The organism is Streptomyces sp. NPDC049887 (genome assembly GCF_040656535.1).
Taxonomy (GTDB): Bacteria; Actinomycetota; Actinomycetes; order Streptomycetales; family Streptomycetaceae; genus Streptomyces.
On sequence record NZ_JBFAMM010000008.1, the window covers coordinates 1 to 56,891 of the forward strand.

48 protein-coding genes and 1 pseudogene (1 of these 49 running past the window's edge) are annotated in these 56,891 nt (G+C 73.1%); 20 read left to right on the plus strand and 29 right to left on the minus strand.

What is annotated here, in order from left to right; genetic code table 11:
* The first annotated feature begins 119 nt into the window (after window positions 1–119).
* From AB0J10_RS12170 to pssA, 6 genes are all read left to right on the plus strand, one after another.
* Window positions 120–2,132: a protein meaA gene (locus AB0J10_RS12170; RefSeq protein WP_363060542.1), complete on the plus strand. Its 2,013-nt coding sequence runs from the start codon at window positions 120–122 to the stop codon at window positions 2,130–2,132.
* Entirely contained in the window at window positions 2,129–3,094 is a 966-nt protein-coding gene (locus AB0J10_RS12175; protein ID WP_283295232.1) for a CoA ester lyase, read from the plus strand. The genes AB0J10_RS12170 and AB0J10_RS12175 overlap by 4 nt, the downstream gene beginning before the upstream one ends.
* Before the next feature lie 5 nt (window positions 3,095–3,099).
* On the plus strand, window positions 3,100–3,624 hold the full coding sequence (locus AB0J10_RS12180; protein WP_363060937.1) for a MaoC family dehydratase: 525 nt from the start codon (window positions 3,100–3,102) through the stop codon (window positions 3,622–3,624).
* Between the two features lie 2 nt (window positions 3,625–3,626).
* Window positions 3,627–4,832: an acyl-CoA dehydrogenase family protein gene (locus AB0J10_RS12185; protein WP_363060545.1), complete on the plus strand. Its 1,206-nt coding sequence runs from the start codon at window positions 3,627–3,629 to the stop codon at window positions 4,830–4,832.
* Between the two features lie 183 nt (window positions 4,833–5,015).
* Window positions 5,016–5,663 (plus strand): phosphatidylserine decarboxylase, encoded by a 648-nt coding sequence (locus AB0J10_RS12190; RefSeq protein WP_269727529.1) that lies wholly within the window; start codon window positions 5,016–5,018, stop codon window positions 5,661–5,663.
* Entirely contained in the window at window positions 5,650–6,525 is an 876-nt protein-coding gene (gene pssA / locus AB0J10_RS12195; protein WP_363060548.1) for a CDP-diacylglycerol--serine O-phosphatidyltransferase, read from the plus strand. The genes AB0J10_RS12190 and pssA overlap by 14 nt, the downstream gene beginning before the upstream one ends.
* Before the next feature lie 365 nt (window positions 6,526–6,890).
* Here the strand turns inward: pssA and AB0J10_RS12200 are convergent, their stop codons facing one another.
* Window positions 6,891–7,436 carry an ATP-binding protein gene (locus AB0J10_RS12200; RefSeq protein WP_363060550.1) on the minus strand — a complete coding sequence of 182 codons (546 nt, stop codon included), beginning with the start codon at window positions 7,434–7,436 and terminating at the stop codon, window positions 6,891–6,893.
* A gap of 167 nt (window positions 7,437–7,603) precedes the next feature.
* Here AB0J10_RS12200 and AB0J10_RS12205 point away from each other — a divergent pair, with 167 nt between their 5' ends.
* The gene (locus AB0J10_RS12205; protein ID WP_363060552.1) at window positions 7,604–7,837 is read left to right on the plus strand and encodes a DUF397 domain-containing protein; all 234 of its coding nucleotides are present in this window, start codon (window positions 7,604–7,606) and stop codon (window positions 7,835–7,837) included.
* Window positions 7,838–7,929: 92 nt separating this feature from the next.
* The gene (locus AB0J10_RS12210) at window positions 7,930–8,832 is read left to right on the plus strand and encodes a helix-turn-helix transcriptional regulator (RefSeq protein WP_363060554.1); all 903 of its coding nucleotides are present in this window, start codon (window positions 7,930–7,932) and stop codon (window positions 8,830–8,832) included.
* A 157-nt stretch (window positions 8,833–8,989) separates the two neighbouring features.
* Here AB0J10_RS12210 and AB0J10_RS12215 read toward each other — a convergent pair whose 3' ends face one another.
* Both AB0J10_RS12215 and AB0J10_RS12220 read right to left on the minus strand, forming a co-directional pair.
* Window positions 8,990–9,802: an SAM-dependent methyltransferase gene (locus AB0J10_RS12215; protein WP_363060939.1), complete on the minus strand. Its 813-nt coding sequence runs from the start codon at window positions 9,800–9,802 to the stop codon at window positions 8,990–8,992.
* Window positions 9,803–10,167: 365 nt separating this feature from the next.
* Window positions 10,168–11,301 carry a glycerate kinase gene (locus AB0J10_RS12220; protein WP_363060556.1) on the minus strand — a complete coding sequence of 378 codons (1,134 nt, stop codon included), beginning with the start codon at window positions 11,299–11,301 and terminating at the stop codon, window positions 10,168–10,170.
* Between the two features lie 412 nt (window positions 11,302–11,713).
* Between AB0J10_RS12220 and AB0J10_RS12225 the strand changes: the two genes are divergently transcribed.
* From AB0J10_RS12225 to AB0J10_RS12255, 7 genes are all read left to right on the plus strand, one after another.
* Window positions 11,714–12,790 carry an ADP-ribosylglycohydrolase family protein gene (locus AB0J10_RS12225; protein WP_363060558.1) on the plus strand — a complete coding sequence of 359 codons (1,077 nt, stop codon included), beginning with the start codon at window positions 11,714–11,716 and terminating at the stop codon, window positions 12,788–12,790.
* A gap of 46 nt (window positions 12,791–12,836) precedes the next feature.
* On the plus strand, window positions 12,837–13,232 hold the full coding sequence (locus tag AB0J10_RS12230) for a CU044_2847 family protein (RefSeq protein ID WP_363060560.1): 396 nt from the start codon (window positions 12,837–12,839) through the stop codon (window positions 13,230–13,232).
* Between the two features lie 3 nt (window positions 13,233–13,235).
* Window positions 13,236–15,404, plus strand: coding sequence for a trypsin-like peptidase domain-containing protein (locus tag AB0J10_RS12235; protein WP_363060562.1), 2,169 nt, complete (start codon window positions 13,236–13,238; stop codon window positions 15,402–15,404).
* Entirely contained in the window at window positions 15,401–16,387 is a 987-nt protein-coding gene (locus tag AB0J10_RS12240) for a MoxR family ATPase (protein ID WP_363060564.1), read from the plus strand. Before AB0J10_RS12235 ends, AB0J10_RS12240 begins: the two co-directional genes overlap by 4 nt.
* Window positions 16,388–16,391: 4 nt before the next feature.
* Window positions 16,392–20,525 (plus strand): SAV_2336 N-terminal domain-related protein, encoded by a 4,134-nt coding sequence (locus AB0J10_RS12245; protein WP_363060566.1) that lies wholly within the window; start codon window positions 16,392–16,394, stop codon window positions 20,523–20,525.
* Window positions 20,526–20,762: 237 nt separating this feature from the next.
* Window positions 20,763–21,254, plus strand: coding sequence for an NUDIX hydrolase (locus AB0J10_RS12250; protein WP_363060568.1), 492 nt, complete (start codon window positions 20,763–20,765; stop codon window positions 21,252–21,254).
* 119 nt (window positions 21,255–21,373) lie between these two features.
* Window positions 21,374–22,129: a Sir2 family NAD-dependent protein deacetylase gene (locus AB0J10_RS12255; protein ID WP_363060570.1), complete on the plus strand. Its 756-nt coding sequence runs from the start codon at window positions 21,374–21,376 to the stop codon at window positions 22,127–22,129.
* A gap of 98 nt (window positions 22,130–22,227) precedes the next feature.
* Here the strand turns inward: AB0J10_RS12255 and AB0J10_RS12260 are convergent, their stop codons facing one another.
* The 5 genes from AB0J10_RS12260 to AB0J10_RS12280 form a co-directional block, all read right to left on the minus strand.
* Window positions 22,228–22,722, minus strand: coding sequence for a methylated-DNA--[protein]-cysteine S-methyltransferase (locus AB0J10_RS12260; protein ID WP_363060572.1), 495 nt, complete (start codon window positions 22,720–22,722; stop codon window positions 22,228–22,230).
* Between the two features lie 18 nt (window positions 22,723–22,740).
* Complete coding sequence (locus tag AB0J10_RS12265) at window positions 22,741–24,222, minus strand: AlkA N-terminal domain-containing protein (protein ID WP_363060941.1); 1,482 nt, start codon at window positions 24,220–24,222, stop codon at window positions 22,741–22,743.
* A gap of 203 nt (window positions 24,223–24,425) precedes the next feature.
* Window positions 24,426–25,754, minus strand: coding sequence for an LCP family protein (locus tag AB0J10_RS12270; RefSeq protein WP_363060574.1), 1,329 nt, complete (start codon window positions 25,752–25,754; stop codon window positions 24,426–24,428).
* A 336-nt stretch (window positions 25,755–26,090) separates the two neighbouring features.
* The gene (locus tag AB0J10_RS12275) at window positions 26,091–26,612 is read right to left on the minus strand and encodes an O-acetyl-ADP-ribose deacetylase (RefSeq protein ID WP_363060576.1); all 522 of its coding nucleotides are present in this window, start codon (window positions 26,610–26,612) and stop codon (window positions 26,091–26,093) included.
* A 66-nt stretch (window positions 26,613–26,678) separates the two neighbouring features.
* Window positions 26,679–28,100 carry an NAD(P)/FAD-dependent oxidoreductase gene (locus tag AB0J10_RS12280; protein WP_363060578.1) on the minus strand — a complete coding sequence of 474 codons (1,422 nt, stop codon included), beginning with the start codon at window positions 28,098–28,100 and terminating at the stop codon, window positions 26,679–26,681.
* An 87-nt stretch (window positions 28,101–28,187) separates the two neighbouring features.
* Here AB0J10_RS12280 and AB0J10_RS12285 point away from each other — a divergent pair, with 87 nt between their 5' ends.
* Complete coding sequence (locus tag AB0J10_RS12285) at window positions 28,188–28,988, plus strand: nucleotidyltransferase domain-containing protein (RefSeq protein WP_363060580.1); 801 nt, start codon at window positions 28,188–28,190, stop codon at window positions 28,986–28,988.
* A gap of 183 nt (window positions 28,989–29,171) precedes the next feature.
* On the opposite strand, the gene AB0J10_RS12290 is transcribed toward AB0J10_RS12285, so the two are convergent.
* The 6 genes and pseudogenes from AB0J10_RS12290 to AB0J10_RS12315 all read right to left on the minus strand — a co-directional run bounded on the left by AB0J10_RS12290 (window position 29,172) and on the right by AB0J10_RS12315 (window position 35,376).
* On the minus strand, window positions 29,172–29,912 hold the full coding sequence (locus AB0J10_RS12290; protein ID WP_363060582.1) for a peptidase E: 741 nt from the start codon (window positions 29,910–29,912) through the stop codon (window positions 29,172–29,174).
* 33 nt (window positions 29,913–29,945) lie between these two features.
* Window positions 29,946–30,107, minus strand: a pseudogene (locus AB0J10_RS12295) (inositol monophosphatase family protein); the annotation flags it as partial.
* Window positions 30,108–30,127: 20 nt separating this feature from the next.
* The gene (locus AB0J10_RS12300) at window positions 30,128–30,985 is read right to left on the minus strand and encodes an inositol monophosphatase family protein (protein ID WP_363060584.1); all 858 of its coding nucleotides are present in this window, start codon (window positions 30,983–30,985) and stop codon (window positions 30,128–30,130) included.
* Between the two features lie 107 nt (window positions 30,986–31,092).
* The gene (locus AB0J10_RS12305) at window positions 31,093–32,889 is read right to left on the minus strand and encodes a gamma-glutamyltransferase (RefSeq protein WP_363060585.1); all 1,797 of its coding nucleotides are present in this window, start codon (window positions 32,887–32,889) and stop codon (window positions 31,093–31,095) included.
* A 412-nt stretch (window positions 32,890–33,301) separates the two neighbouring features.
* Complete coding sequence (locus tag AB0J10_RS12310; RefSeq protein ID WP_363060587.1) at window positions 33,302–33,943, minus strand: TetR family transcriptional regulator; 642 nt, start codon at window positions 33,941–33,943, stop codon at window positions 33,302–33,304.
* 5 nt (window positions 33,944–33,948) lie between these two features.
* Window positions 33,949–35,376, minus strand: coding sequence for an amidase (locus tag AB0J10_RS12315; RefSeq protein ID WP_363060589.1), 1,428 nt, complete (start codon window positions 35,374–35,376; stop codon window positions 33,949–33,951).
* Between the two features lie 56 nt (window positions 35,377–35,432).
* On the opposite strand from AB0J10_RS12315, the gene AB0J10_RS12320 reads away from it, so the two are divergent.
* Window positions 35,433–36,227, plus strand: a complete 795-nt coding sequence (locus AB0J10_RS12320) for an SDR family NAD(P)-dependent oxidoreductase (protein ID WP_363060591.1) — start codon at window positions 35,433–35,435, stop codon at window positions 36,225–36,227.
* 107 nt (window positions 36,228–36,334) lie between these two features.
* Here the strand turns inward: AB0J10_RS12320 and AB0J10_RS12325 are convergent, their stop codons facing one another.
* From AB0J10_RS12325 to ggt, 13 genes are all read right to left on the minus strand, one after another.
* On the minus strand, window positions 36,335–37,876 hold the full coding sequence (locus AB0J10_RS12325) for an NCS1 family nucleobase:cation symporter-1 (RefSeq protein WP_363060593.1): 1,542 nt from the start codon (window positions 37,874–37,876) through the stop codon (window positions 36,335–36,337).
* 55 nt (window positions 37,877–37,931) lie between these two features.
* Window positions 37,932–38,933: a TIGR03842 family LLM class F420-dependent oxidoreductase gene (locus tag AB0J10_RS12330; RefSeq protein WP_363060595.1), complete on the minus strand. Its 1,002-nt coding sequence runs from the start codon at window positions 38,931–38,933 to the stop codon at window positions 37,932–37,934.
* Window positions 38,934–38,957: 24 nt separating this feature from the next.
* On the minus strand, window positions 38,958–40,361 hold the full coding sequence (hydA, locus tag AB0J10_RS12335) for a dihydropyrimidinase (RefSeq protein WP_363060597.1): 1,404 nt from the start codon (window positions 40,359–40,361) through the stop codon (window positions 38,958–38,960).
* 19 nt (window positions 40,362–40,380) lie between these two features.
* Window positions 40,381–41,661: an aspartate aminotransferase family protein gene (locus tag AB0J10_RS12340; protein WP_363060599.1), complete on the minus strand. Its 1,281-nt coding sequence runs from the start codon at window positions 41,659–41,661 to the stop codon at window positions 40,381–40,383.
* A complete protein-coding gene (locus AB0J10_RS12345; RefSeq protein ID WP_363060601.1) occupies window positions 41,658–42,500 on the minus strand; it encodes a nitrilase-related carbon-nitrogen hydrolase in 843 nt (280 codons plus the stop codon). The genes AB0J10_RS12340 and AB0J10_RS12345 overlap by 4 nt, the downstream gene beginning before the upstream one ends.
* A gap of 167 nt (window positions 42,501–42,667) precedes the next feature.
* Window positions 42,668–44,308, minus strand: a complete 1,641-nt coding sequence (locus tag AB0J10_RS12350; RefSeq protein WP_363060603.1) for a hypothetical protein — start codon at window positions 44,306–44,308, stop codon at window positions 42,668–42,670.
* A 151-nt stretch (window positions 44,309–44,459) separates the two neighbouring features.
* On the minus strand, window positions 44,460–44,849 hold the full coding sequence (locus tag AB0J10_RS12355) for a PPOX class F420-dependent oxidoreductase (protein WP_363060605.1): 390 nt from the start codon (window positions 44,847–44,849) through the stop codon (window positions 44,460–44,462).
* 141 nt (window positions 44,850–44,990) lie between these two features.
* Window positions 44,991–45,242 (minus strand): helix-turn-helix transcriptional regulator, encoded by a 252-nt coding sequence (locus tag AB0J10_RS12360; RefSeq protein ID WP_363060607.1) that lies wholly within the window; start codon window positions 45,240–45,242, stop codon window positions 44,991–44,993.
* Window positions 45,243–45,326: 84 nt separating this feature from the next.
* Window positions 45,327–46,562, minus strand: a complete 1,236-nt coding sequence (locus AB0J10_RS12365) for a cytochrome P450 (RefSeq protein WP_363060609.1) — start codon at window positions 46,560–46,562, stop codon at window positions 45,327–45,329.
* A gap of 30 nt (window positions 46,563–46,592) precedes the next feature.
* Entirely contained in the window at window positions 46,593–47,987 is a 1,395-nt protein-coding gene (locus AB0J10_RS12370) for an FAD-dependent oxidoreductase (protein WP_363060611.1), read from the minus strand.
* The gene (locus AB0J10_RS12375) at window positions 47,977–48,207 is read right to left on the minus strand and encodes a ferredoxin (protein WP_363060613.1); all 231 of its coding nucleotides are present in this window, start codon (window positions 48,205–48,207) and stop codon (window positions 47,977–47,979) included. Before AB0J10_RS12375 ends, AB0J10_RS12370 begins: the two co-directional genes overlap by 11 nt.
* A 204-nt stretch (window positions 48,208–48,411) precedes the next feature.
* Entirely contained in the window at window positions 48,412–49,050 is a 639-nt protein-coding gene (locus AB0J10_RS12380; protein ID WP_363060615.1) for a hypothetical protein, read from the minus strand.
* A 112-nt stretch (window positions 49,051–49,162) separates the two neighbouring features.
* Window positions 49,163–50,983: a gamma-glutamyltransferase gene (gene ggt / locus AB0J10_RS12385; RefSeq protein WP_363060617.1), complete on the minus strand. Its 1,821-nt coding sequence runs from the start codon at window positions 50,981–50,983 to the stop codon at window positions 49,163–49,165.
* 136 nt (window positions 50,984–51,119) lie between these two features.
* Between ggt and AB0J10_RS12390 the strand changes: the two genes are divergently transcribed.
* Entirely contained in the window at window positions 51,120–51,893 is a 774-nt protein-coding gene (locus tag AB0J10_RS12390) for a hypothetical protein (RefSeq protein ID WP_363060619.1), read from the plus strand.
* Window positions 51,894–51,992: 99 nt separating this feature from the next.
* Here AB0J10_RS12390 and AB0J10_RS12395 read toward each other — a convergent pair whose 3' ends face one another.
* Complete coding sequence (locus tag AB0J10_RS12395; RefSeq protein WP_363060621.1) at window positions 51,993–53,294, minus strand: cytochrome P450; 1,302 nt, start codon at window positions 53,292–53,294, stop codon at window positions 51,993–51,995.
* Window positions 53,291–54,061 (minus strand): alpha/beta hydrolase, encoded by a 771-nt coding sequence (locus tag AB0J10_RS12400; RefSeq protein ID WP_363060623.1) that lies wholly within the window; start codon window positions 54,059–54,061, stop codon window positions 53,291–53,293. Before AB0J10_RS12400 ends, AB0J10_RS12395 begins: the two co-directional genes overlap by 4 nt.
* Window positions 54,062–54,428: 367 nt before the next feature.
* On the opposite strand from AB0J10_RS12400, the gene AB0J10_RS12405 reads away from it, so the two are divergent.
* Both AB0J10_RS12405 and AB0J10_RS12410 read left to right on the plus strand, forming a co-directional pair.
* Window positions 54,429–55,556 carry an Ig-like domain-containing protein gene (locus AB0J10_RS12405; protein WP_363060943.1) on the plus strand — a complete coding sequence of 376 codons (1,128 nt, stop codon included), beginning with the start codon at window positions 54,429–54,431 and terminating at the stop codon, window positions 55,554–55,556.
* A gap of 167 nt (window positions 55,557–55,723) precedes the next feature.
* A protein-coding gene (locus AB0J10_RS12410; protein WP_363060625.1) for a CocE/NonD family hydrolase crosses the window boundary here: on the plus strand, window positions 55,724–56,891 show its 5' portion. It continues 419 nt past the right edge of the window; the window shows 1,168 of its 1,587 coding nt (coding positions 1–1,168); it begins with the start codon at window positions 55,724–55,726; its stop codon lies off the right edge, out of view.

A 56,891-nucleotide genomic window follows, 5' to 3' on the forward strand; every position in this document is an offset into this window, starting at 1 on the left:
GGTCGGCGTGCTCTGCCTGGCACCCGAGGAGGGCCTGGGCGTGCGCGACGACGAGATGCGCGCCGAGCACCTCGACGCCATCAACCGCTTCCGGAACATCTGAGTCAGAGGCCCATCAGATGACAGAGCGTCAGAAGGACCGGCCGTGGCTCATGCGCACGTACGCCGGTCACTCCACGGCCGAGGCGTCCAACGAGCTGTACCGGCGCAACCTCGCCAAGGGCCAGACCGGTCTGTCGGTCGCGTTCGACCTGCCGACGCAGACCGGCTACGACCCCGACCATGTCCTCGCCCGCGGCGAGGTCGGCCGGGTCGGGGTGCCGGTCTCGCACCTCGGTGACATGCGGCGGCTGTTCCAGGACATCCCCCTGGAGCAGATGAACACCTCGATGACCATCAACGCCACCGCCATGTGGCTGCTGGCGCTCTACCAGGTCGTCGCGGAGGAGCAGGGCGCCGACGTCACCAGGCTCCAGGGGACGACGCAGAACGACATCGTCAAGGAGTACCTGTCGCGCGGGACGCACGTCTTCCCGCCCGGTCCGTCGCTGCGGCTGACCACCGACATGATCACCTACACGGTGGCGAACATCCCCAAGTGGAACCCGATCAACATCTGCAGCTACCACCTGCAGGAGGCCGGGGCCACACCCGTCCAGGAGATCGCCTACGCGATGTCCACGGCGATAGCCGTCCTGGACGCGGTGCGCGACTCCGGACAGGTGCCGCAGGAGAAGTTCGGCGATGTCGTCGCCCGGATCTCCTTCTTCGTGAACGCGGGCGTCCGCTTCATCGAGGAGATGTGCAAGATGCGCGCCTTCGGCCGTATCTGGGAGAAGATCACGAGCGAGCGCTACGGCATCGAGAACGCCAAGCAGCGGCGCTTCCGCTACGGTGTCCAGGTCAACTCGCTCGGCCTGACCGAGGCCCAGCCGGAGAACAACGTCCAGCGCATCGTCCTCGAAATGCTGGCCGTGACGCTCTCCAAGGACGCCCGCGCCCGCGCGGTCCAGCTCCCGGCCTGGAACGAGGCCCTCGGCCTGCCCCGCCCCTGGGACCAGCAGTGGTCGCTGCGCATCCAGCAGGTCCTCGCCCACGAGAGCGACCTGCTGGAGTACGAGGACATCTTCGCCGGCTCACACGTGATCGAGGCCAAGGTGGACGCCCTCGTGGCGGACTCGCTCGCCGAGATCGAGCGCATCCAGGAGATGGGCGGCGCCATGGCTGCCGTCGAGTCCGGCTACCTGAAGTCGCAGCTGGTCTCCTCGCACGCCGAGCGGCGGGCCAGGATCGAGGCCGGCGACGAGAAGATCGTCGGCGTCAACGTCTTCGAGACGACCGAGCCCAACCCGCTCACCGCGGATCTCGACACCGCGATCATGACGGTCGACCCCGCGAACGAGGCCCGGGTCGTTGCCAAGCTCCACGAGTGGCGCGACAACCGGGACGAGAGCCGCGCCCAGGACGCCCTGGCCGCGCTCAAGGCAGCGGCCGCGGGCGACGCCAACCTGATGGCCGCCACGGTCGAGTGCGCCCGCGCCGGCGTCACCACCGGCGAGTGGGCCTGGGCGCTGCGGGACGTCTTCGGCGAGTTCCGCGCCCCGACCGGGGTGTCGTCGGCCCCGGTGGCCGTCGCCGCCGAGGCGGGTACGCCGCTCGCCCTGGTCCGCGAGAAGGTGTCCCGCACCGCCGACGAGCTCGGCTCCGGCCGGCTGCGGCTGCTGGTCGGCAAGCCGGGCCTGGACGGGCACTCCAACGGCGCGGAACAGATCGCCGTACGCGCGCGCGACGCGGGCTTCGAGGTGGTCTACCAGGGCATCCGGCTCACGCCCGAGCAGATCGTCGGCGCCGCCCTCGCCGAGGACGTGCACTGCGTGGGCCTTTCGATCCTGTCCGGCTCGCACGCCGAGCTCGTGCCGGACGTGCTGGAGCGTCTGCGTGAGGCGGGCGCCGGCGACATCCCGGTGGTCGTCGGCGGCATCATCCCGAACGGCGACGCCGAGGAGCTGAGGCGTGCGGGTGTGGCCGCCGTCTTCACCCCGAAGGACTTCGGCATCACGGAGATCATCGGCCGTATCGTCGACGAGATCCGCCAAGCGAACAAGCTCGACCCCCTGGAGGTCCCCGCATGACAAGCCCCGTCAACCGGCTGCGCCCGCGCCGCTCCTGCCTCGCGGTGCCCGGTTCGAACCCGCGCTTCCTGGAGAAGGCCCAGGGGCTGCCTGCCGACCAGGTCTTCCTGGACCTCGAGGACGCCTGTGCCCCGCTCGCCAAGCCGGAGGCCCGGCACACCATCGTCAAGTTCCTCAACGAGGGCGACTGGACGGGCAAGACCCGCGTCGTGCGGGTGAACGACTGGACGACCCAGTGGACCTACCGGGACGTCGTCACGGTCGTCGAGGGCGCCGGCCAGAACCTCGACTGCATCATGCTGCCGAAGGTCCAGGACGCCCAGCAGGTCGTCGCCCTCGACCTGCTGCTGACGCAGATCGAGAAGACGATGGGCTTCGAGGTCGGCAAGATCGGCATCGAGGCGCAGATCGAGAACGCCCAGGGCCTCAACAACGTCAACGCGATCGCCCAGGCGTCGCCGCGCGTCGAGACCATCATCTTCGGACCGGCCGACTTCATGGCCTCCATCAACATGAAGTCCCTGGTCGTCGGCGAGCAGCCGCCCGGCTACCCGGCGGACGCCTACCACTACATCCTGATGAAGATCCTCATGGCCGCCCGGGCCAACAACCTGCAGGCGATCGACGGCCCCTACCTGCAGATCCGCAACATCGACGGATACCGCGAGGTCGCGCAGCGCGCCGCCGCTCTGGGCTTCGACGGCAAATGGGTGCTGCACCCGGGCCAGGTGGAGGCGTCCAACGAGATCTTCTCCCCCTCCCAGGAGGACTACGACCACGCCGAGCTGATCCTGGACGCGTACGAGTACTACACCTCCGAGGCCGGCGGGAAGAAGGGCTCGGCGATGCTCGGCGACGAGATGATCGACGAGGCGAGCCGCAAGATGGCCCTGGTCATCTCCGGCAAGGGCCGTGCCGCCGGCATGACCCGTACCTCGAAGTTCGAAGCCCCGGAGGCGTGAGCACCATGCAGTTCGGACGCACGTACGAGGAGTTCGAGGTCGGGGCGGTCTACAAGCACTGGCCCGGGAAGACGGTCACGGAGTACGACGACCACCTCTTCTGCCTCCTGACGATGAACCACCACCCCCTCCACATGGACACGAACTATGCGGAGAAGACGACGGACTTCGGGAAGAACGTCGTCGTGGGCAACTACATCTACTCGCTGCTGCTCGGCATGTCCGTGCCGGACGTGTCGGGCAAGGCCATCGCCAACCTGGAGATCGAGTCGCTGCGGCACGTGGCGCCGACCTTCCACGGCGACACGATCTACGGCGAGACGACCGTCCTCGACAAGACCCCGTCCAGGTCGAAGAACGACCGCGGGATCGTCCACGTCGAGACCAAGGGCTACAAGCAGGACGGCACGCTCGTGTGCGTGTTCCGCCGCAAGGTGATGGTCCCCACCGAGACGTACATCAAGGAGCGCGGCGGCGAGCAGCCCGGCCGCCCGGAGCTGATCGAGCCCTCGAAGAAGGCGGAGAAGTAGAAATGGCCCGACTCGCCCAGACCGCCGGTCTGACCGACGTCCAGCAGGAGATCCTCTCGACGGTCCGCGACTTCGTCGACAAGGAGATCATCCCGGTCGCGACGGAGCTGGAGCACCGCGACGAGTACCCGCAGCAGATCGTCGACGGGCTCAAGGAGCTGGGGCTCTTCGGCCTGATGATCCCCGAGGAGTACGGGGGCCTGGGCGAGTCCCTCCTCACATACGCGTTGTGCGTGGAGGAGATCGCCCGCGGCTGGATGTCCGTCTCGGGCATCATCAACACGCACTTCATCGTGGCGTACATGCTCAAGCAGCACGGCACCCAGGAGCAGAAGGACCACTTCCTGCCCCGGATGGCGGCCGGCGAGGTGCGCGGCGCGTTCTCCATGTCCGAGCCGGGACTCGGCTCGGACGTGTCGGCCATCACGTCGAAGGCGGTGAAGGACGGCGACGAGTACGTCCTGAACGGCCAGAAGATGTGGCTGACGAACGGCGGCACGTCGACGCTCGTGGCCGTTCTGGTCCGGAGTGACGAAGGACACCCGGAGGGCACGGCCCCGCACAGGTCGATGACGACCTTCCTCGTCGAGAAGGAGCCCGGCTTCGGGGAGGTGCGCCCCGGCCTCACCATCCCCGGGAAGATCGACAAGATGGGCTACAAGGGCGTCGACACGACCGAGCTCATCATGGACGGACTGCGCATTCCGGCCAATCGCGTCCTCGGCGGCACCACCGGCCGGGGGTTTTACCAAATGATGGACGGAGTCGAGGTCGGCCGCGTCAATGTGGCGGCACGTGGCTGCGGCGTCGCTCAGCGTGCCTTCGAGCTGGGTGTCGGGTACGCCCAGCAACGTCACACCTTCGGCAAGCCGATCGCCCAGCACCAGGCCATCCAGTTCAAGCTCGCGGAGATGGCTACCAAGGTCGAGGCCGCCCATGCGATGATGGTCAACGCGGCCCGCAAAAAGGACTCCGGGGAGCGAAACGACCTGGAGGCCGGGATGGCGAAGTACCTCGCCTCCGAGTACTGCAAGGAAGTCGTCGAGGACGCCTTCCGGATCCACGGCGGCTACGGCTTCTCCAAGGAGTACGAGATCGAGCGCCTCTACCGGGAGGCCCCGATGCTGCTGATCGGCGAGGGTACCGCCGAGATCCAGAAGATGATCATCGGGCGCCGACTGCTCGAGGAATACCGGCTCCAGGGCTGAAATGGGGCTTTTGAGTCGGTTCGGCCGCGAAGAAGATCACATTCCGGCAGCCTTTGCCGAAGGCTTCCGGCCGACCGACTCGGCTTCTGGCTTTCCCAGTTGCGGCCAGTAACCGATAACATCGCCAGAAAGCCGCCGTCCCCCTTGTTCCCAGCGCGGCATCATCCGCTACGAAGGTCATCCATGCCCCACAGCCAAACCTCTGCACCTCGCGGCCGCGTCCGCCTCGCGCGCGGAGCATCGCCGTGGCTCCTCCCGACCGTCGCGACCGCGGCGCTCAGCCTGGCGCGTGCGCGCCGGTCGAGGCGTGCCGCGGCCATCGCCGTGCCCACCACCGCGCTCGCGGCGGGCATGCTGTGGTTCTTCCGCGACCCCGAGCGCGAGATCGCCCAGGGACGGGTCATCTCCCCGGCCGACGGCGTGGTGCAGAGCATCATGCCGTGGAAGGACGGGCGCACCCGTGTCGCCATCTTCATGAGCCCGCTGAACGTCCACGTCAACCGTGCCCCGCTCGCCGGCACGGTCACCTCCGTCGAGCACGTGCCCGGCGGTTTCGTTCCGGCGTTCAACAAGGAGAGCGAGAACAACGAGCGCGTCGTCTGGCACTTCGACACCGAACTCGGTGACATCGAGATGATCCAGATCGCCGGCGCCGTGGCGCGCCGCATCGTTCCGTACGTCCCGCAGGGCACCAAGGTCGAGCAGGGCGAGCGCATCGGCCTCATCCGCTTCGGCTCGCGCGTCGACATCTACCTCCCGGAGGGTGTCGAGGCCGGGGTCGAAGTCGGCCAGGTCACGACCGCGGGGGTGACTCGCATTGACCGTGATTGATCCCGACACACAGGCCGGCTGGGCCGACGCCGACGGGACCGAGCCCGGCTCGGGGACGGCGGACGACGCGGAGGAGATGCCCCTCTCGCTGCGGCTGTCGATAGCGGACACCCTCACTCTCGGTAACGCCACGTGCGGTTTCATGGCGGTGTACTTCACCACCACCGGAATCCTGATCCCGCACCTCGTCGGCAGCGGTGAGAGCGGCATGGCGCGGCACTCCGCCGCGACCGCGGTGATCCTCATGCTGTGCGCAGCAGTCTTCGACCTGTTCGACGGTCTCGTGGCGCGCAAGCTGCGCAGCAGCCCCATGGGGGCGGAGCTGGACAACCTCTCGGACCTGATCAGCTTCGGGCTGGCCCCGGCGTACTTCGTCCTGGTCTACGGGATGGTCGCCGACGACGCCCACCAGAAGGTCTCGGCGGTGGCCGCGATCGTGGTGCTGCTGGCGGTCGTGCTGCGTCTGGCCAGATTCTCGTGCGTGACGATGAAGGACGGCATGTTCCAGGGCATGCCGAGCCCCTTCGGAGCGCTGACGGTCGTGTCGATCGTGCTGCTCGAGCTGCCGTTCATCCCCACGCTGCTCGCGATCATCGGCGCGGCCTGGCTGATGGTGAGCCGGGTCGAGTACCCGAAGCCGCGGGGCAAGCTGGCGGTCGCGATGCTCAGCTGGATCGTGGGAGCGATGGGCCTGCTCGCGGCGTGGGCGTTCGACGCGCCGGGCGGCCAGCTGCTGCTGCAGACCGGCTGTGCGCTGCAGATCGTGCTGGCGGCGACGATCCCGCTGTTCGCGACGGCGCGGCGGGTGAACACCTTCCGGGACAACCGGCGTGAGGCGCGGGCCTCGGCACAGCTTCCGTAGCGGTTCCTCCAAGGGCGTGGCACAGGGCCCGGGGCGCATGCGCCCCGGGCCCTGTGCTGTGTGCTGTGTGCTGTGTGGTGGGCGGTGCGCGGAGACCCGGAGAGACGGGACGACGACGGGCAGTCCGGGGCGCCCCGGACCCGGCGCGGGCGCAAGGGAGGACGCCCGGCACCGACTCGCCACGCGCCCGGAGAGCGAGGTCGGGGAGGGCGAAGGGGCAGGGACGGTGGGCGCGCGGGACGCCGGAGCGGGCGAAGACGCGGGGACGGAGGGCGCGGGACGCCGGGAACGCGCGGTACGACGGCACCTCTCGGCTCCCGTCGAGCCGGGGTCGTCGCGCGGCGCGGGCCCGGGAGCAGTCGGGATCAGCCCCCGCCGGGCAGGGCCAGGCTCGCCCACACCGTCTTGCCCCTGGGTTCGGTGAGTGACCAGGACCAGCTCTCACTCAGCGCACCGATGAGTTCGAGACCGCGGCCGTCGACGTCCGCGGTGTCGGCGTCGCGCTGCCTGGGGGGGTCCGAGCTGGGGTCCGCGAGGGAGCAGACGACGTGTCCCGGATGACGGACGAGCCCCAGCCACAGCGGGTACTCCGGCGGTGTCCCCTGCGGTTCGGCGACGAGCGCGTGCCGGACGGCGTTGGTCACCAGTTCGCTGACGACCAGCGACATGTCCTCCACGAGGGCGGGCAGTTCCCAGCAGTGCAGGGTGTGGGCGACGAACCGCCGGGCCTGGCACGGATTCCGCGGGCCGCCGTCCAGCCCGCAGGCGGCGAACCCACCGAGTGGCGGGAGCCCCTCCAGGACGGCGTCCCGGGGTGTGGCACGAGGGTTCTCGGGCAGCGGTTTCGGGCCGAACTGCTCTGTTGCGCGCCGATCACCGTGCCCGGCCGTCGTGGTGGAGATGGTTGACACGTGAATCGTCACTGGTCATGTCCCCCTGCAGGCCTGGGTGTTCGACGCTGCGGCAGCCGGTGTTGACCGAGTATTGTCGAGCCGGCCCCGGAAATGCAATTGCATCTGGGATTGCACTGACCAGATACGGGGCGAACGAACGTGCGAACAAAGAGGGGTTGTTGGGCATGGAGTTCATGAATGGCATGCCGGCGGGGGAGCTGAGGTCGGTGAGGTGGATCAAGAGCAGCCACAGCAATGCCACCGGCAACTGCGTGGAGCTGGCAGCACTCCCCGACGGACAGGTCGCCGTGCGCAACTCCCGGGATCCGCAGGGGCCGGCCCTCGTCTACACGCGGGACGAGGTGGAGGCCTTCGTCGCAGGGGCGCGCGGCGGTGAATTCGATGACGTGATTGGCTGAAATGAAGCACCTCACCGTCCAGTTCGCCGTGGCTCACACACGGATGTACGGGATAGTGTCGACGTCTTCTCAATAGTCCGCAGGAGCGCACGATGGCTGCAGCAGAACCGAGCCCGTCGTTGTTCGCCGGGCCACTGGGAGCGGTCGAGAGCAACCCGACCGCCCTGAAGGTGATCCTGGGTGGCAAGCTGCGCGAACTGCGCACGGCCGCCGGGCTCGACCCCTCCGCCGTCGACGTCCGCCTCGGCTTCTCCCGTTCCAAGACCAGCCGCATCGAGCTGGGCCGGCACGGCTGCAAGCCGGCCGACGCCGTCGCCCTGCTGGAGCTCTACGGGGTGAGCGGGGAGGAGAGCGTCGCCGAGTTCCTGCGGCTCGTGGAGCAGTCACGGCGCAGCGACTGGTGGCGCAGCTACAGCGACGTGCTGTCGGACTTCTTCGCCCCGCTGGTCGCCCTGGAGGGCGCTGCGGCCACCATCCGCACGTACGAACCCTTCTACGTGCCCGGTTTGTTGCAGACCTCCGCCTACGCCCGCGCGGTCGTCGAGTCCGGGCCCGCGCGGCTCTACGCCCACGACGTGCACCGCCGGGTCGAGCTGCGGCAGGAACGGCAGCGCCAGCTCGACCAGCCGGACGCGCCCCGGCTGTGGGCGGTGATCGACGAGTCCGTGCTGATGCGCACGGTCGGCGGGCCGAAGGTGATGCGCGCGCAGCTCGAGCACCTGATCGCGATGATGCGGGAGCCCAGGATCACCCTGCAGATCGCCCCGCTGGACGTGACGGCCTCGGTCGGGGTCGGCACGGGAGTGACCTATCTGCGCTTCGCGCTCAGCGACCTGAAGGACGCCGTCTACATCGAGCACCTGACCGACAGCACGTTCAGCCAGAAGCCCCAGGTCGTGGAGCAGTACCGGGACATGCTGGACCGGCTCGGCGCCTGCGCGCTCACCCCGAGGAACTCGCTGGCCCTCATCGAGGAGAGGCTGTCCCGGCTGTAGTGCCCGGCACCGGGTTCTCTCCGTCTTCGGCCGGGGGACGGGGACGGGGACACCCCGGTGCCGGGTCCGGCGACCCGGCGAGTCCACGCCCGTGCGTGGCGGGCGGGCCGTCGGATCCGCCCTCCGGCCCGGGGCCGCCCGCGGTGTCCGAGGGGCGTCAGACCAACCGGCCGACGCCGCCCCACTCGATCCATTCGTCGGTCTGCTGCACCCGCGCGAGTTCGGTGTCCGGCCGCCAGGTCGAGACCTCGACCAGACCCGGCTCCAGGATCTGGAGCCCGCTGAAGTACTCCGTCACCTCGTGCTCCTCGCGGACGCGGCCCCAGTGCCCGCCGGTTGCCTCGGCCATGAAGTCCGTGACGAACCTCCGGATCTCCGGACGGTCGCTGACGAGCTGACAGACCACCAGGAAGCTCCCGGGCACGAGACGTTCGGCGACCCGGCGGACGAGACCCGCCGGATCGTCCTCGTCCGGTATGCAGTGCATCACCGACACGAACAGGGCGGCGACCGGCTTGCCGAAGTCGATCAGCCGGGTGGTCTCCGCGTGCCCGAGGATACCGTCGGTGTCCCTCATGTCGGCCTGGATGACCGCGGTGCGGTCGTTCTCCTCCAGCAGGGCCCGGCCATGGGCCAGCACGATCGGGTCGTTGTCGACGTACACCACCCTCGACTCCGGGTCGACGGCCTGGGCCACCTGGTGGACGTTGTTCTGGGTCGGCAGACCGGAGCCGTGGTCGACGAACTGCCGTATGCCGTAGTCCTCGGCGAGGGTACGGACGACGCGCTGCAGGAAGCGGCGGTTGTTGACGGCGAGCACCTTGGTGCTGGGCACCTGCTTCAGCAACTGCTCGCAGGCGTCGCGGTCGGACTGGTAGTTGTCGTCGCCCCCAAGGAAGAAGTCGTACATGCGCGCCACACTGGGCACCTTGGTGTCGATGGCGTCAGGGCTCCACGACTCGTTCTGCATCCAGTCCTCATTCGCGTCCATGGGAAATCGGGTCGGGTAGGACGCACATGCTAGGGAGCGGTGGGGAGTGGGTACAGGTCGGGCGAACAGCCCGGCGCCCCAAGGGCCGTCTTTCGGCCATTCGTCGCGCGCTCCCCGGCATCCGCAGGGCCTTCCCCCCAACCCTCCCTCGCGACCCGCGACCCGCGACGCCGCCGGAACGCCTGCCGAACCCGGAACCCCCGCTCCCGCCCCAGGACCGCCCGGCGATCCCCCGCGCGGTTCCGTAGGCCCGCGAGACCTCCTGTCCGCGCCGCTGGGGAGCCCCCCGGGGGACGTCCGGGGGGGCTCAGGCCCGGGAGCGCGGACCCGCCGTCAGGAGGCGGTCAGGAGAGGAAGTCCCTCGCGACCGACTCCGCGACCCGCTCCAGCAGCGGACCGGCCTGGGCCATGCAGGCCGCAGGATCGGGCTCCAGCTCCAGGAGTGCGTAGGCACGTCGGATGCCCGCGCCGGCGAGCGCGTCCCGTTCGAGGGCGAGCCGGCCGCAGACCGCGACGACGTCGATGCCCTTCGCGCGGGCTGCCGCGGCGACACCGGCCGGGGCCTTGCCGTGCAGGGTCTGCTCGTCGAGGGAGCCCTCGCCGGTGACGACCAGGGTCGCCCGGGACAGCGCGTCGGCGAATCCGAGGATGTCGAGCATCACCTCGATACCCGGCCGGAAGCCCGCCCCCAGGGCGACCAGCGCGCCGTACCCGATGCCGCCGGCCGCGCCGGCGCCGGGCCGTTCGGCCTGCCCGGGACCCAGGAGCGACGCGTAGTGGGCGAGCGCCGCGTCCAGGACGGCGACGTCCTCCGGCGACGCGCCCTTCTGCGGGCCGAAGACGGCGGGCGCCCCCTTGGGCCCGGTCAGCGGGTTGTCGACATCGCTGGCGAGCACCAGTTCCACGTCCTCGAAGCGGGCGTCCAGCCCGGACAGATCCGCGGTCGCCACGTCGATCAGCGCACCCCCGCCGGGGCCGACGGGCTCGCCGTCCGCGTCCAGGAAGCGCGCACCGAGCGCGGCCAGCATCCCCGCACCGCCGTCGGTGGTGGCGCTGCCACCGACGCCGAAGACGATCGTCCGCGCACCCGCGTCGAGGGCGGCGCGCAGCAGCTCGCCGGAGCCGTACGTGGTCGCCGTGAGCGGCGCGAAGACACCGTCGGGGAGGTGCTGGAGTCCGGACGCCTCGGCCATCTCCACCACAGCGGTGGTGCCGCGCAGGGCGTACGCCGCCGTCACGGGCCGGCCGAGCGGGCCGGTCACCTCGACCTGGCGGCGTTCGAACCCGGCCGCCACGGCCGCGGCCACCGTGCCGTCGCCGCCGTCGGCGACCGGCAGGGTCTCCACCGCGAGGTCCGGGACGACGCGCCGGAGTCCGGCGGTCACCCGCTCCGCGACCTGCACGGCCGTGAGCGAGCCCTTGAACTTGTCCGCCGCCACGAGCACCCGCGCGGCAGTAACTGCTCCGTCCGCCACCATCAATCCCTTGCTTTCGAACAGGCAGTCGCGCCGACCCGACCCTATCCGCAGCCGCCCCTTTTTGAAAGCGGACCGAATCCGGCCCATATGGCCCCCGGCCTGCGACGCAGCGGGAGCAGGGTGATGCCTGGAGCTCCCGGGAACCCCTGGAACCCCCCTGAGCCCCGGGAGCACCGGGCGTCGGCGATGAGGGCAGGACCTGCCTCGGGGAGCCGCCGCAGCCGGCCTCGGCGCGGCCGAGCAGCGGTGCACCGGGCCGGGAGGAGCCCCCGTGCTCGTGCGGCCGGCTGCGGCCACTTCGTCGAAGGGTGCCGGGCCGGTTCGCCCCCTGCGCCCTTCGGGACCGGTGCCGCCCGACGCCCTCCGGACGGGCCTCCCCGGTTGCCGGGCCGCGACGCGGTACACCCGAGTCATGACGCATCCAGCCACGCCCCAGTGCCCGACGACCGCCGACCGGATCCTCGGGGGCTGGCTGGGCCGCATCGCGGGGAACATGCTCGGCAAGCCCGTCGAGCGCGGCGACTACTGGACGCGTGACCGGATCGACCGCTATCTGCGGGCCACCGGCGCGCTGCCGCTCACGGACTACCTCCCCGAACCGCCTCCCGGCACGGCCGCCGACTTCGAGCTGCGCCCCGAGTGGCCCGCGTGCGTCCGCGGCCGGATCCACGGCAGCTGCCGGGACGACGACGTGGACTACGCGATCCTCGGCCTGCATCTGCTGGAGACCCACGGTTTCTCGTTCACGACCGAGCAGGTCGGCGAACTGTGGCTGCTGCGCCTGCCGTTCCTGCAGACCTTCACGGCCGAGCGGGCCGCGTACCGCAATCTCACCGCCGGGCTGAAGCCGCCGCTGACGGCCACGTACGACAACCCGTACCAGGAGTGGATCGGCGCGCTGATCCGCGCCGACGTCTTCGGCTGGACGAGCCCCGGCGACCCGGTGCGGGCCGCGTCGCTCGCCCGCCGGGACGCGGTGCTGTCCCACACGGGCAACGGGGTGTACGGGGCGATGTGGGCGGCCGCGCTGATCGCCGCGGCGTTCACGGCCGCCGATGCCCGGGAGGCGATCGAGTCGGCCCTCACCAGGATCCCGGCGAGCAGCAGGTTCGCCCGTGCCGTCCGCCGTACGACGGCACTGTACGACGCCGGCGTGCCCTGGTCGGCGGCGCTCGACGAACTCGGCAGGGAGACCGGCCGCCTCGGCTGGATCCACGCCGTCCCGAACGCCGGTGTCATCACGGCCGGACTGCTGTACGGCGAGGGGGACTTCACCTCCACCGTCGCACTGACCGTGCGCGGCGGGCTGGACACCGACTCCAACGGGGCGACGGCGGGATCGGTGGCCGGGGTGCTGTGCGGCGCCGCCGGCATTCCGCCGCAGTGGACCCGGCCGCTCGAGGACCGCGTGCGCAGCGCCGTGTTCGGCTTCGACGGCACACGAATCGGTGAACTGGCGGACCGAACCGCTCGTTTGGCCGCAGCCTGACCGGAAAATACCTCCCCGCGTCCGCGCCGACCGGGAGAATGGCCGCGTGCCCGAGTACATGGATGTTGCACTGACTGATGGTTCGCAGGTGCGGATGGAGCTGTCCGGGGCCGGTGAGGCACTGGCCGTGCCCCCGGGGCCCGCCGGATCCGGTGATCTCCCGGAGGGTTTCGGCACCGTGGTTCCCGTGGCCCGCGGCGGCGGGGAGGGACGGGCGGCGGCCCGTGCGGCCGAGGCGCTGCGGACGGCGCTGCGCCCCATGGGCCCGCTGCTGGACGAGATCCACTCCGCGGTGGCGGGGGCCGGCAACCCACCGTCCGAGATCACGGTCGCGTTCGGGGTGGAAATCGGCCAGGACCTCAAGCTGGGCATCGTCGGGGCGAACGGCAAGGCCACCATGACCGTGTCGGCCACCTGGCAGCCCGGGGAGCGGCAGAACTGATCCATGGGCTGGTTCACACGGCCGACCGCCCCGGCCACCCGCCTCTCGGTGCTGTACGCCGACGGGCGCACGGCTGCGGGCGGAGCCGCACTGCTGTCCCCGCACCGGGTGCTGACCTGCGCGCATGTGGTGAACGACGCGCTCGGGCGGGACCCCTATGAGAGCGGGCCGCCCGAGGCGGCCGAACTGACCGTCGCCCTGCACGGCCCGGGGGACCGCGGCCCCCAGCACCGGGCGGCCAGGGTCTCGGTGTGGGTGCCGCCGCGGCCGGCCGCGTCCACGACGGTGTGGCGGGGAGACCTGGCGGTCCTCGAACTGGCCGAGCCCGCCCCGCCCGGGCCGCGTCCGGTGGTCTGGCGCGACATGGCCGAGGGCCAGGAGCTGCGGGCCTGGCACGGCGGCGGGGCCGCCATCACCTTCGCGGACACCCGGGTCAAGCTGCAGGAGGACGCCGTCGGCTATCTCGACGGCGAATTGTCCGGCGGGGCCATCGGCCCCGGGTTCAGCGGCGGTCCGCTGTGGTCGTTGTCCGACGAGACCGTGGTCGGACTGGTCGTGGCGCACGTACTGCCGGAGCGCGGGCGTCCGCTGGGCGCCCAGGACACGGTGCGCCGCAGCTGGGCGGTGCCGTGGCGGACGGTGCGGGAGGAGTTGCGACGGGCGGGCGCGGCGGAGGTGCTGGAGGACTGCGCGGTGCACCGCCGGACGGGTCGTGACGACCCCGCGCCGGGCGCGCTGGCCGCCGAACTGTGGCGGCTCCTGGGCGATCCGGCACGCCGGGCCCAGCATGCGCGGGCGCTCGCGGCGGAACTGGGGTACGAGCCCCCGGCCGGGGACTCCGCCCCGTCCGTGGAGGAGCTGGCGGCAGTACTGGCGACCGAGGAGCGGGCGCTGGCGACACTCAGCGAGTCGCTCGCTGCGGCGGCCTCGCCGGGGACGGGCCGCGACAGCCTGGACCGGCTGCTGATCGCCGGCCAGCTGGCCGGGGCACGGCTGCTGTCGGTGGACGAACACCGTCTCCTCGTGGCCGAGTTGACGGAACTGGTGGCCGCCGACGCGACGCTGCTGCCGCGCGCCGCACGGGAGGCCCTGCGCTACACACCGCTGCCCGCGCCGCTTGCCGCGCCGCGGCTGTCCGCGGACGGCATCGACCCGGTCGTGGCCGAACTCGAGGCCTACCGCGACGGGGGCACCCTCCCGGACGGCACCACGCCGGTCCCCGCCCTGCTGAAGCTGGTCGAGTACGCGGCGGCCGGTGCGTCCCCCAGGTCCTCCCGGGCGCTGACCGCGTGGTCCGACCGGGTCGCCGGGCGACTCGGCGTGCACCGGGCCGCGCTGTCGCAGCGCCGGGGCGACGCCGCAGCCTGGGCCGCGCACCGCCCCTCCCCCGTCGTACGTCTCGTCGCGGAACTCAGCGGTGCGCCGGCCGACGACGAGGGACGGTTCCGGTGCGACGTGTGGGAGGTGCGCGGCGACGGCACGGCCGCCCGGCTCGTCGCGGCGGACCGGCCCCGGAGCCCCGCGGAGATCGGCCGGCTGATCCGCGAGTCCGCGGAACGCGCGGCGGACGGCGGCCCTCCCGTGGAGCAGATCGACGTCGTCGTCGGCCGGGACGGCCTCGAACTCGACGTGGACGAGTGGGACGCGGGCAGCCCGTTCGACTTCCTGCGAGGGGTGCCGCTGGGAGTGACCTACCGGGTCGCCATGCGGTGCCCCGAGGTGAGCGCCCGCGCCCCGCGGCGCGAGGCCGAACTGCGGCGGCGCTGGGAGAGCGGGTGTGCCGGTCCGCTGGTAGTGGACGAGCGGACCTCCTCTCCCGAACGGGTGTACGCGCTGCTCGCCAGCACCCACCGGGACACCGCCCAGGTCGTGGTGCACGGCCCGCCCGGGGACCGCGAGCGACTGGTCCAGCTGTGCCTGGCCGTTGGCGTGCCCGTGGTGCTGTGGGACCGGCAGGCGGAGGGGCACGAGCACGCCCACCGCCTCGACGCGGTCACGCCCGCCGGCCCGCTGCACCAGCTCCCCGAACGCGTACGGCACTTCCGGGCGGAGCGTTACGGCGCCCCGTCCCCCGGCGGCGCACGTCCTTCGCTGGTGTGGGAGGACACCGAACTCCCGCTGCCCGGCGGGCTCGAACTGCTGGACCCCGCGGAAGGAGCGGACATCCGATGACAGGGCGTCACGGTGAGGTGGGGGACGGCTGGCGGCTGTTCCGGGGCGACGGCCGGGACCGGGAGGTGGCGTTCCCCGAGCCTCCGCCGTGGCGGCGCTTCGACGGCGCGGCCGGGGACCCGCGGGACACCGGCGCGCCGCGCCCGCTGCCGTACCTGATCGGCGACGCCGAGGCCGACGTCGTCAACGCCGCGCTGCATCTGCGCCGGCCGCTGCTGGTGACGGGCCGCCCCGGAACCGGCAAGTCGTCACTCGCGTACGCCGTCGCCCACGAGCTGAGGCTCGGCCGGGTGCTGAGCTGGCACGTCAACAGCCGGGCCACGCTCCAGGACGCCCTCTACCGCTACGACGCGATCGGCCGGCTGCGCGAGACCAGTCTGCGCCGCGACCGCGGTGAGGGCGCCGGTGAGCCGGACATCGGCTCCTACGTGCGCCTCGGGCCGCTGGGCACGGCGCTCGTTCCCGGCCCCCGGCCCCGGGTGCTGCTCGTCGACGAGCTCGACAAGGGCGACGTGGATCTGCCGAACGATCTGCTCGGCGTCTTCGAGGAGGGAGAGTTCGAGATTCCGGAACTCGCGCGGCTGCCCGAGGAGCAGGCCGCCGTCGAGGTGCTGACCGCCGATCCCCGGACACGGACCGAGGTGGTGCGTGGCCGGGTGCGCTGCTCCGAGTTCCCCGTCGTCGTCATCACCAGCAACGGCGAGCGGGACTTCCCGCCCGCGTTCCTGCGCCGCTGCGTCCGGCTGGACCTGCCCGAACCGGACGAGGAGCGGCTGGTGGAGATCGTCCGCGCCCATCTGGGCGACGCGGCCGCGCCGGACGGCGCGGACGAGCTGCTGCACGCGTTCCTGGCGCGGCGGGGGCGCGGAGAGCTGGCAACCGACCAGCTGCTGAACGCGGTGTTCCTGCGCAGGGGCGGGGTCGACCTGGATGCCGACGGGCTGCTGGACGCCGTACTGCACCGGCTCGGCGGGACGGTGTAGCCGGGTGTGGCGGGAGCTGCGGCGGGTCTTCGGGGACGGCGGGATCGAGCTGGCCCACGAGGAGCTGCTGGACGCGTTGTGGCTGGCGAAGCGGCTGCCTCCCGGCGCGTCGTCGACGCTCGGCGCCGCCGCGGCCTGCTCCGCGCCGCAGCCGCCGGTGACTCCCCCCGACGACAGCGGGAACGGGGTGCCCGGCGGGGCCGCGCACTCCCGCGGGACGTCGCCCGCCGGACCGCCGGAGGCCGGGCCGGCCGTCTCCCCCGGCGCGGGAGGCGGCCCCCGTCCCGGCCGCCCGGCGGGCCCGCCCCCGGGCACCGGCCTGCACGGGGCGCCGGACGCCCGGAACACCCGCCCGGGCGGCCCGGCCCCCTCCACACCGGTGGCACCGCGTCCCGCCGTGCCGGTGCGTGCCCCGGAGGCCCGGGCGCTGGCCTCCGCGGAGCTGCGTCTGGGCCGGGCGCTCCGGCCCCTGAAGCAGCTGCGCCCGGACGGACGGGCCCATGAGCTGGACGAGCCGGCCACGGTGGCCGCAATGGCCGAGACCGGGCTGCCGGACGTGGTGCTGCGTCCCGCCCGGACCCGCTGGCTCGACCTGGCCCTGGTCGTCGACGACGGGGTGTCGATGCTGCTGTGGCAGCGTCTCGCGGCCGAGACCCGGCGGCTGCTTGAGCGGAGCGGCGCGTTCCGCGACGTCCGGGTGTACTCGCTCGACAGCAGGAGCCCCGGCGCCCCGGCGCTGGGCCACCGTCCCTTCGCCGAGGACCCCGCGCCGTTCCCGCTCACCGCGGTCGCGGACCCCTGCGGGCACACCCTGCTCCTCGTCGTCAGCGACGGTGTGGGGCCGGCCTGGCGGGACGGCCGGATGCACCGCGCGCTGGAACGGGCGGCCGCGCTCGGCCCGACGGCCGTACTCCACGCCCTGCCGCATCGGCTCTGGGACGGCTCGGGAATCCGCGCCGAACCATGGCGGGTGACCACCCTGCGGCGCGGCGCGGCGAACCGCACATGGAGGGTCACCGACCCGGTGCTGCCGCCCGAACTCGCCCCGTACACCGGGGTTCCCGTGCCGGTGCTGGCTCCGGATCCCGATTCGGTGGGGGCCTGGGCGCGGCTCGTCGGCTCTTCCGGGACCTCGGTGGTGCTTCCGCTGCTGGCACCGCGCGCCCCGGCTCGTGCCTACGCCGCGACGCGCACGGGCGGCGGCGACGGTTTGCTGAGGTTCCGGAACGCATCGTCCCCCCAGGCGTACCGGCTGGCGGCGCATCTTGCGGCGGTGGCACCGGTGTCGGTTCCGGTGATGCGGCTGGTCCAGGACGCGCTGGGGCCCGACGTCGACACGGGCCATCTGGCGGAGGTCTTCCTCGGCGGGCTGATGCGCGGGGCCGACGGGCCGGAGCGGGATCTGCTGCCGCAGCACCGCGGGTTCGACTTCGCCGAGGACACCCGGCGCATCCTGCTGGACACGGTCCCGCCCTCGGAACTGGTGCGCACCACCCACGCCGTCACCCTGCGCATGGCCGAACTCGTCGACGGGACCGCCGGATTCCCGGCATGGCTGCCGCATCCCTCGGGCCGGGACACGGTGGCCGGGAGCGCGCTGCCGTTCGGCTGGGTGGACGCGAGACTGCTGCGACGGCTGGGCATGCCGGCGCCGTCCGGCACGGTGTCGGCCGACACGGAGCCCGCCGGCACGGAGCCGGTCCGCGGGGATCCGGCCCGCACGGAGCCCGCCGGCACGGAGCCGGTTCTCGCGGACGCGGTCCGCAGGGATCCCGCCCCTCCCACCGCGGACCCGCCGGAGGCCCGGGAGGCGAACGGTGCAAGCGCCGGGACTCCGGCGCACGGGGGACGGGCTCCACAAGCGGGGCCGGCGGCACGGGCGGAGGCGACGCCCCGGGCGCCGGGAGCGCCGAGTGCCGCGAAGGCGCCGTCCTCCCCCATGCCGCCGTTCGTGGACCGGCCCGGTAGTGCCTGGGTGTCGCGACACCCCGCGGAGGAACCGCGTACCGCCGGCCCGTACCGGCTCGTCGCCCGCAGACTCGGCGGTTGGCCCCGGATCGGCGTCTTCCTCGGCACGGCGGGCAACCACGCCTCGCACGTCCTGCTCCGGGTCCCCGAGTCGCTGGACCGGGACACGGCCGTCGGCCTGCTGACCACCGAGGCCGAGGCGCTGATCCGGCTCGGCGCCGCGCACGCCCCGCGGCTGCTCGGGGTGAGCACCCGCAGCGGGACGGGCTGGTTGGCCGGCGAGTGCCTGACGGACCCGGTGACCGGCGAGCCCGCCGACTCCCTGCGCACCCTCCGCGCCCGTGACGGCGCCCTCTCCCCCGGACGGTTCCTCTCCGTGGGACGGCAGTTCGCCGCGGCCATGGCGAAGGCCCACCGCGAGGACCTGGTGCACGGCACGCTGCTGCCCGGCTCGGTCCTGATCGCGGGCGACGACGTCCGCGTCACGGGCTGGATGACCGCGTCGGTGGACGGCACGCACAGCCCGCACCGGCGGATGTTCGTCCAGCCGGTCGAGTACGAGGCACCCGAGCTCACCGGCTCCCCGGAAGGGCCCACCAGGGCCTCGGACATGTACGCGGTCGGATCGCTCCTCCTCGCGGCCGCGACCGGTCAGTGGGGAACGTCCTTCTCCAGCGCGGCCGTTCCGCCCGTTCCGGGAGTGCCCGCGGAGGTGTCCGCGCTGCTCGCCGACTGCGTCGCCCAGGACCCCTCGGCCCGCCCCTCTGCGGACGAGCTGCTGTGGGCGTTCGCCCCGGAGAGCCGCCCCGAGCTCCCCGCGCTCCCCGCCGTCCCGCTCGGCCGGGACGACGCGGGGCGGCCGGTCCAGCTCGACGTCAACGGTCCGGAGCACGGCGGCCTCGGACCGCACGGCCTGGTGCGGGGCGGGGCGGACGCCGAGCGCCGGGACCTGCTCACCGGCATCGTGCAGGGGCTCGCCGAGTCCTGCGCGCCGGAGACCCTCACAGTCGTCTGCGCGGGCCGCGACGGAGCCCTGCCCGGCTCGCGTCTCGCGGCGCTGCCGCACGTGGTGTGGTGCGACACCGTCGGCGGCCGCCCCGAGCGGCTGCGCGAGCTGACAGGGCTGCTGCTCGAGGAGCGCCGGCGACGAGGGACGGCGTCCAGGTCGGCGGGCCTGCCCCGGCTGCTCGTCGTCCTCGACGACTTCGACCGGATCGCCGGCGCCGAGGAGTCGTTCTTCGCCCTGGCCGACGAGGTCAGGGTCCTCAGCGGCTGCCCGGGCGTCCACGTCCTCGTGGCACAGCACACCGGGCGGAGCCCGCTCGTGGACCTGCTCGCCCCCTCGTACACGGTCGAACTCGCCGCGCCCCGTGCCCGGCTCCACAACGGCGCGGGCCCGCCCGTGCCCTTCACCCCGGTGCGCGCCGGCGGCGGGCCCTCCCGCGAGTGGGACCACGGCGAGCGGCACGACCACGGGGTGGCGCTGCTGCGGGAGGGGCGCGCCGAACTCGCCCTGCGGATGCTCGGTGACGCCCTCAGGGCACGGGAGGGGGCCCTGGGCGCCGGGCACGAGGCCACCCTGGACTCCCGCCACGAGCACGCCTCCGCCCTGCTGGCACTCGGCAGGAACGCGGAGGCCCTCGACGAGTACCGGCACGTCGCCCGCGTCCGGGCCGGCGTGCTCGGCCCCGACCACAGGGGCACGCTGGACGCCCGTCAGCAGGCGGCCGGCGCGCTGGGGCTGCTGGGCCGCCACAGCGAGGCACTGACGCTGTACCTCGAAGTGCTCTCCAGGCGCGAGCGGGTGCAGGGCCCGACACACGAGGACACGATGCGGTGCCGGCACTGCGTCGCCGCCACGCTGGGGTCGCTGGGCCGGCTCACCGAGGCGTACAAGGTGGCGCGCGAGACCCACCGCGCCCTCACCGGGGAACTGGGCGAACTGCACGCCGACACCCTCGTCACCCTGCGCGAACTGGCCCACACGGCCGCCCGGTTGGAGCGGTGGGAGGAGGCCGCGGAGCTGTACGGGACGCTGGCGGCGGGCTGGACCCGCACCTTGGGCGCCGGCCATGCCGACACCGTGGCGGCCGTACGCGACAGCGCGTCGGCGCGGCAGCGGGCGCGTGGTGGGAGGACCCCGCCCGAGCCGCCGGGGAGCCGTTCCTAGGCCGTCCAGGAAACGGGTCACCGGGAGCGTGTCCCGCGTGACCTCCCCCTCCCCGGGCACGTTGCCCGGGGCCGTCCGTGCCCGAGGCCCCGCACGCCGCCCGCTCGTGCACGGACACCGCCGTTCGCCCGTGGCGGCCGGATCCCCCTCGCCGCCGTTCGCCGGCCACGCGTGTCGTGATCCGGGTCCCGCGGAGTCACGATCACCGGCTACCGCGCGCCGACTACGCTCCCGGGAGTGACCACCGACGCGTACGCCGCCTACATCGCCGCCCTGCCCCGCGTGCTCTCCGGGGCCGCGACCCTCTTCCGGGACGCCTGGGGACGGGCCCTGCTCGTGGAACCCAACTACCGCGCAGGATGGGCGCTTCCGGGCGGGACGATCGAGTCCGACGCCGGGGAGACGCCCCGGGAGGCCGCACGGCGGGAGACGCTGGAGGAGATCGGCCTGGACGTCGAGCCGGGCCGGCTGCTCGCCGTCGACTGGGTCCGGGGGCCGGGGCGCCCGCCGATCGTCGCCTACGTCTACGACGGCGGGGTGCTCGACGACGAGCGGTTCTCGGCGATCAGGCTCCAGGAGGAGGAGCTGGTGTCGTGGAAGCTCGTGCCGCGGGAGGACATCACCCTCTATCTGCTCGGCTCGCTCGGCCTGCGGGTGCTCGCCGCGCTGGACGCCCTGGCGGCGGACACGGCTCCGGTCGAACTGGTCGACGGCCGCCCGGCGTCCTGACCTGCGGCGGGACGGGCAGCCGGGACCCCGGCGCGAAACGGCTGGGGGCGCGGCGATCCGGTGGGTTGCGGAGCGAATTCCGCTCGCCCGCGGCGCGGTCCGCTGCGTACGCTCGCGGCATGGTCATGGTCGCGATTCTCAGCGGAGCCGGTGTCTCCACGGACTCCGGCATCCCCGACTACCGCGGGCCCAACGGGCTGTGGCGGCGCGATCCGGAGGCCGAGAAGCTGGTCACCTACGAGCACTACATGTCCGATCCGGACATTCGCCGGCGCTCGTGGCGCATGCGTCTCGACGGCCCCGTCCTGCACGCCGAGCCGAACGCCGCGCATCTGGCGATCGCCGAGTTCGAGCGCAGCGGGCACGCGCTCCGGGTGATCACGCAGAACGTGGACGGACTGCACCAGATGGCGGGGGTGCCGGACCGCAAGGTGCTCGAACTGCACGGCACCGCACGGACGGTGGTGTGCAGCGGCTGCCACGCCCGCTCGGCCATGGAGGACGCGCTGGAGCGGGTGAGGGCCGGCGAGGCCGATCCGGCCTGCGCCTCCTGCGGGGGGATCCTGAAGTCGGCGACGGTCATGTTCGGCCAGCGTCTCGATCCGGTGGTGCTCGGGGAGGCGATGGGCATCGCCAAGGCCTGCGAGGTCTTCATCGCGGTGGGTTCCAGCCTCCAGGTGCAGCCCGCGGCCTCCCTGGCCGGGATCGCGGCTGAGCACGGGGCCCGCCTGATCATCGTGAACGCGGAGCCGACGCCGTACGACGAACTCGCCGACGAGGTCGTACGCGAGCCGATCGGCTCGGCGCTGCCGGAGCTGCTGCGGCGCCTGCGCCGAGGGGCGGCGCAGGGTGATCGGCCTCCCGGCCGGGGCTGACGGGCCGCCCGGGCCGGGCCTGCTGTGGGCCGGGCCCGGGGCCGGACGGTCCGCCGGGAAGGTCCGCCGGGACGGGCGGCACGACCGCCGGGCGTGCGTCAGAACAGCCCGTCGCCGGGCACCCCCCGCTCGAAGGCCAGCAGCCGCTGCTTGCGGTCCAGCCCGCCGCCGTACCCCGTCAGACCGCCGGAGGCACCGATCACCCGGTGGCAGGGGACGATGATCCCGATCGGGTTCTTCCCGTTGGCGAGACCGACGGCGCGGGAGGCACCTGGGTTGCCGAGTGCCCCGGCGAGCTCGCCGTAGCTGCGTGTCTCGCCGTACGGGATCAGCAGCAGCTGTTCCCAGACGGTGCGCTGGAAGGGTGTGCCCGCGAGGTGCAACGGCAGGTCGAAGTCCTTCAGCTCACCGGCGAAATAGGCGTCGAGCTGCCTGACCACCTCGCGGAAGGGCCGGGGATCGGGCTCCCCGAAGGTTTCCTCGCCGGGGCGGTGACGCTGCTCGGTCATGTACAGCCCACTGAGGACGGAGTCGGTGGCGACGAGGGTGAGCGGGCCGTACGGGCTGTCGGTGACGGTGTGGGTGCGGCTCATGGGACCTTCTCTGCTTCCTCAGACGGGGAGACGGTTGATCGGGTGGTCGCCGGTGGCCCAGAGGTACTGGACGGCGTAGGCGCGCCAGGGCCGCCAGGCGGCGGCGCGGCGGGTGAGCGCGGCGGGCGTCGGGGGCAGCCCGAGCGCCGCTGCCGCGTGGCGGACGCCGAGGTCGGTGACCGGGAACGCGTCCGGGTCGCCGAGCGCCCGCATCGCGATGGCTTCCACGGTCCAGGGACCGAAGCCGGGCAGCGCGGAGAGCCGCGCCCGGGCCTCGTCCCAGTCGCTGTCGGGGCCGAGGCGCAGCGTGCCGTCGGCGAGGGCGCCGAACAGGGTGGTGAGGGTGGTGCGCCGGCTGCGCGGGAACGCGAGTGTGTCCGGGTCGACGCCGGCCAGGGCCTCGGGAGCGGGGAAGAGGTGGGTGAGGCCGCCCTCGGGGTCCTGTACCGGGGTGCCGTGGGCCCTGACCAGCCGGGCGGCGTGGGTGCGGGCGGCCGCGGTGGAGACCTGCTGGCCGAGGACGGCCCGCACCGCGAACTCGGCGGCGTCGACGGTGCGCGGCACTCGCCGCCCCGGCGCCTTGTCCACGAGCGGCGCGAGCAGCGGGTCGGTGCGGAGCTGGTCGTCCACGGCGACGGGATCGGCGTCGAGGTCGAGCATCCGGCGGCAGACGCTGATGGCGAAGGTCAGGTCGCGGTGGTCGGTGAGGGACAGCCGGCACTCGATGTGGTCCGGGCGTGGGGACAGGGAGACGATGCCGTGGCCGTTCGGGAGCGTGAGCGTGCGGCGGTAGGCGCCGTCGCGCCACTCCTCCACGCCCGGGACGGCGGTCGCGGCCAGATGCCCGAAGAGGTTGTCGGGGTTGAGGGGCGTGCGGAACGGAAGCCGGAGCGTGAGCACACCGGGCGGGGCCGGGACCGGCGCCCCGCCGCGGCGGGTCGTGGCGCGGGTCCGCAGCTCGCCCGGGGCGAGCGCGAACACCTCGCGGACGGTGTCGTTGAAGGTCCTGATCGACGAGAAGCCGGCGGCGAAGGCCACCTCGGCCATCGGCAGCGAGGTCGTCTCCACGAGGATCCGCGCGGTCTGTGCTCGCTGGGCCCGGGCCAGCGCCAGCGGACCGGCGCCGACCTCCGCGAGCAGCTGCCGCTCGACCTGCCGGGTCGAGTACCCGAGCCGGGCCGCGAGGCCGGTCACGCCCTCCCGGTCGACGACCCCGTCCTGGATCAGGCGCATCGCACGGGCGACGGCGTCGGCGCGGGCGTTCCACTCCGGCGATCCGGGACTGGTGTCCGGCCGGCACCGCTTGCAGGCCCGGAACCCGGCCTGCTGGCAGGCGGCCGCGCTGGGGTGGAAGGTCATGTTCTCCGCCTTGGGCGGCACGGCGGGGCAACTCGGCCGGCAGTAGATCCGGGTCGTCAGCACGGCGGTGAAGAACCACCCGTCGAACCGCGAGTCCCGGGACCGCACGGCCCGTACGCAGCGCTCGGTGTCGGTGTGCATGGACGTGTGCACGTCGGAAGGCATGGATCCAGCATCGTCCATGGTGAGGGGCGACGCTGGCGAAAAAACGACATCACTGGGGAGAGGGCCGGGAGGGCCCTCGACGCCGGGGCGGGGACCGGGTCCACGGTCCCGTCGGCCGCGAGCCGCCGTCGGCGGCTCGCCGGGCAGCAGTCCGGGCCCCGAGGGTGCGTTGCGCCTCCCTACGACGCCGGGGGCGGCGAACCGGCGCAGCGGAGTCGGTCCGCGGTGACGGGCGCGCCTTCGGCCGCGTTGCGGTCGTAGGTGACCGTCCTGACGACGACGGGCCCGGAGCCGACGGCGACGTCGAAGATCCCGTCGGGACGGGCGGCCTCCCGGAGGCGGGCCCCGGGAAGGGCGGCGGCGAGGGTGTCGGCGTCGGCCTCCCGCCCGGCCGGGAAGGTGATGACCGGCGGTCCCGCGGGCCGCTCGGCGGGAGCGGACGCCGAGGTGTCCGTCACCACGAACCTGCTGCGCCGCAGGGCCGTGGCGGTCTCCGCGTCGTCGACGCGCACCTTGATCCGGGCGGGGTCGGTCTCGGCGCGGGTCTCGGGGACGGGCATGATGCGGGGGTCCCCGGTGATCGGGCGGTCGGCGCGCAGGGCCTCCCACAGCGCCCGGGAGCGCGACTCGTGCCAGAGGAGCGTGGAACCCACACCGGGCACCCGGTGGTCGAAGTGCGCGATCGGCACGGTGGCGAACTCCATGCGGTCCGCGGGCAGCCGCCCCAGCGCCCAGCCGATGCCGATGAGGTCGTTCATGCCCGTACCGGCGTCGGTGCGCACCGACCTGAGCAGCCGGCGTGCCGTGTCCGCAGCCTCGACGGGGTCGGCCAGCGCCCCGCGGACGGTCAGCCCGTCGAGCAGGTCGGCGAGCATGCGCTGCTGGCGGCGGACCCGGCCGAGGTCCCCCGGAGGGTCGAGGTGCCGTGCCCGGGCGTAGCCGAGTGCCCTGTTCCCGTCGAGATGGTGTGTGCCCGCGGTGATGTCGAGACCGGATTTCTCGTCCTTGAGCGGCTTGTCCGTGCACACGGTGGCGCCGCCGAGGTCGTTGACGGCCTGTTCGAATCCGGTGAAGCCCGTCTCCAGGTAGTGGTCCACGCTGAGTCCCGTCACCTTCTCGACGGTGCGCACCGCCAGCGGACCGCGGCCGATCTTGAAGGCCCCGTTGATCTTCCCGCGCGGGGCCGCCCCGGTGGTGCCCTCGGGAGCGGCGTACTCGACGTAGCTGTCCCGGGGGACGGAGACGACGCTCGCCCGACGTCGGTCCTCGGAGAGGTGAACGAGCATCATCACGTCGGTGCAGTCGCATCCTTCGCCGCCGACGTGCAGGCGTCGCTTCTCGCCGGCCGACAGCCCGGTGCGGCTGTCGATGCCGACGATCAGGATGTTGGTGCCACGGCCGGTGTCCCGCGCGGCGGGACCGTCCGCGGCGGGGGCGGTCTGCGCGCCGAGCCACGGCCAGGAGGCCAGTCCGGCCAGCACGGTGAGTCCTGCGGTCAGACGGCGCATCGGACACCCCCGGGAGGATCGTCGTTCGATACGCGCGACGTTAACCGGACGATCGGCGCGGTCGGCGTCAGGCGGCGGGGGCGCGCCGTCCCGGCGGGCGGCGGTCACCCGCGTTGGCCAACGGCCGGAGCAAGGCCCTGGCTGCCGGGACGAGGCTCCGGCGGCCGGGGCGAGGTCGGGGCCGGGCGGCGGTGCACGCCCGGGGCCGGCGCGGGGGGGTGCCCTGCGGCGGTGCACGCCCGCGGCGTGCCGCGCCGTGCCGCGTCTCCCCGGACGGGATGGCACCGTTCGGGCGTGCCGCGCCGGACGCGGGAGACGTACCGCGCCGGTGCGGGGTCAGCCCGTGTGCGCCGCGAACGCCTCGTACGCCGGTTCGTCGAACAGGACGAAGAGGACCTCCTCCACCGAGGTCGTCCTCGTGCTCCGCACCGTCTCGGTCGCGATCCGGGCGCCGTCGTCCATGGGCCAGCCGTAGATGCCGGTGGAGATGGCGGGGAAGGCGACCGTACGGGCACCGAGTTCGTCCGCGACGCGGAGGGATTCGCGGTAGCAGGAGGCCAGTTGCCCGGAGCGGTCCTCGGAGCGGCTGTGGACCGGGCCGACGGTGTGGACCACCCAGCGGGCCGGGAGCCGCCCGGCGGTGGTCGCGACCGCCCGGCCGGTCGGCAGGCCCTTGCCGTAGTGGGACGCCCGCAGTCTCCGGCACTCCTCCAGGATCTCCGGCCCGCCGCGCCGGTGGATCGCCCCGTCGACTCCTCCGCCGCCGAGAAGGGAGGAGTTCGCGGCGTTGACGACGGCGTCGACGTCCTGCTCGGTGATGTCACCGCGGACGAGTCTGATCGTGGGGTGACCGGTCATGACCCCATGATGCCGCCGTCCGCCACGTCCCGTCGATCGACGACGGCGGTGTCGGCCGGGACCGGCTCAGCGGTCGCCGCCGCGCAGATGCCGCCACACCTCCTTGGCGGCGTTGTGACCGGACATTCCGTGGACGCCCGGGCCGGGCGGGGTGGCGGACGAGCACAGGAAGACCGCGGGGTGCGGTGTGCGGTACGGGAACAGCGTCGGCTTCGGGCGCAGCAGCAGTTGGAGGCCGCTCGCAGCGCCGCACGCGATGTCGCCGCCCACGTAGTTGGCGTTGCGCGCGGCGAGCTGCGGCGGTCCGGCGACGGCGCGGGCGAGCACCAGGTCGCGGAAGCCCGGGGCGAAGCGCTCGATCTGGCGCTCCATCGCGTCCGTGAAGTCGCCCTCCCAGCCGTTCGGGACATGGCCGTAGGCCCAGAAGACATGCTTGCCCTCGGGGGCCCGGGAGGGATCGACCAGGGTGGGCTGGGCGGTGATCAGGAACGGTGTCCCGGGCACGTGGCCACCGGAGACCTGGCGGAGCGCCGTGTCGATCTCGCGGCTGCTCGGGCCGATCTGGACGGTCCCGGCGCGTCGCGGTGCCTCGGCGGTCCACGGGACCGCCCCGTCCAGCGCGTAATCGATCTTGAAGACGCTCGCCCCGTACCGGTAGCCGTCGTAGACCCGGCCCAGACCCGCGATCCGGGCGAGCGCGGTGGGCGAGGTGTCGAAGACGTAGGCGCGGGCGGGTGGGAGGTCGTCCAGGCGTTTGATCTCGGTCCCGGTGTGGATCGTGCCACCGCAGTCGCGTACGTACGCCGCGAGGGCGTCGGAGATCGACTGCGAGCCGCCTCGTGGCAGCGGCCAGCCGACGGCGTGTGCGGCCAGCGCGAAGACGAGGCCGACGGCGCCCGTGCCGATGCCGGTCAGCGGGCCGATCACATGGGCGACGAGCCCTGCGAACAGGGCACGGGCGCGGTCGTCGCGGAACCGGCGCATCAGCCACGTGGAAGGAGGAATTCCGTCGAGGCCGAAGCGGGCCAGGGTCAGCGGAGCGCGCGGCAGGGCGCTGTGCGGCAGGGACATGAAGTCCCGGACGAGGGTCTCCCACCTGCCGAGGTACGGCGCGACCAGACGGCGGTACGCCCCCGCGTCTCGGGGCCCGAACGAGGCGGCGGTCTCCGCGACGGAGCGGGAGAGTACGGCGGCGGTGCCGTCGTCGAACGGGTGGGCCATGGGCAGGGGTGGCTGGAGCCACTCCAACCCGTACCGCGCGAGCGGCATGGCGTTGAAGGCGGGCGAGCCCGCGCCCAGCGGGTGCACCGCGGAGCAGGGGTCGTGGCGGAAGCCCGGGAGGGTGAGCTCCTCGGTCCTGGCGCCGCCGCCGACGGTGTCCAGGGCCTCGAAAACGGAGACCGAGAACCCGCGGCGCGCCAACTCGGCGGCTGCGGTCAGTCCGTTGGGCCCCGCCCCCACGACGACGGCATCGAGCATCGACGGCACCTTGGGACTCCTTCGTCAGCCGGTGGCCAAGGGATCCATGATATTCGCCCGCACCGACAGCGCCGCCGGAGGTAGCCTTCCCCGGCGATGGACGAGGTGATCGCGACGATGGCCGCCCGGCTCGTGGACGTGCGGGGCGTACGCGCCGTGGTGCTCGGGGGCAGCCGGGCCCGCGGCACGCACCGGCCCGACTCGGACTGGGACCTGGGCGTCCACTACCGCGGCCGTGTCGATGTGGCGGGGCTCGCCCGGCTCGCCGCGGAGCTGACCGGCGGGCCCGTGGAGGTCGCGGGCCCCGGCGGCTGGGGGCCGTGGGTGAACGGCGGCGCCTGGCTGACCGTGGGCGGGCACCGCGTCGACTGGATCCTGCGCGATCTGGACCGGGTGGAGCGGGTCTGGGCGGACTGCCGGGCGGGGCGCTACGAGGTCGGAGTGCAGGCCGGTCACCCGCTGGGGTTCTGGTCGCCCGCTTACGCCGGTGAGGTGGCTCTGTGCCGGGTCCTCGCCGACCCGGCGGGCGAGGTGACGGCGCTTCGGGCCGAGACCGCGGTCTACCCGGAGCCGCTGCGCGAGGCCTTGGTCGGTGCGGCGTGGGAGGCCGACTTCTCGGTTGCCGCCGCGGCGAAGTCGGCGCCGGACGGCGACGTACTGCACACCGGGCTGTGCCTGTCGAGGGCGATCGGGGTGCTCGTGCAGTCCCTCCACGCCTACCACCGTGTCTGGTGCCTCAACGAGAAGGGCGCGCTGGCGGCCGCCGCGGCCCTGGCCGCGGCCCCGCCGGACCTCGTCCCCCGGGTCGAAGCCGCTCTGCGCGGCCTCGGCCCCGAGGCCGTCGCCTCGGCCGCGGCCCTGACGGCGGAGATCCGCGGGAACCTGGTCCTGCCGTGACCGGCGGGCCGGGACGGGAACGGCACCCGGCACGTACCGGAACCGCCGGACCACGCCGTCTCGGCAACGGCACCCGGTGCATGCCCGGCCGGCGCACCGCGCCCGCGGGACGGCCGGGGGCCCCGGAGCGGTCCCGTCGCGGAGCGTGCTCGGGGCCGGCCGGCGTCCGGGGGCGGGGTGCGTTCAGGAGCGGGGCGCGGGCAGCCGGCGTGGGGCGATGCGCTCCTCGACCGCCCGGTCGCCGTCCCGGACGACGATGTACGCGCCCTTGCCGGGTTGCTCGCTGACGGCCTCGACGAGTTCGGTGCCCCGGTAGACGAGACCCACCCCGTCGTCGGTGCAGTGGGTGACCGGCAGGGTGCCGTCCGCGACCAGCCGGTGCACCAGCGGGCGGCGTCCGGGATCGCTGTCGTAGTGCACGCCGTTGCCGTAGGGGAGGAATCCGAGGGCGTCGGTGAGCGGTCGCAACTCGGGCCCGAAGGAGTCGGTGGTGCCGCCCCGGAACCAGCAGATCGACCCCGCGCTGACCCCGCTGAGCACGACCCCCGCCTCCCATGCGCGGCGCAGCACGGCGTCGAGTCCGTGCACCCGCCACACCGCCAGCAGGTTCGCCACCGAACCGCCCATCACCCAGACGACGTCGTGGTCGAGGACGGCGCCCTCGATGTCGTCGAGGTTGGGCATCGGGAAGAGGTGAAGGGGCGTCAGGTCGAAGCCGGCCGCTCGCGCGGCCTCCCCCATGCGGAAGGCGAAGTGCTCGGCGTCGCCGATGGCGGTGCCGACGTACATGATCCGGGGTCGGCGTCCGTGGACTCCGGACAGTTCGACGGCGTGGTGGACCAGCGAGTCGAAGGCCACTCTCGTGCGGTCGCCGACGCGGTGTCCGCCCGAAGTGGCGAGAACGGTGGGCTCGGCGGCAGTCATGTCGCGACCCTACCGGCCCGGGCACACGGCCCTCCCGGCCCCCTCCGAGAGCAGCAGCCCCGCCGCGTGGTCCCACGCGTTCTCCCAGGAGAAGGCGACCGCGTCGAGCTCGCCGCACGCCACCGCCGGGTGCTCCGGGCCGGCGGAGCCGCACGGCCGGGAGCGGACACCCTGGCTTCGGAGCGCGAGGAGGGCTTCCCCGCCCCTCCTGCTCCCTACTCCGCGCCGGAGACGAGGAGTTCGTGGACGAGCCGTGCCGTCGCCGCGTCCCGCGCCGCCGTGAACGGCAGCGCGTTGCCGCCCGTGACGCGGAACCGGTCGCCGGTCAGCGTCAGATCCGTGCCGCCGGCCTCCTCGACGAGCAGCAGCCCCGCCGCGTGGTCCCACGCGTTCTCCCAGGAGAAGGCGACCGCGTCGAGCTCGCCGCGCGCCACCGCCAGGTACTCCAGGCCGGCGGAGCCGCACGGCCGGGAGTCGACGCCCTCGCTTCGGAGCGCGAGGAGGGCCCGCTTCTCCCGGGGCGTCGTGAAGTCCGGGTGGGACGTGGCCACCTGGAGGACCTGGCCGGGCTTTGGCGCGCCCGACCGTATCCGCGTGCCGTCGACGCGGGCGCCGTGGCCGCGCACCGCGACCGCCATCTCGTCGAGCGCCGGCGCGTACGTCCACGACGCCAGCACCTCGCCGTGCCGGGCCAGCGCGACGAGCGTGCAGAAACCCGGGTCGCCGTGGACGAACTGACGGGTGCCGTCGACGGGGTCGACGATCCACACCGGCGCGTCTCCCCGCAGCGCCTCGTACACCGCCGGGTCCGCGTGGACGGCCTCCTCGCCCACGACCACCGAGCCGGGGAGCAGGGCCGTCAGGGACGCCGTCAGGTGTTCCTCGGCGCTGCGGTCGGCGACGGTCACCAGGTCGTGCGGGCCGTTCTTCTCGACGATCTCGTGGACGGCGAGCTGGCGGAAGCGCGGCATGATCTCGGAGGCGGCCGCCTTGCGCACCGCCTCCTCGACCAGGGCGAGGTTCGCGGACTCCCAGGGGTTTCCGGTCGGCCCGGACAGAAACTCTTCGGTCATACGTCCAGCTAAGCACGCCGGACCGACATTCCCCCCGCCGCCCGATGACCGGTCGGCGGACACCTGGCCGACTCCCGGCGACGCCGGGGTGAACGCCCGGTGCAGGCTCAGCGGCCCACCGCGTAGCCCTGCATGCCGCGCGGGTTGGCCGCGGCGGACAGCACACCGGTCCCCGGGTCCCGTGCCACCGCGCACAGCCTGCCCTCCGACCAGGGCGCGCCGACCGTGACGTCATGGCCGCGGCGGCGCAGCTCCGCCACGGTCCCCGGGGCCGTCCGGGACTCCACGGTGACGGACCCCGGGCGCATGCCGCGCGGATGGAACGAGCCGGGGAAACCGTCGTTGTGCCAGTTGGGGGCGTCGATCGCGCCCTGCAGGTCGAGCCCGCCCCGCACCCCGGCGCGGAGCGCCACGGAGAGGAAGAAGTGCATCTGCCACTGGTCCTGCTGGTCGCCTCCGGGAGTACCGAAGGCCATCACCGGTACCCCGTCCCGCAGGGCCAGCGACGGGCTCAGCGTGGTGCGCGGACGCCGCCCGGGGGTGAGGGAGTTGGGCAGTCCGGGGTCGAGCCAGGCCATCTGCAGCCGGGTGCCGAGCGGAAAACCCAGCTCGGGCACGACCGGGTTGGACTGGAGCCAGCCGCCGCTGGGCGTGGCCGCGACCATGTTGCCCCAGCGGTCCACGACGTCCAGGTGGCAGGTGTCGCCGCGGGTGGCACCGTCCCGGGCGACGGTGGGTTCGCCCGCTCCGGGAGCCGCGCCCGACGCGGCCTCGGCACCCGGCTCCCCCGCCGCGACGGCGAGGACGTGTGCGGCAAGCGCGGGCACCCGCCCGCCGGGACTGCCCGGACGCAGCTCGTGGCACGCCCTCGCGCCGATCAGGGCCCGCCGCTCGGCGTTGTACGACTCCGACAGCAGCTCGTGCAGCGGCACGTCCGCGGCGTCGCCGTACCAGGCCTCCCGGTCCGCCATGGCCAGTTTGCAGCCCTCGACGAGCAGGTGGACGTACTCGGCGGACCCGTACTCGGGCAGTTCGGGGGGCAGCAGGGCCAGTTGCTGCAGCAGCACCGGGCCCTGGCTCCAGCCGCCCGCCTTGCACAGCGTCCAGTCGCGCCAGTCGTACGTCGCCGGCGCCTCGTACGACGCCGACCAGCCGGCGAGGTCGGCGGCCGTCAGGGTGCCGGTGTGGCGACGGCCGCTGGTGTCCGTGGTCGGTACGGCGGACTGCCGTACGAGCGCCTCCGCGACGAAGCCCTCGCGCCAGACGGCCCGGGCCCGTTCGATCTGCTCGGTACGGCTCCCTCCCCCGGCCTCCGCGAGGAGGCGCCGCCAGGTGGCCGCCAGGGCGGGGTTGCGCAGCGGCTGACCGGGCCGCGGGGCGCGGCCGCCGGGCAGGTACACCGCGGCGGAGGAGGTCCACTCCGTCTCGAACAGCTCGCGCACCGTCTCCACGGTCTCGGCGATCCGCTCGACGGGCGGATGGCCGTCCTCGGCGTACCCGATGGCGTACCGCAGCACCTCGGCGGGCGTCCTGGTGCCGTGGTCGCGCAACAGCACCATCCACGCGTCGAAGGCACCGGGCACGGCGGCGGCGAGCGGGCCCGTACCCGGGACCAGCTCCAGTCCGAGCGAGCGGTAGTGCCCGATGTCCGCCCCGGCGGGTGCCGGGCCCTGCCCGCACAGGACGCGCACCTCGCCACCGGCGGGCGCCAGGACGACCGGCACCTCGCCCGCCGGGCCGTTGAGGTGCGGCTCGACGACGTGCAGGACGAAGCCTGCGGCGACGGCCGCGTCGAACGCGTTGCCCCCGTCCTCCAGCACGGCCATCGCGGACTGGGAGGCCAGCCAGTGGGTGGAGGACACCATGCCGAAGGTGCCCTGCAGGGTGGGTCGGGTGGTGAACATGCGAGGCGGCTCCCTCGGGGTTGCGCGGATCCGTCCGCTGCGGGGACCGGCCACGCACGGGGCGCCGGGCGCGGGCGGCGCGGTGGAGGCCGTGCCGCGCTGCGCGCTCCCGCCGGCGAGCGGTTCCGCATGCCCTCGGCAGCGTACGCAGCCCGTACCGCGGGCGGCAGGGTCCGGTGCAGCGACCGCCGGGACCACTCCGCGCCCCGCGGGCGTTCACCACGATCCCGCGGAGCGGACGGTCGGGGGGCAGGGCTGTGCACGGTGAGTACGGCGGCCCGCGCGCCGGTCGGCGGTATCGGCGGAGTCGTGCACGAAGTCCCGTGCACCCGGGGGACGGCGTGGTCCGGTACACGCCTGTGTGCGGCCGCCTTCATGGAGTCCTGGCCGCGGCAACCGGAGTTCCGGATGGTCAGGCGGTCCCGGCGTCCGGTCCGCCGGCCCGCGCCCCGTCCTCGCTCAGCGCGCCCCGGACGAGCAGGAGCAGGGCGTCGGTGAGTTCCTCGGCCGGCGAGCCGGTGGCCAGTCGGCGGAGCTGGAGTCCGGTGACGAGGGCGACCGTGTGGGCGGCGAGGCGCTGCGGCTCGGGCACGCCGAGGGCCGTGAGGATCTGGACGGCGAGGCGGTCGTACGCGCCGAAGCACTCGGCCGCGGCCTCGCGCAGCCGTTCGTCGCGGCCCGCCTGGATGTAGAGCTCGAAGGGCGCGATGTGCTCGCTGTCGAAGACCGTGCCGTCCGCGACCTGGGCGGCCAGCGCGGCCGCGCCGTCGACGTCGACGCCCTCCGCCTCGCCCGCGTCGGCGAGTTCGGTGAAGCGACGCGTCTCCTCGCGGACGAAGTGGAGCAGCGACTCGCGCAGCAGTTCGTGCTGGCTGGAGAAATGGTAGGTGACCGAGCCGAGGGAGACGCCGGCCTCCTTGGCGATCCGCCGGTTGGTGACCGCGGCGATGCCGTCCTGGCCGATGATGCGCAGGACGGCGCGAATGATGCGCTGCCGGGTCGGGGGTACGGCCGGTGCGGCGGGCTCCGCGGAGGCGCTGGTCTGGCTGGGCATGCGCGTCATTGTTCCACCGGGGCGCTCCTCGTCCTCAGCGGGTCGGGGCAGTGCTCGTACCATCGCCGGTCGGCCTCCAGCTGGGCGGCGAGCGAGATCAGCCGCTCCTCCGTGCCCTCCGGTCCGAGCAGCTGCGCGCCCACGGGCAGACCGTCGGAGGTGAACCCCGCGGGGACGTTGACGCCCGGCCAGCCGAGGACGTTCCAGGGCCAGGCGTACGGGCAGACGGCGGCGATGGCGGCGTTGGTGCGCCAGGCGCCGAGGCCGTCGAAGGTGCCGATGCGCGGCGGGGGTGCGGCGGTGGTCGGGGTCAGCAGCACGTCGTAGGTGTCGAACAGCGCGCCGATGCGGCGGTGCTGGCGTGCCTCGCGGGCCCGGGCGGCCCGGACCACCGGCCCGCCGAGCAGTCTGCCGTTGCGCAGCGCCGTGCGGGTGCGCGGGTCGAGCAGCGCCGGTTCGGGGTGGAGGGCGGCGTACTCGGCCACGCCCGCGGTGCCCCGGGACACGAAGCCGAGGCCCATCAGCCCGTAGCGGGGCCGTGCCTCCTCGACGTGGTGGCCGAGCCGGGCGAGGGCATCGGCGAGGTCGAAGACGGCGCGCCGCACCTCGGAGTGGGGCCGGGCGCCGCTGAGGGTGAGCGGCGGACGCCAGGCGAGGGCGACGCGCAGCCGGCCGGGTTCGCGGCGGGCGGCCGCCGAGGCGTCCACGGCGTCGGGCCGGTGCAGGTCCTCGGGGTGGCAGCCCTGGACGGCGTCGAGCAACAGCGCGGCGTCGGCGACGGTACGGGCCAGCGGGCCGTTGACCGTGAGCCCGTGGAAGGCGTCGGTCTGGGGGTGCAGCGAGACGCGGCCGCGCTGCGGCTTGATGCCGACGAGATGCGTCCAGGCGGCCGGGATGCGGATGGAGCCGCCCCCGTCCGAGCCGAGGGCCGCGGGCACCAGGCCCGCCGCGACCGCCGCCGCGGAGCCGCCCGAGGAACCGCCGGGGGTGTGGTCCGTGGACCAGGGGTTGCGGGTGGCGCCGAAGGCGGGGCCCTCGGTGAACGGCCACTGCCCGAGCTCGCAGGAGTTGGTCTTGCCGACGATGACGGCGCCCGCCGCGCGCAGCCTGCGCACGGCCTCGCCGTCGGCTACCGCGGGCGCCCGCTCGCCCCGGCAGCCGAAGTGGGTCGGCAGCCCGGCCACGTCCGTGTCGTCCTTCACGGCGAGGGGTACGCCGAGCAGTGGTGCCCGCTCCCCCGCCACGAGGCGCCGGTCGGCGTCCTCGGCCTCGGCGAGGGCGGACTCGGCGCGGACGTGCCGGAAGGCGTTGAGGGTGGGCTGACTGGACTCGATGCGCCCGAGCGCGGCCCGGACCAGTTCCACCGAGGAGGTCTGGCCTTCCCTCAGTTTCCGGGCCTGCTCGGCGAGACCGGAGAAATCCGCTGTGGACATGACCACCCTGTCCTCCCTATCGTTCGTTCGAACGAACAGAACTGGAGGGTAACCAGATGCGCGTCAACGGATCAACCGTTCTCCTCACCGGTGTCACCGGCGGTATCGGCACCGCGCTGGCCGCGGAACTCTCCCGGAGGGGCGCGCGGTTGATCCTGACGGGGCGCCGGCGCGACGCCGTCGAGCCGCTGGCGAAGGAGTACGGCGCCCGTGCCGTCGTCGCCGATCTGGCCGACCCCGAGGACGTGGAGCGTCTCGCCGCCGAAGCGGCAGGGACGGAGATCCTGCTGGCCAACGCCGCGCTGCCGTCCAGCGGCGAACTGCTCGACTACGCCCCCGACCAGATCGACCGCGCCCTGGCGGTCAACCTGCGAGCGCCGGCCATGCTGGCCCGGCTGCTCGCGCCGGCCATGGTCGAGGCGCGCCGGGGCCATCTCGTGTTCGTGGGCTCCATCTCGGGCAAGACGGCGACCAGGCATTCCGCGCTCTACAACGCCACCAAGTTCGGTCTGCGGGGCTTCGCGCTCGGGCTGCGGCAGGATCTGCACGAACACGGGGTCGGGGTGTCGCTCGTGCAGCCCGGGTTCGTCCGGGACGCGGGGATGTTCGCCGCGACCGGCGCCGAGCCGCCCGCGGGAATGCGGACCGTCTCACCCCGACAGGTCGTCACGGGTGTGGTGCGCGCCATCGAGCGCAACCGGGCCGAAGTGAACGTCGCACCGCCGGAGATGAGGATCTTCAGCGCGATCGGCGGCCAGTTCCCCGGCTTCTCCGAGCGCTTCCAGCGCCGTTCGAGGGGAGCCGAGCGCACGGTCCGCACGGTCGTGGCGGCCCAGCGCGACAAGCGCTGAGGCCGCCGCCGGCCCGCCCCGTACACCACCCCCGTACGGGGCGGGCGTCGCCGACGCCCGGGGGCCCGGACCGCTGGGGAGCGGTCCGGCCCCCGGGTCACGTCCGCTCAACCGTGTCTTGCGCGTTCCGGCAGCATCAGCAGCGTGTACAGCAGCAGCGAGGCGGCGAGTCCCACCGCCCAGCCGTAGTCGGCGAGCGGCTTCAGGAAGGGGATCAGGCCCTCCGCGGGGAACGGGCCCTTCCCGGGGGCGGAGTGGGAGCCGCCCACGGCCAGGATCCCGCCGACGGCGAAGGCCGCGACGGCACGCCAGTTCCAGCCGGACGAGTACCAGTAGCGGCCCTCCGGGCGGTAGAGGTCCGCCAGTTCCAAGCGGGTGCGGCGGACGATCCAGTAGTCGGCGATCAGGATGCCGGCGACCGTGCCGAGCAGCCCGCCCACCAGGCCGAGCCAGGTGAAGATGTAGAGCTCGGGCGTCTCGGTCAGCTTCCACGGCATGATGATCACGCCGACGACACCCGTGATCAGCGCCCCGGTGCGGAAGTTGACGAACCGCGGGGCGAGGTTCGCCAGGTCGTACGCGGGGGACACGACGTTCGCCGCGATGTTGACGGAGATCGTCGCGATCAGCACGGTCACCAGGGCGAACAGCAGGCCGAAGACATTGTCCGTCTTGGCGGCGAGCTGCACCGGGTCCCAGATCGGCACGCCGTAGACGGCCTGGGAACCGGAGGTGACGAACACCGAGAGCAGCGCGAACAGCGTCATGGTCGTGGGCAGCCCCAGCGTCTGGCCCCAGACCTGGGCGCGCTGGCCGGCGCCGAAGCGGGTGAAGTCGGGGATGTTCAGGGACAGGGTGGACCAGAAGGCGATCATCCCCATGAGGGACGGGAAGAACACCGGCCAGAAGTCCTCGCCCCAGCCGAGCTCGGAGGGCTGGTCGAGCAGCGGCCCGAAGCCGCCGGCCTTCATCGCGATCCAGACCAGCAGCACCAGTGCGCCGACGATGACGAACGGCGCCGCCCAGTTCTCGAAGCGGCGCAACGTCTCCATGCCCCGGTAGATGATGGCGAGTTCCACCGCCCAGAAGACGACGAAGCAGAGCCACAGCGTCCAGGGCTGGCCCGCGATCTCGGCCACCTCGGTCCAGCCGCCGAAGATGGTGCCGAGCAGGACGAAGATGCCCTGCCCGCCGATCCAGGTCTGGATGCCGAACCAGGCGCAGGCGACCGCGGCCCGGATCAGTGCGGGAAGGTTGGCACCGCGCAACCCGAAGGAGGCGCGGGCGAGCACCGGGAAGGGGATGCCGTACTTCGGACCGGCGTGGCCGGTGAGGAGCATCGGGAAGAGCACGATCACGTTCGCCAGCGCGATGGTGAACACGGCCTGTTTCCAGTCCATGCCGAGTGCCACGAGCCCGGAGGCGAGCAGCCAGGACGGGATGTTGTGGGCCATCCCGACCCAGAGCGCGGCGAAGTTGTACGTGGTCCAGTGGCGGTTGGCGAGCGGTACGGGGAGCAGGTCGCCGTTGACGAAGCGGCCTCCGGCGGGGACCGCGCCGGGCGCGAGTTCGACGCGGCCCTGGGTGTCGGTGGGCCGGCCGGAGTCGGAAGGGGGAGGGGAGGGCGCCGGGGGAACGGTCGCGGTCATGGCCTTGACCCTTCAGCAGAGGTCGGGGCGGTCGCGTGGGGGTGTTCGGTGCCCGTCAGCGGTCGAGTGCGGGGATGATCTCCGCACCGTAGGCGTCGATCGTCGCCTCCTTCGCGTCGTGCATGTTGTAGACGGCGAACTGGTCGACGCCCAGGTCCCTCAGGTGCCGCAGCTTCTCGATGTGGGCCTCCGCGGGGCCGAGGAGGCAGAACCGGTCGACGATCTCGTCGGGCACGAAGTCCGTGGACGGGTTCCCGGCCCGGCCGTGGTGGCTGTAGTCGTATCCCTGCCGTTCCTTGATGTACGCGGTCAGGGCCTCCGGCACCATGTCCGAGTGCTCCCCGTAGCGCGAGACCAGATCGGCGACGTGGTTGCCGACCATCCCGCCGAACCATCGGCACTGGTCGCGGGCGTGCTCGAGGTCGTCGCCCACGTACGCCGGCGCGGCCACGCAGACGGTGATCGCGTCCGGGTCGCGGCCGGCGGCGGCGGCCGCCTCCCGAACCGCCTTGACCATCCACTCGGTGAGGTAGAGGTCGGCGAGCTGGAGGATGAAGCCGTCGGCCTTCTGCCCGGCGAGGGCGAGCGCCTTCGGCCCGTACGCCGCCATCCAGACGGGCAGCCGGCCGTCCCGCACCCAGGGGATGCGCAGGGGCTGACCGTCGACGACCGCCTCGCGCCCCTCGGCGAGGTCGCGGATGGCGTCGATCGCCTCTCCCAGCCGGGCCAGGGTGTTGGGCCTGCGGCCGGCCACCCGCATGGCGGAGTCACCGCGGCCGATGCCGCAGACGGTGCGGTTGCCGAACATGTCGTTCAGGGTGGCGAAGGTGGAGGCCGTCACCTCCCAGGTCCGGGTCCCGGGGTTGGTGACCATCGGGCCGACGTGCATCTTCTGTGTGTGTTCCAGGATCTGGCTGTAGACGACGAACGGCTCCTGCCACAGCACCGCCGAGTCGAACGTCCAGCCGTAGCGGAAGCCGTTGCGTTCCGCGCGCCGCATCAGACCGACGACCGCCGAAGCGGGCGGGTCCGTCTGCAGGACGAGTCCGAAGTCCACCGGGACCTCCTGGGTCGGGTTCCGCTAGTTCAGGTACTGGCAGGTCGAGCGGGGAGTGAACACGCCGTGGCCGGCCCGGCCGGTGAACTCCCGTCGGTCGATGACGAGTTCGCCCCGCGAGAGCACGGTCTCGACCCGGCCGGTGATGCGTTTGCCCTCGTAGGCCGAGTAGTCGACGTTCATGTGGTGGGTCTCGGCCGAGAGGACCTGCTCCGCGTGCGGGTCGTACACGACGATGTCGGCGTCGGCGCCCGGCGCGATGGTGCCCTTCTTCGGGTAGAGGCCGAACATCCGGGCGGGCGCGGCGCAGGCGATCTCGATCCAGCGGCGGCGCGAGATGTGGCCGTCGAGGACCGCCTGGTGCAGCAGGTCCATCCGGTTCTCGACGCCCGGCAGCCCGTTGGGGATCTTGGAGAAGTCGCCGCGTCCGAGGTCCTTCTGGCCCGAGAAGCAGAACGGGCAGTGGTCGGTGGAGACGACCTGGAGGTCGTCGGTCCGCAGCCCGCGCCACAGCGCGGCCTGGTGCTCCTTCGGCCGGAGTGGAGTACTGCAGACGTACTTGGCGCCCTCGAAGTCCGGTTCGGCGAGGTTGTCGGTCGACAGGAACAGGTACTGCGGGCAGGTTTCGCCGAAGACCGGCAGTCCCTTGTCCCGGGCGGCGGCGAGTTCGGCCACGGCCTCCTCGGCGGAGACGTGGACGACGTACAGCGGTGCGCCGGCGACCCGGGCGAGCTGGACGGCCCGGTGCGTGGCCTCGGCCTCCAGCAGGACCTTGCGGACCTCGCCGTGGTGGCGGGGGTCGGTCTCGCCGCGCGCCAGGGCCTGTTCGACGAGGACGTCGATCGCGATGCCGTTCTCCGCGTGCATCATGATCAACCCGCCGTTGGCGGTGCCGCGCTGCATGGCCCGCAGGATCTGCCCGTCGTCGCTGTAGAAGACGCCGGGGTAGGCCATGAAGAGTTTGAAGGAGGTGACGCCCTCCTCGACGAGCAGGTCCATCTCCTTGAGGGAGGACTCATTGACGTCGGAGAGGATCATGTGGAAGCCGTAGTCGATCGCGCAGTTGCCGTCGGCCTTGGCGTACCAGGCGTCGAGTCCTTCGCGCAGGGTCTGGCCCCTGCTCTGGACGGCGAAGTCCACGATGGTGGTGGTGCCGCCCCAGGCGGCGGCCCGGGTGCCGGTCTCGAAGGTGTCGGACGCGAAGGTGCCGCCGAAGGGCAGCTCCATGTGGGTGTGCGCGTCCACCCCGCCCGGGATGACGTACTTCCCGGTGGCGTCGACGGTGCGGTCGGCGGTCCAGCTCTCGGCGGCGGCGGACCCGTGGGCCGCGAGGGCGGCGACGCGCCCGTCCTCGACCAGGACGTCGGCGTGGGTCTCGTCGGCGGCCGTGAGGACGAGTCCGCCGCGGATCAGTGTGCGGGTGCTCATGGTCTTCCCCTCGCGTGGGCTAGAGGCTGCGCAGGGTGCGTTCGAGGATGGAGGCGCCTTCCTCCGCCTCGGCGACGGTCAGGGACATCGGCGGCGCGATCCGCAGCACGCTGGTGTTGTGGGCACCGCCCTTCCCGATGAGCAGGCCGTTTTCGCGCGCCGCTTCGAGCACTGCGGCGGCCGCCTCCGGGGACGCCTCGTCGGTGCCGGGCCTGACCAGTTCGATGCCGATCATCAGTCCGCGTCCGCGCACCTCGCGCACGGCGGGGACGCCTGCGGTGATGGCGCGGAGGCGTTCGATGAGCAGTCCGCCGACGCGCCGCGCGTTGCCCTGCAGGTCGTGCTCCAGCAGGTACGAGAGGTTCGCGAGGCCCGCGGCCGCGGTGACGGGTGAACCCCCGAACGTGGAGATGGAGTTGGCGTCGATGCAGTTCATCACCTCGGCCCGGGCCACCACGCCGCCCAGTGACATGCCGTTGCCGATGCCCTTGGCGAAGGTGAGGACGTCCGGCGGGCCGTTCTCCGCGTGCGCCTGCCAGCCCCAGAAGTGTTCGCCGGTCCGGCCCCAGCCGGTCTGCACCTCGTCGGCGATCCACAGGATCCCGTGCCGGTCGAGGACTTCGCGGAACGCGGCGTACAGCCCGTCCGGCGGGGAGGTGAAGCCGCCGACCCCCTGGATGGGCTCGGCGATCAGCGCGGCCACGTCGTGGGTGTGGCCCAGCAGGTCCTCCAGGTCGGCGACGCAGGCCCGGATGAACCGGGCGTCGGAGAGCCCCGCGTAGGGACCGCGGGTGCGCACGCCCCCGTGCACGTACAGGGTCTGCAGCGGGGAGAGCGTCGTGGGCGACCACGCGCGGTTGCCGGTGACGGAGACCGCCGAGAAGGACCGGCCGTGGTAGCTGTTGCGCATGGCCAGGATCTGGCCGGACCTGCGGTACGCGGTGGCCAGCAGCAGGGCGGTGTCGTTGGCCTCGGTGCCGGAGGTGGTGAAGAAGACCCGGGCGTCGGGGATGCCGGACAGGGCGGCGATCCGTTCGGCCAGCTCCACCATCGGGCGGTTGAGGTAGAGCGTCGAGGAGTGGACGATCCGCCCGGCCTGCTCGCCGACCGCCTTGGTGACCTCGGGGAGGGCGTGGGCGGTCATGGTGGTGAGGATGCCGCCGAAGAAGTCGAGGTAGCGGTTGCCGTCCGCGTCCCAGACGTGCCGGCCCTCGCCGTGGGTGATCTCCATGGGCTGGCGGTAGTACAGCGCGACCCAGTCCGGAATGACGGCGCGGTGCCGCTCGTGCAGGTCGCTCACGGCTGGACCAGCCCCTCGTAGGCGTCCGGCCGGCGGTCGCGGTAGAAGGCCCACTGCTGCCGCACTTCGTCGATCAGGTCGAAGTCGAGGTCCCTGACGACCAGTTCCTCCTTCTTGTCGCTGGCGACGTCGCCGACGAACCGGCCGCGCGGGTCGACGAAGTAGCTCGTCCCGTAGAAGTCGTTGTCGCCGTACTCCTCCTGGCCGACCCGGTTGATGGCGGCGATGAAGTACTCGTTGGCGACGGCCGCCGCGGGCTGCTCCAGCTGCCAGAGGTACGCGGAGAGCCCCCGGGAGGTGGCCGACGGGTTGTAGACCAACTGGGCCCCGGCGAGACCGAGTTGACGCCAGCCCTCCGGGAAGTGGCGGTCGTAGCAGATGTAGACGCCGACCCTGCCGACTGCGGTGTCGAAGACCGGCCAGCCGGCGTTGCCGGGCCTGAAGTAGTACTTCTCCCAGAATCCCTTGACCTGGGGGATGTGGTGCTTGCGGTACTTGCCGAGATAGCTGCCGTCGGCGTCGATCACCGCGGCGGTGTTGTAGTAGAAGCCGGAGTCCTCGACCTCGAAGACGGGGACGACGATCACCATCCCGGTCTCCCGGGCGAGGTCCCGCATGCGCCGCACCGTGGGGCCGTCCGGGACGGGCTCCGCCCAGCGGTAGTGCTCGGGCTCCTGCACCTGGCAGAAGTACGGGGCGTTGAAGACCTCCTGGAACCCGATGACCTTGGCGCCCTGCCGGGCCGCCTCACGGGCGTGCTCCTCATGCTTGGCGATCATGGATTCGGTGTCGCCGGTCCAGGCGGCCTGGACGAGTGCGGCGCGTACGACGTTGGTCATGAGCTGCTCCTTCGACAAGACGTCAGAGCCTCTACGCACGTAGACGCGATGCGTAGGAGGAGAACCTAAGCCCCGCCACACACTGGGGCAAGACCATCGTCGTCAACCCGCGATGTCGATCATGTTTCGCACCCGAGCGGTCGACATACAGCGTATACCGTACTTTTTCAGGCACTTATGAGTCCGGCAACGCGCAGCGCATGCACCAGATCGCGCTCGCGGCCGGGCGACACCGCACGGGCGGCGGAGAGCAGTTGCGGGACGAGGCGGTGGGGGTCGGCTGCGGCCAGCCGCGCACCTTCCTCCGGGGTGCGGACCCGGAGGAAGGCCGCGAGCAGCGCGTCCGCCTCACGGCGGCCGCCCGCGTCGCCGAGCGCGAGGACGGCGTCGGCGATCTCGCCGGCCGGCCGGGCGACGCCCTGGCGCAGCAGCCGGCCGCAGTCGTCGTCGCGGCCCGCCGCGGCGAGGGCGCCTGCGGCCTCGGCCAGCCGATCCGGCGGCAGCGAGGCCACCTCCCAGAGGAGCGTGGGCCAGTCGGCGTCGAGCCCGGAACGGTACAGCTCGGCGGCGAGCAGCGGCAGCCGGGCCGCGGGCCCCGACGCGGCCTCGCACAGCAGGACGTGGGCCTCCCCGCCCCGGCCGGCGGCGCGCAGCCGCCGGAGCGCGGCGACGGTCGCGAGCGCGGCGCGACGGTCCTCCTCGCCGGCGGGCGCGGCCGCCTTCCGGCCGGCCGGGGCGGCCGGCTCAGCGTCCGCACCCCCGCCGAACCGCGCGCCGCGCGGCCGCTCCGCGGCGACGGGCAGTTCGGGCACACCGGGCCCGGGGACTGGCTCGGCCCCGCCCACTTCCGCCTCCTCGTCCAGCCAGGCGTACCGGGCCCCGCGCGGCCGCCGTCTGCCCCTTCGACGCCCCTCGCGCCCGGGGGCGTGTCCGCCATCGGGCGCGCTTCCCCCGGGGACCTGCGGCGCCTCGTCGACGCTCTCCCCGGATGCGTCCGGGACGCCCTGGGCGCCGGATGCGGAAGGTCCTCGCCCCCAGCCGTCCGCCGCACCGGCGTCCGCCCCGGGACCCGCCCACACCCCGGTACCACCGGACCAGGACCGCGTCCCGCCCGAAGCGCGCCCGGCAGCCCCGCCGTCCGCGTCCCCCGCCCCGGCAGGGGACTGCGTTCCGAGCGGTGCCGGGCCTCGGGCGCGTCCGACCCACGGCCCCGGCCCGCCCTCCGGGGCGCCCGGGTCCGCGGTCGGTGCCGGGCCGGGGTCCGGTGCCGGGGGGTTCGCGCCGAACGCCGGGGCTGCCGCCCCCGGGTCTCGGGGGCGGGGCACCGGGCCCCGGCCCGTGTCGTACGGCGCCGGGCCCGCGGACGGACCCGTCGGAGGCGGGAACGCGGCGATGCGGGCGGCGATTTCGGTGCAGCGCGAGGTCGCCCGGGTGTGGTCGTCGTTGGCCCAGGAGAGATCGAGGGCGAGGTCCCGGTACTCGGGGCTGCCCTCGGGGACGGAGGAGAGCCGGCGCAGCAGTTCCCGGCCGCGGTCGGCCGCACTGGCCTGTTCGCGGCGCATCAGTTCCAGCCGCTCCCGGAGCGCCTCGCCGCCGCCCGGGCGGCGGTCGTGCGCGGTCGCTGCGGCGGCATGCAGTCCGCGGGCGTGCAGCATCTCCTCGTCGTCCGCCGCGAGGTCGTGGAGGAGCGACTCCACCACGTCCCACGGCGGGATCTCCGCACCGCGCAGACAGGCCCTCAGCCCGTCGGGATCGCGGCGCCAGAAGACCCCGCACCAGCCGCTCTCGGCGTCGAGGCGCCCTGTCACCGCCCTCAAGTATCGCGCGAAGTCGCCTACCTGGTGGGGGAGTTGATGCTCCGCCATTGCCTGCCCGCCCTCCGCCTCGGGTTCGCAGGCATTCGACCCCAGCCGTGTTACGGGACGGCTACGCGCAGTTTTCGCGGACGGTGCGGATCGCTCAACGTGTCCGGAGCGTCACTGCGATGCCGGTGTGCGGGCGCTTCCCCAGCCGTACGGCCGCGGCCGGCACGTCGACGAGCCAGAACTGCCAGGTGTACTTGCGACTCAGGAGCTTCCTGACCCTCTTGAGGTCGGAGCCTTCGAGCAGCCGCGCCGTGCCCTCCACCGTCTCGGCGCCCTCCCCGACCCTGCCGCGCACGTCGCAGGCGGCCACCACGACCCGGGCGTCCCTGCGCAGGCGCTTGACCTTCCATGAGTCGGAGCGGGTCCAGACGTACAGTTCACCGCCCTCGACGGCGAACCACACGGGCGTGGCGACGCCCGTACCGTCCTTCCGGAAGGTCGTGAGGCTGATGTACTTCGCGCGGTCGAGCTGCTGGAGATCCACGGGCGCGAGACTACGCCCGAGGGCGCCTTGGGGGAATCGGGGGCGAGCGGTGGACGCACCCCTGCGAACGGACGGGCGGCGACCAGGGCCGACAGCGGCCGGACTCCGCTTCGGGGGCTCGCGGACGAGCCGGCCGGACTCTCACAGGGGGGCGAGCGCGCAGCGCGTCACGAGGTCGTCCATGGAGAGCCCGAGGGCACCGGCCAGGGCCGCCACGGTGAAGAACGCGGGAGTCGGGGCACGGCCCGTCTCGATCTTGCGCAGCGTCTCGGCCGAGATTCCCGCGGTCGCCGCGATCTCCACCATGCTCCGCGGGCCGCGGGCCTCACGCAGCAACCGTCCCAGGCGCTCGCCGCGTTCGCGCTCTTCGGGAGTGAGGGGCGTACGAACCATGGCGTCATTCTAATACCAGTGGGACCGGTACGGTAATTGGAGCGACGGAGATCGGGACATGCCCCACCGGACGCCGGGACCGCCTCACGGCCTGATGTCGTCGCAGGTGATCGGCAGATGACGGGGTCCGCGCAGCACCGCGTTCCGGCGGTACTCGGGCGGGTCCTCCAGCAACCGGGGGTTGACCAGCCTGCGGGCGAGTTCGCTCAGCGCGAGCTGCGCCTCCTGCCGGGCGAGGGGGGCGCCGAAGCAGCTGTGGATGCCGCTGCCGAAGCCCAGGTGCTCGTTGTCCTTGCGGTCGGGGTCGAAGCGATCGGGGTCCTCGAAGCGCAGCGGGTCGCGGTTGCCCGCGGCCACCACCAGCCACAGCGAGGCGCCCTTCGGAATCGTGACCCCGGCGATTTCGATGTCCGCCAGGGTGGTGCGGTTCGGCACCAGCTGCACCGGCGGTTCGAAGCGCAGGAGTTCCTCCACGATCGGCACCGACAGACCCGGGTCCTCCCGCAGCCGGTCGAGCACGTCCGGATTGCGCAGCAGCGTCAGCATGCCGTTGGTGATCAGGTTCACGGTCGTCTCGTGGCCGGCGACCAGCAGCAGCGCGGCGGTGCTGAGCAGTTCCATCGTCGTCATCGAACCGTCCGGCCCCTTGAGGGTGGCCAGTTCGGAGAGCATGTCCTGCTGCGGGTTCTTGCGCCGTTCCTCGATCAGCCCGGCCAGGTACATGCCCAGCTCCGTTCGGGCCTTCTGGAAGACCTTGTTCCGCTCGGTGGGGTCCTCCCCGGGCATCGGGTCCAGGCTGGCCGCGAGGGTGTCGGCCCAGCCGTGGAAGCGCGACTCGTCCTCGCGCGGCACACCGAGCAGCCGGCAGATCACGGTCACGGGGAACGGATACGAGAACTGCTCGACCAGGTCGATCCGGTCCGTACTGCCGATGCCGGCGATGAGGTCCGAGACGATCCCGCCGAGTTCGCCGCGCATCTCGTGGACCCGGCGCGGGTCGTGGGGCGGCCCGAAGGAGGTGTTCGTCATACGGCGCAGCCGGTCGTGCTCCGGGGGGTCGAGCCGGATGAAGCTGGGCGGCAGGGTGGTCTCCTCCTCCTGCTGCTCCTGCAGGTCGATCCCTGCGGACTGGGTCAGGTTGCGGGCGTCGGAGCTGACCCGGGGGTCGTGCAGGAGGCTGAGGACCTCGTGGTAGGTGCTCACGATGTACGCGTCGTCCTCGTTGCGCACCGGCGTCTCCCGGAGCTCCGCGTACAGGGGGTACGGGTCGTGGCGGTTCTCGTAGTCGAGGATCTGCCGCAGCAGGTTGCCTTGGGTCATGGCGGGGGGTCCTTGGGGTCGCTCGCGGTGTCAGTGCCGGCCGGGGGTGAAGGTCATGCGCCGGTCGGCCGGCGAATAGCCGCTGAGGGTCACGGTGGGCCCGTGGGTGGGCACCGACGGGTCGGGGAAGTCGGCCGGCACCGGACGTGCTCCCTCGGGGCGGCGGTCCACCGTCGTGAAGGGCGGCGGGAAGGGCGCCGTCGTCTCGATCAGGTGCTCGTAGAACGGCAGCCAGCGCGCCTGGTCGAACGTGACGGCGCCGATGACCCGGTCCTGGTAGCCGTACACCCCGACGAACCTGCGCTCGGCCAGCGACCCCTGGGTGATCAGGATCTCCGTGCCCATCGACGGCACGCCCACCGACTTGATGTTCACGCCGAACTGCGAGGACCAGAAGGCCGGGACCCACATGTGGGGACGTCGGTCGACGCTCTCGCAGAGCATGTTGTGCGCCGCGGTCTCGGCCTGGCTGACGGCGTTGCCCCAGTGCTCCAGGGACAGGAACTGGTACCCGAACAGCGGGTGCGGCGACCGTGCCACGTCACCGGCGACGAAGATGTCGTCGGTGACGATGCCGCGGATGTCGAACGCCCGGCAGCCGGCGTCGCAGGCGATGCCCCGGGGGCCCGCTCCGAGCCCCGATCCTGCGAGCCACTCCGTGTTGCGCGTCGCGCCGAGCGAGACGACCACGACGTCGGTCTCGACGGAGGAGCCGTCGGAGAGATGGGCGGCACGCACCCGCCCCGCCGAGTCGCCCTCCAGCCCGGTCACCATCACGCCCGTGCGCAGATCCACCCCGTTCTCGCGCTGGAGCTGTGCGGCCACCTCGCCCACGACCCCGCCGAGCGCGCCCACGAGGGGCGCGGCACCGCGTTCGGCGACGGTCACCGCGATCTCCCGCTCCCGGCAGGCGGAGGCGATCTCCGAGCCGGTGAAACCCGCACCGATGACGAAGACCCGGCGGGGCCCGTCCGCCAGCCGCTTCTGCAGTGCGGTCGCGTCGTCGCGGGTCCGCAGGACGAAGACCCCGTCGAGCTCGGCCTCCTGTTCGTGCGGCCACGGGCGCGCACGGACCCCGGTGGCGATCAGCAGCCGGTCGTACTCCAGTTCCTCGCCGTCGGCCAGCCGTACCCGCTTGGCGGCCATGTCCAGCCCGGTGGCGGCGACTCCGAGCCGCCAGTCGGCGTCGAGGGCCCGGCGCCGCGGCAGCGCGGTGTGGTCCGGCGTGGTCCTGCTGAGCAGAACGCCCTTGGACAGCGGGGGGCGGTCGTACGGCTCGTAGGGCTCGTCGCCGACCATCGTCAGGGTGCCTGCGAAGCCCTCGTCGCGCAGGGTCTCGGCCCCCCGGAGGCCCGCGAGGGACGCGCCGACGACGACGATGCGCCCCTCGCGCTTGAGGCGTTCGAGGTATCCGTCAGCGGGCATCGGACGCCTCCCCTGCGGTCACGGTCTCCTCGGACCGGTCCAGGAGGATGGCCTGGACGGGGCAGGCCGCCACGGCCCGGACCACGTCGTCCCGCTGCGCCTCGTCAGGCCGGGGCTTGTACAGCAGCGCTTCCTCGCCGTGCATTTCGAAGACGTCCGGAGCGAGGAAGGCGCACTGCGCGTACCCCTGGCACCGGTTGAGATCGACAACAACTCTCACCGCGGATCAGCCCTTCCCGTGCCTGGTCACTCCCCCGGAACCAGCATGCGAGCGTCGGCGCGGTCCCGCTCGCCGTGGCCCCCCGAACGAGTGAGCGGGCGGAGGCGGACCGGGAGGAGGGGCGCGTACGGACCGGGCCGCGCCGGGCCCAAGCCGGACCGGGCCTCGTGTCGGGGCACCCGGGGCGGCCGGAAGCGACGGGGTTCAGACCACGTCCGCCGGCTGCGGGCGGGTGCTCATCCGGACCCGGAGCAGATGCACGCCGATCATCGCGGACCAGGCCGGGAAGACCAGTTCCGACCACGGGAAGCCGGGCCCCGCGAACAGCAGTACCAGGCCGGCCGCGTACCCGATGAGGACCATCGGGCGGGGGATCATGCCGAGCCGGTGGCCGATGGTCGAGGTCGCGAAGATGAACACGGCGGCCATCCGCATCGAGTAGGTGGTCAGCAGCGTGTAGGCGAAGTCGCGGCCGAAATCCGAGGGCTGCTGGTCCTCCAGGATGCTGCCCGCGGCGGACGCGGCACCGAACATGGTCGCCACGAACACCAGGCCGCTGCCGAGGAACACCGTCGCGACGAGCTTGTCCTCCCGCTCCCCCACCTGGGCCCGCAGCGCGCCCATGAACCACAGGAAGAAGATCCCGGCGAACGGGACCAGCTCCAGTGCCGTGCGCACCGCGCTCCGGCGGTCGGGGCTGAGGGGGTCGCCACCCGTCTCGGAGGCACCCTCGGGGATCGCCAGCCGCATCAGCACGATCGCGGCGGCCAGCAGCACCGCGAACACGATCCCGGCCAGTCCCGCGGCGCGGGGGGTGCGCAGTCGCTCCCGGTTCGGTTCCATGGGCTGCTCGCTTTCTGTCCCTACCAGCAAGCAGCGGGAGGGCGTCGGCGCGCCACCGGGGCCGCCCGTGAGAGTGACCCCGGCGCCCGGGCCGGGGTCACCGGGCACGGCTCTACGGGGTGCCCGACGGGCGGACGACCATCGCCGAGCCGCCGCCCCGACGCTCCTTCTCGGCCGCGGCCAGCCAGCGGCCGTCCGGCAGCCGCTGCACCCCGGTCGCGGCGCCGATCTCCGGGTTCTGGCGGAAGGCGTGGCCCAGGGCCTGGAGCTCGGACCTCAGCGGGCTGTTCCACAGCCCCGGTTCGAGCTCGGTGGTGGGCTGGTTGCGCTGGCTGGCGCGCGGTGCGGCGATCGCGTCGACCAGGGGCCGGCCGCGGTCGACGACGCCGGTGAGCGTCTGCAGGACGGTGGTGATGATCGTCGCGCCGCCCGGGGAGCCGAGTGCCAGCACGGGACGGGCGCGCTCGTCCAGGACGATCGTCGGGGACATCGAGGACCGCGGCCGCTTGCCGGGGCCCGGGAGATTCGGGTCGTGGACGGCCGGGTCGGCGGGAGCGAAGGAGAAGTCCGTCAGCTCGTTGTTCAGGAGGAAGCCCCGGCCGGGCACGGTGATTCCGCTGCCGCCGGTCGACTCGATCGTCAGTGTGTAGGCGACGACGTTGCCCCACCTGTCGGCCACGGTGAGGTGGGTGGTGTTCTCGCCCTCGTACGTCGTCGGCGCGGCCCTGCCCCCTGACCCGCACGGCCTCGGGCTGCGCGGGTCGCCGGGCGCGAGCGGGCTGGTGAGGACGGCGTCGTCGCGGACGAGGCAGGCCCGGCTGTCCGCATACCGCTGGGAGAGCAGCTCGCGCACCGGGACGTCCTCGAACGCCGGGTCGCCGACCCAGCGCCCCCGGTCGGCGAAGGCGATCCGGCTCGACTCGATGAAGCGGTGCAGGTACTTCGCCTCGGACAGGCCGGAGAGGTCGGTGCCCTCCAGGATGTTGAGCGCCTCGCCGACGGTGGTGCCGCCGGACGAGGACGGGGCCATGCCGTAGACGTCGAGCCCCCGGTACGCCACCCTCGTCGGGTGCCGGCGCACGGTCTCGTACGAGGCGAGGTCGCGCAGCGTCAGGTCACCCGGCCGTACGACGCGGGTGGCGCCCTCACGCACCTCCGGGGCGCGCACGGTGCCGACGATGTCGCGGGCCACGGCGCCCCGGTAGAGGACTTCGGTGCCCTTGCGGCCGATCTCCGCGTAGGTGCGGGCGAGATCGGGGTTCTTGAAGACCGAGCCGGGCTCGGGCAGCCGGCCGCCGGGCAGGAACAGCTCGGCGCTGGCCGGGAAGTCCCGGAACCGGGCCTCGTTCGCCCGCGTCTGGCTGCGGAAGGTCTCGTCGACGACGAAGCCGTCCCTCGCGAGTCGCTCCGCGGGCTTCAGCAGCTGCGCGAGCGGGCGGCTGCCCCAGGCGGCGAGCGCGGCGTCCCAGGTCGCGGGGGTGCCGGGGGTGCCGACGCCGAGACCGCTGGTGACACCCTCCTCGAACGGGATGGGCTTGCCGTTCTCCTGGAACAGGGCGGCGTCCGCCGAACGCGGTGCGGTCTCGCGCCCGTCGATGGTGTGGACCCTGCGCTGCTTCGCGTCGTAGTGGACGAAGTAGCCGCCGCCTCCGATGCCGGCCGAGTACGGCTCGGTGACCCCGAGCGCCGCGGCCGTGGCGACGGCCGCGTCCACGGCGTTCCCGCCGCGCCTCAGCACCTCGATGCCCACCGCGGAGGCGTCCGCGTCGACGCTCGCGACCGCGCCCCCGTACCCGGCGGCCACGGGCTCCTTCACCGGCGTCGGCGCCCGGTCCGGAGCCTGCTGCGTCGGGGGCGCGGCCGCACCGGCCGTGAGCACGGCCAGGGCGACGGCGACGGTGACCGGAGCGTGACGGACGACTCTGCGGCGCATACGTACCTCCATCCGGCGGGCGTCCGCGCAGCGTAACGTCACCACGCGCTCGCCGTCAGGAACACATCAGGACCACAACGGACCGCTTTGGACCACATCGAACATTGTTCCGCCCGGACCGCTAGCATGCGCGCCCATGAATGAAGACCTGCGCAACATCGTGCTCGGTGTCGTGGCCGCCGGCGTCAGCGCCTTCCTCGGCTGGACGGTCCGGACCCACCTGTGGCGCCGCAGGCTCCGTCGCAAGCAGGCCTTCTTCGGTCTTCCCGGGAACTCCGAGTGCCTGCTGGTGGTGAACCGCGACGCCGGCACCGACGGCGCCGTGCACCGCTTCGACGTGTTCGCGCTGCTGGAGCTCTCCGCGCTCATCAAGGACTGCGGGGCGAACGCGCAGATACTCCAGCACGACGTCGCCCAGCAGGGTTTCGGCGAGCGCACCGAGTTCTGCGTCGGGGGGCCGGGCTCCAATCGACGGACGGCCGCCCATCTGGGCAGTCTGCTGCCCGGGGTGAAGGTCAACACGGATGTGGAGGCGGGTCCGGACCGCGGTGCCTTCCAGATCGGTTCCGAGCGCTACCTGCTGGATTCGGGCAGCACCGAGTACGTGCTCCTCGCCCGGTTGACCGCGGGAGAGAGCGGCCGGCCGGTGTTCCTCTTCTGCGGCCAGCGCGCCATCACCAACCAGGCGGCGACCCGCTATCTGGCCCGCCACCACGAGAAGCTGGCCCGCAAGCACGGCTCGAACTCCTTCGTCCTGCTGCTGAAGGCCGTCAACACCCAGGCGTACGGCCCGGATGTCGTCGAGCTGGTCGCCGACGTGACCCGTGCGGCCCAGTCCCCGGCCCCCGAACCGGCCTCGCCGGACCCCGCTCCGGCGCCGTCGCGCAGGTCCCCCCGGGCGAAGAGCTAGTGCCGCGTCAGGCAGGGTTCGCCCGTCGACGAGCGGCGTCCGGTGCGGTGCCGCGAGCACCGCGGTCCTGCGCGGGCGGGGACGTGCCGGGGCCCCGCGTCAGCCGTGCGTACCCGCCAGGGCCAGCGGCAGCGACTTCAGCCCGTTGATGAAGTTGGACACCAGCCGCCGGGGCTCCCCGGCCGTGGCGTAGGGCGGCAGCAGGGCCCTCGCCTCCTCGTGCAGAACCCGGAGCTGGAGGCGCGCGAAGTGGGCGCCGAGGCAGACGTGCGGGCCGTCCCCGAAGGAGACGTGGGGGTTGGGGTTGCGGGTCAGGTCCAGGCGGTGGGGGGAGCCGAAGACGCGGTCGTCGTAGTTGGCCGAGGCGTGGAGGACGACGACCTTGTCGCCGGCGCGGACGTCCTGGCCGGCGAGGGTCGTGTCGTGGGTCGCCGTGCGGCGGAACGAGAGCACGGGCGGGTGCCAGCGCAGCAGTTCCTCGACCGCGGTGTCCGGTGCCGCCTCGCCGGAGCGGAGGCGCCGCTGCTGCTCCGGGTGTTCGGCGAGGGCGAGGAAGCCGCCGGGCGCGGCGCTGCGAACGGTGTCGTTGCCGGCGACGGTCAGCAGGAAGAAGAACATCTCCAACTCGCCGTCGTGGAGTCCGCCGGCGGCGAGCGCGGTCATGACGTCGTCACCGGGGTTGCGGCGCTTGTACGCCGCGAGTTCGCGGGCGTATTCGAACATCTCCTTGAGCATCGCGGGCGAGCGCGGGTTGACGGGTCTGCCGTCCGCGCCCCGTACGGGCGGCTCGTCCGGGTCCTGGTAGCCGGTGACGCGCTCCGTCCACGTCAGCAGCAACCCGCGGTCGCCCTCCGGGACGCCCAGCAGATCCGCGAGGTTGAGGAGGGCGTAGTCGTCGGTGACGGCGGTGACGAGATCGACGACGGGTCCGGTCGCGCGGGCCGCGGCGAGCAGTTCCCGGGCCCGGGTGCGGGCGGCGGAGGTGAAGCGGTCGACCCGGCCTGGGGTGAAGGCCCGGCTGACGAGCCGCCGCAGCCGGCCGTGGTCGCCACGGTCCTCCCCCGCCGCGCCGGCGACCGGCCCCGGCCCGGCCGTGCCGCGGGGGCACGGGTCCTGGTTGAGCATCATCCGGCGGACGAAGGGCAGATCGGCCGGGTCGGGGTCGCGGATCTGGGTGGCACCGGTCCAGGACGAGTAAGTCCGCGGCGCCTTGAGGACGTGCACGACGTCGGCGTGCCGGGCGACGGCCCAGAAGCCGGGCCCCGGGGGCCAGCCCAGCACCTCGTACTCGTCCTGCCAGGAGACGGGGTGACGGTCGCGCAGCTCGCGGAAGGCGAAGTGCGGCAACCCGGACGCGTACAGGCGCGGGTCGAAGACGTCCGGGACGGGCGCGGTGCTCATGCGTCGGCCCGGAGGAAGTCCTCGACGATCCGGATCAGTTGCAGGGGCGTCTCGTCCATGGCGTAGTGCCCGGCGTGGGCCAGTTCGGTGAGTTCGCCGTGCGGGAACGAACGCATCCAGGTGTCCTGCATCAGCCCGGCGTTGACGGCCGGGTCGAGTGCGCCGGTGACGGCGAGCGCGGGGACGGCGGAACCGTCCACCTCGGTGTGGAAGTCCTCGACGGCCCATGAGTCCAGCCAGGCGCGGAGGGCCTTGGGGTCGCTGCGCTCCACGGATCGCCGGACCATGCGGTCGAGCCAGGCGGCGGGCCGCACCGAACCGGTGGTGAGGTCGATGATGACCCGCCGGCTCTCCGGGCGTTCGGCGGCGTCGGCGAAGAGCCCCCACTGCTCCGGTGGCATCGGCAGCCCGTTGGCCGGGACCGGGGAGATGCCGACGATCCGCCGCACCCGGTCCGGCGCGAGGGTGGCGGCGCGCTGCGCCACGGCCCCGCCCATGGAGTGCCCGACGAGCGAGAAGCGGTCCCAGCCGAGGCGTCCGGCGAGGGCGAGGACGTCGGCGGCGCCCTCGGTCGTGGTGTACCCGCCCGGTGTGCCCATGGCCTCGCCGTAGCCGCGCAGATCGACCAAGGCGTAGGTGAACGACTCCAGGTCCAGGTCGGGGCGCACGGTGGCGTAGGCGTCGCGGTCCGCGAGCCAGCCGTGGACGGCGACGACCCGGTGCGGGCCGTCGCCGAGGAGCGTGTGCGGGAGCACGAGGGATGTCATCTGATTTCTCCCAGGAGGGCAGGCGAAGTGAGCCAGGAATCCCCTCTCTTCAGGGAGGGGAGGAGTCAGGTCTTCTCCGTTCGCGGGGCAGCGGATGGGCGCGGGCCGTACGCCACCACGGTGTACCGGTGCGCGTTGCGCCGCCAGGGTGCAGAACCGGCGCACTGTCGGACATGTCACACCCAGGGGGGACGGAAATTCCCGGTATGTACGCAACCGGCGCGCCCGCTCGTTGCTCTCTACCGGGGAGAGAGATCGTCACGGAGGTATCGAGTTGAGCCGCAGCCGCGTCCACACGCACCCGAGCGACCCGCTCGCCCGGCCGCCCCGTCGCCGGGGCCGGTGGGCCGCCGCGACCGCCGGCTCCGTGGCCCTGGCCGTGGCACTGGCCGGCTGTTCCGGCACCGCCCCGGAGGAATCGGAGGCGGACGGCAAGGGCCGGTCCCGGACGAGCATCACGGTGAGCCTGCGGGGCGAGCAGGCCAAGCCGGGTGAACCCGTGCGGGTGACGCTGGAGTCGGGTCGGCTGGACCAGGTGACGGTCACGGACTCCGGCGGCGGGAAGCTCGACGGCACGCTGTCCGCCGACGGGCGGAGCTGGACCTCGTCCCGGGTCGCCGCGCCGGGCAGGGCGTACGCGGTCGAGGCACGGGACGCCGAAGGCGGCACGGCCCGGGCGGAGTTCGCCACGGCCGCGGCGGAGAAGGTCAACAAGCTGGCGCTGGCGCCCGGCAAGGACTCCACCGTGGGCGTCGCCCAGCCGCTGTCGATCGTCTTCGACCACCCGGTGCGGAACAAGGCCGCCGTGGAGCGGCAGCTCAAGGTCACCACGTCGGACAACACCCAGGGCTCGTGGGGCTGGATGCGGGACTGGTCCGGCAGGGACCGGGTGGACTGGCGGCCGAGGGAGTACTGGAAGCCGGGCACCAGGGTGACGCTCGACGCCCGGCTGAACGGTGTCGACTCGGGCGCGGACGGCGGCTGGTTCGTCCGGGACTACGCGACCGGGTTCACCGTGGGCAGGCAGCAGGTGGTGAGGGTCGACCTCGACGGCCACCGACTGCGGCTCTACCGCGACGGGGTCCAGATCAAGGACGTGCCGATGTCCGCGGGCACACCGGGCGGCGAGAAGGCGTCCTGGCGTGGCACGGCGGTGCTGATGGCCAAGGAGGGCACGATCAACATGCGTTCGGAGACGGTCGGCCTCGGCGACGCATACGACAAGATGGTCGACTACTCGATGCGGCTGACCTGGTCCGGGATGTACGCGCACGCGGCCCCCTGGAACGCCGCCCACTTCGGCAGCGCCAACCGGAGTTCGGGCTGTGTGGGAATGAGCGACGCGGACGCCGCCGCGGTCTACGCGGAGGTCCGGATCGGCGACCCGTTCGAGATCACCGGCGGCGACGCCAAGGGCACCGTGGCGGTCAACAACGGCTACGGCGCGTGGAATCTCGACTGGACGGAGTGGCGGGCGAAGAGCGCGCTGCACTGACGTCCCGTCAGTGGACGTCCCCGGACGGGCAGGCTCACTGACGTCATGTCCAACAATCGTTACGCTCACGTAACTTACCCGCCAGTTACCAGAGGTAAGCACGGGAGGTTACCGTCGGGTCACTTTCAGACCGGCACGAGTCGGCCGGCACGATTCAGGAGTGAGCGATGGGACACCCCCACAACGCCCTGCGCACCTCGACGACCGGCGCCGTCTCGGCGGCGCTGCTGGCCGGGGCGGCCTTCGGGCTCGCCCCGGCCGCTCCCGCAGCGGCCACCGAGGTCTCGGCCGCCTCGGGTATACGATTCGTCGACATCCACGGTGACGGCGGCACCGTCCTCAAGGCCAATGTCGTCACCCCGGCCGGTGCCGGCGGCTCGCGCACCTACCCGGTGGTCGTCCTGCCCACCAGTTGGGCCACACCTCAGGTCGAGTACCTGGCGCAGGCCGGGAAGCTCGCCGACTCCGGCTATGTGGTGGTCACCTACAACGTCCGCGGCTTCTGGCAGTCCGGCGGGAACATCGAGGTGGCGGGCCCGCCGGACATCGCCGACGCGCGCAAGGTGATCGACTGGGCGCTCGCCAACACCCCGGCCGACCCGTCCAGGGTGGGCATGGCCGGCATGTCGTACGCGGCCGGCATCAGTCTTCTCGCCGCCGCCCACGACGACCGGATCAAGGCCGTGGCGGCCCTCAGCGGCTGGGCCGATCTCAACGACTCCATCTACAGCGGCCGCACCCAGCACCTCCAGGCCACCGGACTGCTCATCGGCGCCGGCTATCTCACCGGCCGCCCCAGCCCCGAGCTCCGTCAGTTCACCAAGGACTTCCTCGGCTCCCACCTGGACAAGGAGGACGAGATGATCGCCTGGGGGGAGAAGCGCTCCCCCTCCGCCTACGTCGACCGGATCAACCGGAACGGCGCGGCCGTCATGCTGGGCAACGCCTGGGGCGACAGCGTGTTCCCGCCGAACCAGTACGCCGAGTTCTACGAGCGGCTGACCGTGCCCAAGCGGCTGGAGTTCCGCCCGGGCGACCACGCGACCGCCGAGGCGACGGGTCTGCTCGGCCTGCCCAACGACACCTGGACCAGCACCCGCCGCTGGCTCGACCACCACCTCAAGGGTGTGGACAACGGAGTGGACCGTGAGCCGCCCGTGCGCATCAAGTCGCGCTCCGGCGGAGCCTACGAGACCTACCCGGACTGGAAGTCGGTGGGCGCCGACGCCCGCAAGATCACCCTGGACGGCACCAAGAGGATCCGCGCGAACATCGACTCGGGCGCCAACGGCGGCACCGTGATGCTCTCCAGCACCTTCGACCAGTTCCTGAAAC

Excerpts from the sequence above, each read along its gene's own strand:
- AB0J10_RS12170 (WP_363060542.1), top strand. The coding sequence starts at position 120 with ATGACAGAGCGTCAGAAGGACCGGCCGTGGCTCATGCGCACGTACGCC.
- AB0J10_RS12175 (WP_283295232.1), top strand. The coding sequence starts at position 2,129 with ATGACAAGCCCCGTCAACCGGCTGCGCCCGCGCCGCTCCTGCCTCGCG.
- AB0J10_RS12180 (WP_363060937.1), top strand. The coding sequence starts at position 3,100 with ATGCAGTTCGGACGCACGTACGAGGAGTTCGAGGTCGGGGCGGTCTAC.
- AB0J10_RS12185 (WP_363060545.1), top strand. The coding sequence starts at position 3,627 with ATGGCCCGACTCGCCCAGACCGCCGGTCTGACCGACGTCCAGCAGGAG.
- AB0J10_RS12190 (WP_269727529.1), top strand. The coding sequence starts at position 5,016 with ATGCCCCACAGCCAAACCTCTGCACCTCGCGGCCGCGTCCGCCTCGCG.
- AB0J10_RS12205 (WP_363060552.1), top strand. The coding sequence starts at position 7,604 with ATGGAGTTCATGAATGGCATGCCGGCGGGGGAGCTGAGGTCGGTGAGG.
- AB0J10_RS12210 (WP_363060554.1), top strand. The coding sequence starts at position 7,930 with ATGGCTGCAGCAGAACCGAGCCCGTCGTTGTTCGCCGGGCCACTGGGA.
- AB0J10_RS12215 (WP_363060939.1), bottom strand. The coding sequence starts at position 9,802 with ATGCAGAACGAGTCGTGGAGCCCTGACGCCATCGACACCAAGGTGCCC.
- AB0J10_RS12220 (WP_363060556.1), bottom strand. The coding sequence starts at position 11,301 with ATGGTGGCGGACGGAGCAGTTACTGCCGCGCGGGTGCTCGTGGCGGCG.
- AB0J10_RS12225 (WP_363060558.1), top strand. The coding sequence starts at position 11,714 with ATGACGCATCCAGCCACGCCCCAGTGCCCGACGACCGCCGACCGGATC.
- AB0J10_RS12235 (WP_363060562.1), top strand. The coding sequence starts at position 13,236 with ATGGGCTGGTTCACACGGCCGACCGCCCCGGCCACCCGCCTCTCGGTG.
- AB0J10_RS12240 (WP_363060564.1), top strand. The coding sequence starts at position 15,401 with ATGACAGGGCGTCACGGTGAGGTGGGGGACGGCTGGCGGCTGTTCCGG.
- AB0J10_RS12255 (WP_363060570.1), top strand. The coding sequence starts at position 21,374 with ATGGTCATGGTCGCGATTCTCAGCGGAGCCGGTGTCTCCACGGACTCC.
- AB0J10_RS12260 (WP_363060572.1), bottom strand. The coding sequence starts at position 22,722 with ATGAGCCGCACCCACACCGTCACCGACAGCCCGTACGGCCCGCTCACC.
- AB0J10_RS12265 (WP_363060941.1), bottom strand. The coding sequence starts at position 24,222 with ATGCACACCGACACCGAGCGCTGCGTACGGGCCGTGCGGTCCCGGGAC.
- AB0J10_RS12270 (WP_363060574.1), bottom strand. The coding sequence starts at position 25,754 with ATGCGCCGTCTGACCGCAGGACTCACCGTGCTGGCCGGACTGGCCTCC.
- AB0J10_RS12275 (WP_363060576.1), bottom strand. The coding sequence starts at position 26,612 with ATGACCGGTCACCCCACGATCAGACTCGTCCGCGGTGACATCACCGAG.
- AB0J10_RS12285 (WP_363060580.1), top strand. The coding sequence starts at position 28,188 with ATGGACGAGGTGATCGCGACGATGGCCGCCCGGCTCGTGGACGTGCGG.
- AB0J10_RS12290 (WP_363060582.1), bottom strand. The coding sequence starts at position 29,912 with ATGACTGCCGCCGAGCCCACCGTTCTCGCCACTTCGGGCGGACACCGC.
- AB0J10_RS12300 (WP_363060584.1), bottom strand. The coding sequence starts at position 30,985 with ATGACCGAAGAGTTTCTGTCCGGGCCGACCGGAAACCCCTGGGAGTCC.
- AB0J10_RS12305 (WP_363060585.1), bottom strand. The coding sequence starts at position 32,889 with ATGTTCACCACCCGACCCACCCTGCAGGGCACCTTCGGCATGGTGTCC.
- AB0J10_RS12310 (WP_363060587.1), bottom strand. The coding sequence starts at position 33,943 with ATGCCCAGCCAGACCAGCGCCTCCGCGGAGCCCGCCGCACCGGCCGTA.
- AB0J10_RS12315 (WP_363060589.1), bottom strand. The coding sequence starts at position 35,376 with ATGTCCACAGCGGATTTCTCCGGTCTCGCCGAGCAGGCCCGGAAACTG.
- AB0J10_RS12320 (WP_363060591.1), top strand. The coding sequence starts at position 35,433 with ATGCGCGTCAACGGATCAACCGTTCTCCTCACCGGTGTCACCGGCGGT.
- AB0J10_RS12325 (WP_363060593.1), bottom strand. The coding sequence starts at position 37,876 with ATGACCGCGACCGTTCCCCCGGCGCCCTCCCCTCCCCCTTCCGACTCC.
- hydA (WP_363060597.1), bottom strand. The coding sequence starts at position 40,361 with ATGAGCACCCGCACACTGATCCGCGGCGGACTCGTCCTCACGGCCGCC.
- AB0J10_RS12345 (WP_363060601.1), bottom strand. The coding sequence starts at position 42,500 with ATGACCAACGTCGTACGCGCCGCACTCGTCCAGGCCGCCTGGACCGGC.
- AB0J10_RS12360 (WP_363060607.1), bottom strand. The coding sequence starts at position 45,242 with ATGGTTCGTACGCCCCTCACTCCCGAAGAGCGCGAACGCGGCGAGCGC.
- AB0J10_RS12365 (WP_363060609.1), bottom strand. The coding sequence starts at position 46,562 with ATGACCCAAGGCAACCTGCTGCGGCAGATCCTCGACTACGAGAACCGC.
- AB0J10_RS12370 (WP_363060611.1), bottom strand. The coding sequence starts at position 47,987 with ATGCCCGCTGACGGATACCTCGAACGCCTCAAGCGCGAGGGGCGCATC.
- AB0J10_RS12380 (WP_363060615.1), bottom strand. The coding sequence starts at position 49,050 with ATGGAACCGAACCGGGAGCGACTGCGCACCCCCCGCGCCGCGGGACTG.
- ggt (WP_363060617.1), bottom strand. The coding sequence starts at position 50,983 with ATGCGCCGCAGAGTCGTCCGTCACGCTCCGGTCACCGTCGCCGTCGCC.
- AB0J10_RS12390 (WP_363060619.1), top strand. The coding sequence starts at position 51,120 with ATGAATGAAGACCTGCGCAACATCGTGCTCGGTGTCGTGGCCGCCGGC.
- AB0J10_RS12395 (WP_363060621.1), bottom strand. The coding sequence starts at position 53,294 with ATGAGCACCGCGCCCGTCCCGGACGTCTTCGACCCGCGCCTGTACGCG.
- AB0J10_RS12400 (WP_363060623.1), bottom strand. The coding sequence starts at position 54,061 with ATGACATCCCTCGTGCTCCCGCACACGCTCCTCGGCGACGGCCCGCAC.